Annotated in this window: 44 protein-coding genes and 1 pseudogene (2 of these 45 only partly in view); 37 read left to right on the top strand and 8 right to left on the bottom strand. The window is 41.9% G+C overall.

Annotated elements, in window-relative coordinates:
* The 7 genes and pseudogenes from INE92_RS10430 to INE92_RS10400 form a co-directional block, all read left to right on the top strand.
* Nucleotides 1-326 carry the 3' portion of an Rpn family recombination-promoting nuclease/putative transposase gene (locus INE92_RS10430; protein ID WP_004314849.1) on the top strand. Its footprint begins 499 nt before the window's first position, so 326 of the gene's 825 nt are visible here — the last part of the coding sequence; the start codon falls outside the window, past its left edge; it ends in the stop codon at nt 324-326.
* A 567-nt stretch (nt 327-893) separates the two neighbouring features.
* Nucleotides 894-2123, top strand: a complete 1230-nt coding sequence (locus INE92_RS10425) for a DUF3575 domain-containing protein (protein ID WP_229096902.1) — start codon at nt 894-896, stop codon at nt 2121-2123.
* A 6-nt stretch (nt 2124-2129) separates the two neighbouring features.
* Nucleotides 2130-3176 (top strand): DUF6562 domain-containing protein, encoded by a 1047-nt coding sequence (locus tag INE92_RS10420; protein ID WP_004314847.1) that lies wholly within the window; start codon nt 2130-2132, stop codon nt 3174-3176.
* Nucleotides 3177-3232: 56 nt separating this feature from the next.
* Nucleotides 3233-4960 carry a DUF6562 domain-containing protein gene (locus INE92_RS10415; RefSeq protein WP_229037672.1) on the top strand — a complete coding sequence of 576 codons (1728 nt, stop codon included), beginning with the start codon at nt 3233-3235 and terminating at the stop codon, nt 4958-4960.
* Nucleotides 4961-5197: 237 nt separating this feature from the next.
* Nucleotides 5198-6115, top strand: a complete 918-nt coding sequence (locus INE92_RS10410) for a hypothetical protein (protein ID WP_008644718.1) — start codon at nt 5198-5200, stop codon at nt 6113-6115.
* 215 nt (nt 6116-6330) lie between these two features.
* A complete protein-coding gene (locus tag INE92_RS10405) occupies nt 6331-6801 on the top strand; it encodes an HU family DNA-binding protein (RefSeq protein ID WP_008025706.1) in 471 nt (156 codons plus the stop codon).
* A gap of 265 nt (nt 6802-7066) precedes the next feature.
* Nucleotides 7067-7374 (top strand): annotated as a pseudogene (locus INE92_RS10400) (nucleotidyltransferase family protein).
* A 66-nt stretch (nt 7375-7440) separates the two neighbouring features.
* On the opposite strand, the gene INE92_RS10395 reads toward INE92_RS10400, so the two are convergent.
* Complete coding sequence (locus INE92_RS10395; protein WP_008644720.1) at nt 7441-9222, bottom strand: sensor histidine kinase; 1782 nt, start codon at nt 9220-9222, stop codon at nt 7441-7443.
* Between the two features lie 27 nt (nt 9223-9249).
* Nucleotides 9250-9939: a response regulator transcription factor gene (locus INE92_RS10390; protein ID WP_004314840.1), complete on the bottom strand. Its 690-nt coding sequence runs from the start codon at nt 9937-9939 to the stop codon at nt 9250-9252.
* Nucleotides 9940-10180: 241 nt separating this feature from the next.
* Between INE92_RS10390 and INE92_RS10385 the strand changes: the two genes are divergently transcribed.
* From INE92_RS10385 to INE92_RS10370, 4 genes are all read left to right on the top strand, one after another.
* Nucleotides 10181-11374: a hypothetical protein gene (locus tag INE92_RS10385; RefSeq protein WP_008019595.1), complete on the top strand. Its 1194-nt coding sequence runs from the start codon at nt 10181-10183 to the stop codon at nt 11372-11374.
* A 134-nt stretch (nt 11375-11508) separates the two neighbouring features.
* Entirely contained in the window at nt 11509-12315 is an 807-nt protein-coding gene (locus tag INE92_RS10380; protein ID WP_004314838.1) for a DUF3805 domain-containing protein, read from the top strand.
* Nucleotides 12316-12342: 27 nt separating this feature from the next.
* Nucleotides 12343-14211: an ABC-F family ATP-binding cassette domain-containing protein gene (locus INE92_RS10375; protein ID WP_004314837.1), complete on the top strand. Its 1869-nt coding sequence runs from the start codon at nt 12343-12345 to the stop codon at nt 14209-14211.
* A 79-nt stretch (nt 14212-14290) separates the two neighbouring features.
* On the top strand, nt 14291-15130 hold the full coding sequence (locus INE92_RS10370; RefSeq protein ID WP_195436018.1) for a histidinol-phosphatase: 840 nt from the start codon (nt 14291-14293) through the stop codon (nt 15128-15130).
* Nucleotides 15131-15229: 99 nt separating this feature from the next.
* On the opposite strand, the gene INE92_RS10365 is transcribed toward INE92_RS10370, so the two are convergent.
* Nucleotides 15230-16465 (bottom strand): fucose isomerase, encoded by a 1236-nt coding sequence (locus INE92_RS10365; RefSeq protein WP_195436017.1) that lies wholly within the window; start codon nt 16463-16465, stop codon nt 15230-15232.
* Between the two features lie 181 nt (nt 16466-16646).
* Between INE92_RS10365 and INE92_RS10360 the strand changes: the two genes are divergently transcribed.
* The 4 genes from INE92_RS10360 to rimI all read left to right on the top strand — a co-directional run bounded on the left by INE92_RS10360 (nt 16647) and on the right by rimI (nt 21269).
* Nucleotides 16647-17846, top strand: coding sequence for a pyridoxal phosphate-dependent aminotransferase (locus INE92_RS10360; protein ID WP_007757808.1), 1200 nt, complete (start codon nt 16647-16649; stop codon nt 17844-17846).
* 123 nt (nt 17847-17969) lie between these two features.
* The gene (locus INE92_RS10355) at nt 17970-19214 is read left to right on the top strand and encodes an ABC transporter permease (protein WP_195436016.1); all 1245 of its coding nucleotides are present in this window, start codon (nt 17970-17972) and stop codon (nt 19212-19214) included.
* Between the two features lie 130 nt (nt 19215-19344).
* Nucleotides 19345-20811 carry a RimK family protein gene (locus INE92_RS10350; RefSeq protein WP_195436014.1) on the top strand — a complete coding sequence of 489 codons (1467 nt, stop codon included), beginning with the start codon at nt 19345-19347 and terminating at the stop codon, nt 20809-20811.
* Nucleotides 20811-21269 (top strand): ribosomal protein S18-alanine N-acetyltransferase, encoded by a 459-nt coding sequence (rimI, locus tag INE92_RS10345; RefSeq protein WP_008644726.1) that lies wholly within the window; start codon nt 20811-20813, stop codon nt 21267-21269. The genes INE92_RS10350 and rimI overlap by 1 nt, the downstream gene beginning before the upstream one ends.
* A gap of 2 nt (nt 21270-21271) precedes the next feature.
* Here rimI and INE92_RS10340 read toward each other — a convergent pair whose 3' ends face one another.
* The 3 genes from INE92_RS10340 to INE92_RS10330 all read right to left on the bottom strand — a co-directional run bounded on the left by INE92_RS10340 (nt 21272) and on the right by INE92_RS10330 (nt 24453).
* Nucleotides 21272-22444: a glycosyltransferase gene (locus INE92_RS10340; protein ID WP_004314830.1), complete on the bottom strand. Its 1173-nt coding sequence runs from the start codon at nt 22442-22444 to the stop codon at nt 21272-21274.
* Between the two features lie 56 nt (nt 22445-22500).
* Nucleotides 22501-23526: an AI-2E family transporter gene (locus INE92_RS10335; protein WP_004314829.1), complete on the bottom strand. Its 1026-nt coding sequence runs from the start codon at nt 23524-23526 to the stop codon at nt 22501-22503.
* 300 nt (nt 23527-23826) lie between these two features.
* The gene (locus INE92_RS10330; protein ID WP_004314827.1) at nt 23827-24453 is read right to left on the bottom strand and encodes an HU family DNA-binding protein; all 627 of its coding nucleotides are present in this window, start codon (nt 24451-24453) and stop codon (nt 23827-23829) included.
* Between the two features lie 414 nt (nt 24454-24867).
* Here INE92_RS10330 and INE92_RS10325 point away from each other — a divergent pair, with 414 nt between their 5' ends.
* The 15 genes from INE92_RS10325 (at nt 24868) to INE92_RS10255 (ending at nt 46660) form a co-directional block, all read left to right on the top strand.
* Nucleotides 24868-25620 carry a FadR/GntR family transcriptional regulator gene (locus INE92_RS10325; RefSeq protein ID WP_004314826.1) on the top strand — a complete coding sequence of 251 codons (753 nt, stop codon included), beginning with the start codon at nt 24868-24870 and terminating at the stop codon, nt 25618-25620.
* The gene (locus tag INE92_RS10320; RefSeq protein ID WP_456151229.1) at nt 25617-26684 is read left to right on the top strand and encodes a hypothetical protein; all 1068 of its coding nucleotides are present in this window, start codon (nt 25617-25619) and stop codon (nt 26682-26684) included. Before INE92_RS10325 ends, INE92_RS10320 begins: the two co-directional genes overlap by 4 nt.
* 36 nt (nt 26685-26720) lie before the next feature.
* Nucleotides 26721-27632 carry a dihydrodipicolinate synthase family protein gene (locus tag INE92_RS10315; protein ID WP_008644728.1) on the top strand — a complete coding sequence of 304 codons (912 nt, stop codon included), beginning with the start codon at nt 26721-26723 and terminating at the stop codon, nt 27630-27632.
* A 116-nt stretch (nt 27633-27748) separates the two neighbouring features.
* A complete protein-coding gene (locus INE92_RS10310) occupies nt 27749-29389 on the top strand; it encodes a sialidase family protein (protein ID WP_008644729.1) in 1641 nt (546 codons plus the stop codon).
* A 6-nt stretch (nt 29390-29395) separates the two neighbouring features.
* Nucleotides 29396-30628, top strand: a complete 1233-nt coding sequence (locus INE92_RS10305; protein ID WP_008644730.1) for an MFS transporter — start codon at nt 29396-29398, stop codon at nt 30626-30628.
* Between the two features lie 25 nt (nt 30629-30653).
* Entirely contained in the window at nt 30654-33938 is a 3285-nt protein-coding gene (locus tag INE92_RS10300; RefSeq protein WP_055235336.1) for a SusC/RagA family TonB-linked outer membrane protein, read from the top strand.
* Between the two features lie 19 nt (nt 33939-33957).
* The gene (locus INE92_RS10295; protein WP_008025671.1) at nt 33958-35412 is read left to right on the top strand and encodes a RagB/SusD family nutrient uptake outer membrane protein; all 1455 of its coding nucleotides are present in this window, start codon (nt 33958-33960) and stop codon (nt 35410-35412) included.
* Nucleotides 35399-36559 (top strand): sialidase family protein, encoded by a 1161-nt coding sequence (locus tag INE92_RS10290; RefSeq protein WP_008644733.1) that lies wholly within the window; start codon nt 35399-35401, stop codon nt 36557-36559. Before INE92_RS10295 ends, INE92_RS10290 begins: the two co-directional genes overlap by 14 nt.
* Before the next feature lie 18 nt (nt 36560-36577).
* Nucleotides 36578-38149 carry a PKD domain-containing protein gene (locus INE92_RS10285; protein WP_004314818.1) on the top strand — a complete coding sequence of 524 codons (1572 nt, stop codon included), beginning with the start codon at nt 36578-36580 and terminating at the stop codon, nt 38147-38149.
* 67 nt (nt 38150-38216) lie between these two features.
* Nucleotides 38217-40301 (top strand): beta-glucosidase, encoded by a 2085-nt coding sequence (locus INE92_RS10280; RefSeq protein WP_055235335.1) that lies wholly within the window; start codon nt 38217-38219, stop codon nt 40299-40301.
* A 197-nt stretch (nt 40302-40498) separates the two neighbouring features.
* Nucleotides 40499-41041 (top strand): hypothetical protein, encoded by a 543-nt coding sequence (locus tag INE92_RS10275; protein ID WP_032842243.1) that lies wholly within the window; start codon nt 40499-40501, stop codon nt 41039-41041.
* A gap of 182 nt (nt 41042-41223) precedes the next feature.
* Nucleotides 41224-43701, top strand: coding sequence for a TonB-dependent receptor (locus INE92_RS10270; RefSeq protein ID WP_015532951.1), 2478 nt, complete (start codon nt 41224-41226; stop codon nt 43699-43701).
* Between the two features lie 57 nt (nt 43702-43758).
* Entirely contained in the window at nt 43759-44841 is a 1083-nt protein-coding gene (locus INE92_RS10265; RefSeq protein ID WP_195436012.1) for a sensor histidine kinase, read from the top strand.
* Nucleotides 44838-45947 (top strand): sensor histidine kinase, encoded by a 1110-nt coding sequence (locus INE92_RS10260; RefSeq protein ID WP_008644740.1) that lies wholly within the window; start codon nt 44838-44840, stop codon nt 45945-45947. The genes INE92_RS10265 and INE92_RS10260 overlap by 4 nt, the downstream gene beginning before the upstream one ends.
* Nucleotides 45944-46660 (top strand): LytR/AlgR family response regulator transcription factor, encoded by a 717-nt coding sequence (locus tag INE92_RS10255; protein ID WP_015532949.1) that lies wholly within the window; start codon nt 45944-45946, stop codon nt 46658-46660. Before INE92_RS10260 ends, INE92_RS10255 begins: the two co-directional genes overlap by 4 nt.
* Nucleotides 46661-46847: 187 nt before the next feature.
* Here INE92_RS10255 and trxA read toward each other — a convergent pair whose 3' ends face one another.
* Entirely contained in the window at nt 46848-47345 is a 498-nt protein-coding gene (gene trxA / locus INE92_RS10250; RefSeq protein ID WP_008025658.1) for a thioredoxin, read from the bottom strand.
* Between the two features lie 515 nt (nt 47346-47860).
* On the opposite strand from trxA, the gene INE92_RS10245 reads away from it, so the two are divergent.
* The 3 genes from INE92_RS10245 to INE92_RS10230 all read left to right on the top strand — a co-directional run bounded on the left by INE92_RS10245 (nt 47861) and on the right by INE92_RS10230 (nt 51208).
* On the top strand, nt 47861-49258 hold the full coding sequence (locus INE92_RS10245) for an RtcB family protein (RefSeq protein ID WP_015532948.1): 1398 nt from the start codon (nt 47861-47863) through the stop codon (nt 49256-49258).
* Nucleotides 49259-49389: 131 nt separating this feature from the next.
* Nucleotides 49390-50124: an RNA ligase family protein gene (locus tag INE92_RS10235; RefSeq protein ID WP_008019617.1), complete on the top strand. Its 735-nt coding sequence runs from the start codon at nt 49390-49392 to the stop codon at nt 50122-50124.
* On the top strand, nt 50099-51208 hold the full coding sequence (locus tag INE92_RS10230) for an AAA family ATPase (RefSeq protein ID WP_009039895.1): 1110 nt from the start codon (nt 50099-50101) through the stop codon (nt 51206-51208). The genes INE92_RS10235 and INE92_RS10230 overlap by 26 nt, the downstream gene beginning before the upstream one ends.
* A 324-nt stretch (nt 51209-51532) precedes the next feature.
* Here the strand turns inward: INE92_RS10230 and INE92_RS10225 are convergent, their stop codons facing one another.
* Nucleotides 51533-53032 carry an L-lactate permease gene (locus tag INE92_RS10225; RefSeq protein ID WP_195436010.1) on the bottom strand — a complete coding sequence of 500 codons (1500 nt, stop codon included), beginning with the start codon at nt 53030-53032 and terminating at the stop codon, nt 51533-51535.
* A 512-nt stretch (nt 53033-53544) separates the two neighbouring features.
* On the opposite strand from INE92_RS10225, the gene INE92_RS10215 reads away from it, so the two are divergent.
* The 4 genes from INE92_RS10215 to INE92_RS10200 form a co-directional block, all read left to right on the top strand.
* Entirely contained in the window at nt 53545-55089 is a 1545-nt protein-coding gene (locus INE92_RS10215; RefSeq protein ID WP_004314805.1) for an acyl-CoA carboxylase subunit beta, read from the top strand.
* A 57-nt stretch (nt 55090-55146) separates the two neighbouring features.
* Complete coding sequence (accC, locus tag INE92_RS10210; protein ID WP_004314804.1) at nt 55147-56658, top strand: acetyl-CoA carboxylase biotin carboxylase subunit; 1512 nt, start codon at nt 55147-55149, stop codon at nt 56656-56658.
* 29 nt (nt 56659-56687) lie between these two features.
* Nucleotides 56688-57212 (top strand): biotin/lipoyl-containing protein, encoded by a 525-nt coding sequence (locus INE92_RS10205; RefSeq protein WP_004314803.1) that lies wholly within the window; start codon nt 56688-56690, stop codon nt 57210-57212.
* Nucleotides 57213-57299: 87 nt separating this feature from the next.
* A protein-coding gene (locus INE92_RS10200) for a hybrid sensor histidine kinase/response regulator (RefSeq protein ID WP_015532944.1) crosses the window boundary here: on the top strand, nt 57300-57671 show its 5' portion. It continues 1986 nt past the right edge of the window; 372 of the gene's 2358 nt are visible here — the first part of the coding sequence; its start codon is at nt 57300-57302; its stop codon lies off the right edge, out of view.

The raw sequence follows: 57671 nt of genomic DNA, 5'->3' as shown, positions 1-57671 counted from the left end.
AGTGTAGTAACGATTTTGAACGGTGGATTTATGTATTAAAGCATATGGATACACTTGATAGAATGCCTTTCAAGGCACGTAAAGCCGTTTTTGAACGACTTGAGAAGATGGCCTCCAAAGCGAATATGACTCCGGAGGAAAGAGCTCAATATGAGAAGGAATGGAAAGTTTATAACGATTATTTCAATACGTTGGACTTTGCCGAACAGAAAGGTATGTTGAGAGGAAAAGAATCGTCCGCCCGTATGATGAAATCCAAAGGTTTGGCTATCGATTTAATTTCAGAATGTACGGGACTCACTGCTGAAGAAATTGAGGCATTGTGAAAAGATAGATAACAAACAGTAAGGGCGGCTCGTTAAAAAACGGGTCGCCCTTACTGTTTGTATGCGCCAAGCCTTTTCCTGACAGCCTCTTCTCTATTTTGTCCATGAATCTGTCCATTCCCATTTTGTCCTTCGTCGGGCTGAAATAATTATTTTTGCCCCGGCGAATAAAAGTTTAGCCTATATTGTTTGCTGTTTTTCGGCTTTTCTTTATCTTTGTCACTGCCCTTGTGAGAGAGGGCGTGATTTTTAGATAACGGAAAGCGTTTGAAGAATATCATCTTCGTCAATCAAACTTCGCACCTTTGACTTGTCACCGTGAAGATGAATGCAACAAATGCTCACGTTCCATTGTTTATATGGATGCCTGTTTGCGCCCCCGCTTCCCCCTCCGTCCGGAGAGGGGAGGGGGACGATACACAAGCTTTATATACGCCAATGGCGTGAGTGTTCTGTTGCTTATCTACGGTATGGGCAGTGCGAAGGCCCCGATTGACGGATAAGCATACGGACACTTACGCCTTTCTTGTATATAAATTTTTGTAATCTTATGTTACAGGTATGAGAATGAAAAACAAACAAAACGTAGCGTGGAGTACATTCCGTTACTTCGTACTGGCATTTTTGCTATGTCTATCGGTTGTTCCCTTGCGCGGTCAGCCGGATGCTGCCGTCCTTTCCTCACCTTCGGCAGACAGCCTGATTATTTTCAGCTATCCTTCACGTATCCGGATGTTCAAGACGGAATATGCGGACAACCGACTGTCGTTGCGGAAGTTGAAGAAACGGCTGCGCACCTTTCGTAAACGTCAGGACACCCTCTACGTGCAGAGCTATTCCGGCAGTTGGGACGATGAAAAGTCGAATCTGCGCGCCGCCTACTGGCGTGCCAACAATCTGAAAGGCTATCTTATCGACCACTATGGACTGCGCGAGCGGCATTTCCGGACACTCAACCACCCGTTGGCTCATCCCTTGTGGGGAGAAGTCGTCGTGGTAGGTTGCCGAGGTTTCCAAGATTGCCAAAGCGAGATTCCGCAAAACCGGCAAGAGCCTGCAAGTGCGGCGAGGCGACAGGAACAACAGGAAGCCCTTCCGGTTGCCTTGCAGGGAGACAAAGAGCCTGTTGACTCTTCCGCCGTGGCTGCCACGGCTGTTGTGCCGGATGCAGCTACTGCACCTGTTGCACCCGATGCAGCTACTGCTCTTTCTACTTCGGTTGCTTCTTCTGCTTCAGTTACTCCTTCTTCTTCCACCGCTTCCACCTCTACAGCTACCTCGCCTTCACTTCCCGCCAACGGTCGTTACCTTGGCGTGAAAACCAACCTTGCCGCTTGGGCGGGCACGATTATGAACGTGGCGGCGGAAGTGCAGGTCGGCAAGCATCTTTCCGTAGAGTTGCCGATATTGTGGTGTCCGTGGCACATCAGCGGCAAACATGCCGTGAAGACCTTCACCCTGCAACCCGAAGCCCGTTACTGGCTCTCGAAGCCCGGCTCGGGACATTTCTTCGGTCTTCATGCCCACGTAGGCTGGTTCAATGTGAAGTGGAATCGCGACCGTTATCAAGACGCCGACCGTCCGTTGCTGGGCGCGGGCGTCAGCTATGGTTATCTGTTGCCGCTCGGCGGACATTGGGCGGGAGAATTTACCCTCGGTGCAGGCTATGCCAACATGAAGTACGACACCTATTATAATATAGACAACGGCGCACGGATAGACACACGGACGAAGAACTACTGGGGCATCACCCGCATGGGGTTTTCTATCGTCTATCGCTTCAACCTTAAAAAGTAACGGCTTATGAAACAGAAATATGCTATAGGATTTATCACCTTCATGTTGGCAACCGTCCTTGCCGCTTGTGTACACGACTATCCCGCGATGACACCGGACGGTGAGGAAGGCATCGACCCCACGCTTGTAGAGGTCAGTACCGAAGTGACCCTCGACCTCGAACTCCTACCACTGGAAATCATCACCAACAAGGCACACCGCGGAATCACAAAAGCCCGTGCCGGAGAACAAACGGATTACCGCCGCCGCTTCATCATCGAAGCATGGCGCGACGGCAAACCGGCAGCCCGGCAAGTGACCGTCATGGACAATGCCGACGAAGCCGGCAACGGGAAAATCACGCTCCCTGTCCATTTGAAGCTGTACGCCGTAGAATACACCCTCGCCGTATGGACGGACTACGTTGTGGCAGGCACGACCACCGACCTCTATTATAATACGGAGAACTTGCAGCAAGTAACTTGCACCACGCCCTACACCGGAAGCACTGGCTACCGCGATTGCCTCTACGGCAGCACCACCCTTGACCTGCGCCCCTACCGGGACGAATGGAACGTCCGCGTACAAGCCAAAGTCGACATGGTGCGCCCGTTGGCAAAATACCGTATTATCGCCACCGACGTGCAGGAGTTTCTGGCAAAAACACAGCGGCAACGCGATGCCGAAGGCGGCAACAACACCTACACCGTCACCTTTTCCTACGGGTTCTATTTCCCGTTAGGATTCAACACCGCCACGGGCAAGCCGATGAACTCCGTGCAGGGCGTGACGTTCTCCACCCCTCTCACCATCCCCGACGACGGCACGGAGAAATGTCCGCTAGGTTCGGACTTTATCTTCGTGAACGGCACGGAATCCTTTGTGCCCCTGAATATTGAATTGGCGGACGCCAACGGAAAGGTAGTGTCGCGTACCCGGGGACTGGAAGTGCCCTACCGGCGGGGACACCTCACCACCCTGCGAGGCAACTTCCTCACCAACGAAATGCAGGGAGGCATCAACATCGACACCGGATATGACGACGAGATAGACATCGACCTCGATTCTTTCTGAAATGACAGGTCAATATAATAAAACAAATTTAATCACAGTAAACGATGAACAGAAGTATGAAAAAGAACCTTTTCTTCGGGTTAATGGCTCTGGCAGGGCTATTCACCTCGTGCAGTCAGGACGACACCGACGCTTCCCCGACTGCGGACAGCAACCAAGTAAGCATGAGCATCGGAATGCCTGCCGATTTTGTAAAAACACGGGCTTCCGCCCCCGCTACGTTTCCCGCCGGCCATACGCTGCGCTGCATCCTCGAAGTGTGGACGAAAGATGGCTCTACACGAAGAGTACGCCAGGAGCAGTTGGTAACGGCTGGTGCCGCTAACATTACATTTAGTTTTGAATTGGCAGACCAAGGTGACTACAAAGCCGTGCTTTGGGCGGATTACATCGTTTCGGGTGCAACGGTGTCAGGCGACCACTATCCCGATAAGTATTACAAGACTGATAATGCCGATGGCTTGAAGAAAGTGACTATCATCACCGCTGCTTATACATACGCCGACCAACTACGTGAGGCATTTGCGGCAGTAGTACCGTTCACCAAAGGCGCTACGGCTAAGAACGACCTTACCGCCACGCTTGTCCGTCCGCTTACGAAAGTGACGATTGCGGAAAAGAACACCGAGATGATAGGCAAATGTAAAGACATGACGGCAACATACACCGTTCCGTCAGAATTCAATGCTTTTAGCGAGGAGGTAAGCCCGACAGCTACCTACGATGCCACCTACATCACAACCTCAATGGACGGCACGGATATTACTATCAATGGAAACAACTGCAAAATCCTCTTCTCCGATTATGTCTTTACCACTGCCGACGCCACGTTGGGCGGAATAAAACTTACGTTTACCGGGACAGGTAGCATAACGATGAACGATAGAGACATTCCTGCCAACATCCCCCTGAAACGCAACAACTGGGTACGGGCTGCCGGAAACCTGATTACAGTCGGAAACGATCCGGCGGTAACTTTGTCTGTAGATATGACCACTGACTGGGTAAGTCAGGATGCAACGGATATTTCGGATATCGTTAAGGTGGGTGACTTCTATTATGCAGACGGCACATGGTCTACCGCCCTCGATGCGAACAAGACCTGCATCGGCATCGTTTTCCAGACCGACCCCTCGCGCATCGGCGACAAAGAAAAACAGGTGTTGGCAGCAAAAGGCGTTGCCACGCCGCATGGTCTGGTCATGTCATTGAAGACCGTAACCAAAAGCCTTATGAGTTGGGGGGAAGATCACGATTTCTCCGAGCTGACGAAATGCACGGATAAAGTTGCCTGCAACGCAGACATCAACGGACTACTTAATTACACCACGGTAATCGACTATGCGGCCGCAAACAACAAAGAACTCGAAAATTTTTATCCCGCTTTCAAGGCCGTGAAGGATTATGTTGTACAGGCTCCCGAAAAGACGACGGGGTGGTACTTGCCCTCCATAGGTCAATGGTATGACTTTACCGCCAATCTGGGCGGTCTCCCAAGCTGGGATGACGCCATAAACGAAGGCAACGACCTAACCCCCAACCTGTATAGATGGAGTAATCAGACAGAACTCGTAAGTAAGATAAATGCCTATTTCGAACCGTTGGGCACTGGGAACTATGACGCAATCCCGAATGGGAGCTATCAGAAATTCTTCTCTTCCTCGACGTACTCCGATTCGGGTATATGGACGTGGTTTGTGGGTAAGCAGGCGAACGTTGTGCAATGCTGGCATAATGTCAGGTACAACTCCGATTCCGCCGTGCGCCCCATCCTCGCTTTTTAAGAATGACACACGGGGACGGGGTATCCAGGTCACTCCATCCCGTCCCCCTACATCATATACGTCCCAAGCCGCTGGGGGATGCAGTCGGCGGCAATATCATGAACCTTGTCCTTTTTCCCTTGTCGCCGACTTGAGAAGCGAACATCACTTCTCTTTATAGGATACCTTCCTCGATAGGAGCAATTGCCGGAAGCGACGCAACTGATCAAGGTAACAACCATAAAAAACATCACACTTATGAAAAAGATACTCGTCATCATCAACAAAAACTGGGAAACGGAACCCGTGCTCAACGCCCTGACCAACCCCAAACTGCGTCCCGCCGCCTTACCATTCCCTGAAGTGATAAACACTCCGTGCGACGGAGACAACCGCATGAGCCAACCCCGTGCTGTCTTCTCCCTTCCCCGAGAAGGAGAAGAACCGTTGCAAGTCGTAGTCCGCTGCATCGAAGACCTTATGGCAACGGGAGTCAACACTTCGAGTTCCCTCGAAAAATACAAAGTGCTCCCGCAAGCCATTGCTGCCGATGCCGCCGACCTCATCATCAGCGTCAGCACCGCCAACTATCCCGACCCGGCAGTGACCCATAACGGAACCGTTGTCCTCGGCGGCAACTTCTTTATCCACGACGGAAACCCCGACAGCCATGCCGATCCGGAACACAACCTTATCGACGACCGCGTAGGCACCTTCATCGCTTCCAACGTAGCCCCTGCCGTGTTCAGTCTGGCCGAAACCGTCAACGCCCGCCTGCACTGTTACCCCGGCGGCGCATGCAAACTTGTCCCGCCGCCCAACTTCCCCGCACCGCAACTCGTGTGTGAAGGAGCGTCCACCTTCACGGCAGTAGGCTCCGTCAACGTCACCGACTACGGTTCATACGACACGATAGACGCCCAAGCCCTTAAAGAATTTGCCGCTGCAGCCCCCGAAGGGTATACGGCAAACTCCATCGAAACCACCCACGGCGTGGTAAAAATCAGCACCTCAGGCGAACCTATCCTCTTTCTTTCCCCCATCACCGACCGTCTCAACCATTTCAACGAGGACGTGACCGACACGCAGAACTACGTGTCAGCCTTCAACGGCGGCCTTGCACTGGGCGAACTGCTTTGCGCGCTGGCGGAATACGGAGGGGAACGGCAAATATGATAATTGAGATAATTCGCAACATTTATTAATCACGCTTCCTTCTTGCAGCACCCCATCAGGAAATGCTTGCAGACACGGACAGACAAAGGTCGTCACTGAGGTAGGCTAAGTCCGACACCGAGGTAGGCAAAGGTCGTCACCGAGATAAGCAAAGTCCGTCACCGAGTATTAGTCCTATCGGGATGCGGCAGGGAAGAGGTAAAAAACATCAACTTATGGGATTCTTCAAGAAAGTAAAACAGAAAATCAATGGAATGTGGTATCCGCAATCCATCACCGTTGGCAAACCTGTCACGACGGACGAAGTGGCAAAACGTCTTGCCATTGAATCCACCGTAAGCCCTGCCGACACCTTTGCCGTGCTCAAGTCCCTTGGCAGCGTATTAGGTAGCTACATGGCAGACGGCCGCACCGTCAAACTCGACGGCGTGGGCACATTCTACTACACAGCCGTTGCTTCGGGCAATGGAGTGGACTCCCCCGACAAAGTGACTGCCAAGCAAATCACCGGCGTCCGTGTCCGCTTCATCCCTGAAACGAGCCGTTCATCCAACAACCAGGTTACCACCCGTTCCCTCGTCGATTCCAATATCTTCTGGGAAGAATGGGGCGGAAAATCCACTACTCCCAGCGAAGGTGGCGGTGGCGGTGAAGGGGGAGGAGAGGCTCCCGATCCGGCAGCATAAAGCCGGATGCTTTTCCGGTGCTATAAAAAGGACGGGTTCCTGCACCGCAAAAGGACTTTTCTGTATTGCCAAAGGCTCCTTCCGGCATTGCCGCACGACCCTTTAAGATGAAAGATTCGTTTTCACTCGCCGCTGCTGTAGCCTGCTGCCGGATGAGAGAAACGAATCTTTCTTTGTGTGCCGGGGGAAATAATCGGTTCTTGACAGAACAATCTGCACCGGAATTGTTATCTTTGCCCGTAGCATTGATTATAATAAATGGAAAATTTATGAAACGAAACAAATAAGAGAGATTATACGTCGCGTGGCTCCTACGGCAAAAACTATTTTATATGGTTCGCAAGCAAGGAACGAAGCGCGTAGCGACAGTGATATTGACCTGCTTATCCTGCTCGACGGCGAGAAAATGACATTGAAGGACGAAGAATCTATCACACTGCCACTTTACGAACTGGAACTGAAAACCGGAGTCTCTATCAGCCCGATAGTCACGCTCAAAAAACTTTGGGAGAACCGCCCATTTACCCCCCCCCTTTTTATATTAACGTCACCAATGAAGGTGTCGTGTTATGAGAGAAATCTTGGATGAAGGAAGCCGAAGTAATGATTCGGGAAATGTTTTAAAATGTAGCTACCCCTCTATTTCTCCTTTGCCAGTGTAAATACAAACTCAAGTCCACCTCCCTGATTGTTCTTGGCGGAGATGTTGCCGCCGTGGATAATAACGGCGTTCTTCACAATAGCCAGTCCCAATCCTGTTCCGCCTAGTTTGCGTGAGCGGCCTTTATCTACCCGGTAGAAGCGTTCGAAGAGACGGTTCAGATGTTCGGGTGATACACCTATACCAGTGTCGGCGAAGCTGAAATAGTAGAAATTCTCATCTTCACGGAAACAGTTGATATTTATCTGAATATTGCTTCCGGCGTATGCGATGGCATTGTCCATCAGGTTGCGGAAGATGGAATATAGTAATGAATAATTACCTTTGACTTGTATGCTCTTTTTCAGAGAGTTGATTACTGTGATATGCTTTTCGTCGAGTTCCAGAGATACTTCATTGATAATATTTCCGACCAGTACACTAATATCCACTCGTTCCATATCAATCATGCTGGCGGCTTCGTCCATGCGGGTGAGTACGGAGATGTCGCGTAGCAGCCGGCTCAAACGATTGCTTTGTGCATAACAACGTTCGAGGAATACGTTTATCTTTTCACGTGGAATATTTTCGTTGCTGACAATGGTTTCCAGATATCCTTGAATACTGCTGACAGGAGTCTTCAACTCATGGGCAATATTTTGAGTCAGTTGGCGTTTGAGTCTTACTTGTTCTTCTTCCTGGGTGACGTCGTTGATGGAAATCTCAAAGCTAGCATCCTGGAAGATGATACATTCTACGATAAATGTCCGCCCGTTCTTGTTGATGGTAACTGACATTCGCTTTTCACCTTTTCCTCTCGAGCGTTCTTGCTGGTTCTTATTGATAAAATGAATAATCTCTTTTAGTTCGCTGATAGCAAAGACTTCTTCCGTTGTTTCCAGGTTGGAGTCCGAAATCAGGTTACTGTATTGGGTGAAAAGATTATTGACTAGAATTTCTTTCTTGTCTTTTGTGAATACTCCTAATCCTTCGTGCGAGATTTGGAGATGAGTGATTAGCTTTTCACGTTCGATGTAGAGAGCTTCTTTGGTTTCGTGCAATCGTTTGTAGATTTGGATGATGTGTTGTGAGATTTCTCCTAGTTCATTATGTGGAAAAGCGGATTGCATAGCCATTTCGATAGGCTCGTTTCGGTCGGCACGCATGGCAAATTCACGGAGCTGGCTGATGGAAGTGCCCAGTTTGTTGGTGAATTTATAGAAGATAATCATTAATAATAAGGTCACGATGATGGTAAACCATAGATAGTGCGGGTCTGCTTGCAGGTTGTTGATGAGGCTGACGTTATAAGGCAAAGCCGAACGGACAATATAATCTTTATAACGAGTGGCCGAATAAAAATAGGGAACTCCGGTTGTTTCCGAAGTACGACGTACGTCATATCCGTTACCATGCTTTATTGCTTTCTGTACTTCCGGACGATTCAGATGGTTTTCTATTTGGTTATTATGATTTGGATAACTGTCGTAAACAACATTTCCTTCTGCATCAATAAGGGTCACACGCAAGTCTTCCAGAATATGTTTGTTGATATAACCGCTGATTATTTCGCTATCAAGGGGTTGCTCTTCCAATTGTTCGTAGAGTCTGCTGTTGTAATCTTGCAGTTTTGTATTCAGCAGTTCTATTTTATATTCCCGTTCACGTTGATACTGGTACGCAATAAAACAAATGGCAAATACCAGAAAGAGTGAAATAACCGAAAGGAACAGCTTCCGGCTGAAAGAAAGAAAATGTTTTTGAGTTACAGGCAGGTTCATAATAATTACTTAATTCGGTATTATTACTTATTCAGCTTCAAAACAGTATCCGTATCCGAGACGGGTGACAATACGTTTGCCGTATATACCTATCTTTTTACGTAAACGGGTGATGTTTACGTCGATGGTACGGTCGAGCACATACACTTCGTCACTCCAGATACGGGCTAGAATGTCTTCGCGTGAGAATACGCGTCCCTTATTCTGTACCAGTAGAAGCAATATTTCAAATTCTTTTTTAGTCAATGGCACTTCTTCGTCGTCGATACTTACTTTCTTCTTTGTGATGTCAATAACGAGCGACTGATAAGTAAGACGTTCGGGTGCTCTTTCCGTTTCCGTTGTTACCGTACGTCTTAATACTGCTTTCACACGGGCAATGACTTCACGCAGGGAGAAAGGTTTCGAAATATAATCGTCTGCTCCCAGATTGAATCCGGTCACAGTATCGTTTTCAGTATCTTTTGCCGTGATAAAGATGATAGGCACTTTTGCTGTTTTTTTGTCTTTCTTCAAGATGTTGGCCATTTTGAAACCGGAGATTTCTCCCATCATCACATCGAGGAGAATTAAGTGATAACTGCTGATGTCCATCTTCATTGCCTCTTCGGCAGAATTTGCTGTATCAACCTCATAACCTTCGTTTTCAAGATTGAATTTCAGAATCTCACAGAGGTCTTCTTCATCGTCGACAACTAGAATACGGTAATCGTTCATAAGATATATGTATTAATGTGATATGACAAAGTTACGTTTTTATTTTATCCTTTGCAAAGATGAGGAGACTTTGTTACGGGCAGATGAAACAGACGTTACAATCGTGTTACATTCTGTGAATTCCGGGAATTGATACGGAATATGGAAGTTTTTGTTGATTGTAAGAGGAAAAAACGCTCGCTATTTGTTATCTTTGTTAGCGAGATACAATAGAAATGTTTGACTATAGAAACTACAAATAATGATAAAAATTGACTTAAAACGACATCGGAAGGAAATAATAGGATCTGTTGTGGTACTGTTAATTCTCCTTGGCGGTATGTCTGTGTTTAAATATACTTCATTCAATTCCGGTTTTGAGATTGTAGACGATCTGGGAGGAAATATATTTCCTTCGGCGATTCTGTCTGTTGCCACCACTGATGCACAAGTGATTGTTCCGTCGGATTCGACGTCTTTGGGAAATCCGAAGTCGTGTATTGCCGTTCGGTTGAAATCGAAGACAGCTTATAGTCGTGTGCGGATTGAAGTAGCCGAAACGCCTTTTTTCTCCCGCTCGGTGTCGGAATTTGTATTAAACAAGCCCAGAACGGAATATACGATTTATCCTGATATCATCTGGAATTATGAGGCACTGAAAAATGAGGTGCAGGCAGAACCGGTAAGCGTAGCCATCACAGTGGAGATGAATGGAAAAGATTTGGGACAACGGGTACGTACTTTTTCAGTGCGTAGCATCAATGAGTGTCTGTTGGGGTATGTGGCTAACGGAACTAAATTCCATGATACCAGTATTTTCTTTGCGGCTTATGTCAATGAAGAGAATCCGATGATCGATCAGTTGCTTCGCGAGGCATTGAATACTCGGATTGTTAATCGCTTTCTCGGTTATCAAAGTAAGGCTAAAGGGGCGGTAGACAAGCAGGTATATGCCCTTTGGAATATATTGCAGAAACGTAAATTCCGTTATAGTTCTGTTTCCAATACCAGCCTTTCGAGCAATGTTGTTTTCTCGCAGCGTGTCCGTACGTTTGATGATGCACTGGAATCTTCACAGATTAATTGTGTGGATGGGAGTGTGTTGTTTGCGTCGTTGCTTCGCGCCATTAATATTGATCCTATCTTGGTACGTACACCGGGGCACATGTTTGTAGGATACTATACGGATAATTCGCACACGAATAAAAACTTTCTGGAGACAACGATGATTGGTGATGTCGATCTGGATGATTTTTTCCCGGATGAACAACTGGATTCTACAATGGTAGGCAAATCGCAGAATGAGATGTCGTTACTGACTTTCGAGAAATCGAAGCAGTATGCTAATAAGAAGTATAAGGAAAACGAAGAAGGAATCCATTCCGGAAAGTTGAATTATATGTTTTTGGAGATTTCTAAAGAAGTGCGGAGGAAAATACAGCCGATAGGAAAATGAAGAATTAAAAATGAAGAATGAAGAATATCCTTGCGGTATACTTGCATAGCGCAGCAAAATTCTTCATTCTTCGTTCTTCATTCTTCATTATTAATTCGTACTTTTGCCCAAGTAATCATTTTTAATATAAAAGGATGCAAGGCAAGAAATTTATCTCTCCCGGAGCATGGTTTTCTATGAACTATCCATCAGACTGGAATGAGTTTGAAGATGGCGAAGGCTCTTTTCTTTTCTATAATCCCGAAGTATGGACGGGAAATTTTCGTATATCCGCATTTAAAGGAAAAGCCGGTTATGGTAAAGATGTCATCCGGCAGGAACTGAAAGAGAATGATTCGGCTTCGTTGGTGAAAGTCGGAACGTGGGAATGTGCGTATAGCAAAGAAATGTTTCAGGAGGAGGGGACTTATTATACTTCCCATTTGTGGATTACAGGAGTTGACGATATTGCTTTCGAATGTTCTTTTACTGTACCTAAAGGCGGAGTTGTGAAGGAGGCGGAAGATGTAATCGCTACTTTGGAGGTACGCAAAGAAGGGCAGAAGTATCCTGCTGAACTGATCCCGGCCCGTCTTTCTGAAATCTATTTGATTAATGAAGCGTACGAATGGGTGGTATCTACCGTGAAGCAGGAATTGAAAAAAGATTTTCAGGGAATAGAAGAAGACCTGGAGAAACTTCAGCAGGTGATTAATAGCGGTAAGATTGGCTCGAAAAAGAAAGAGGAATGGTTGGCAATCGGCATCACAGTCTGTATAATTCTGACGAATGAAGTGGAAGGTATGGAATGGAAAACGTTGATTGACGGTAACCGGGAAGCTCCTGTATTACAATATAAAGACCGTATCATCGATCCGTTGAAACTGGCATGGAGTAAAGTAAAGGCTGGAGAACCTTGCGACATTATTGAAGAGTATAAATCCGTGATTATTAATCACTAATCACTAACCAACTAATTACTAAATTACGTGGCTGTACCTTATTTACAGATAGATAACCTGACCAAGTCTTTCGGTGACTTGGTTCTTTTTGAAAATATATCTTTTGGCATTGCTGAAGGCCAGCGTGTAGGATTGATAGCGAAGAACGGCAGCGGAAAAACTACTTTATTGAATATAATCGCTGGAAAAGAAGGTTATGATAGCGGTAACATTGTTTTCCGTCGTGACCTTCGGGTGGATTATCTGGAACAAGATCCACAGTATCCCGAAGAGTTGACCGTGCTTGAAGCCTGTTTCCATCACGGTAACAGTACCGTGGAACTGATAAAAGAGTATGAACGTTGCATGGAGACTGAAGGTCATCCGGGATTGGAAAATCTTCTGGCGCGTATGGATCAGGAGAAAGCCTGGGAATATGAACAGAAAGCCAAGCAAATTCTTTCGCAACTCAAAATCCGCAACTTCGACCAAAAAGTGAAGCAACTGTCCGGTGGACAGTTGAAGCGCGTTGCTTTAGCCAATGCGTTGATTACCGAGCCGGATCTGCTTATCCTTGATGAGCCAACCAATCACCTGGACTTGGATATGACCGAATGGCTGGAAGATTACCTGCGTCGTACCAATCTTAGTTTGCTGATGGTGACGCACGACCGTTATTTCCTTGATCGTGTTTGTTCGGAGATTATCGAAATAGACAATCAACAAATCTACCAATATAAAGGTAACTACAGTTATTATCTCGAGAAACGTCAGGAACGTATCGAAGCTAAGAGTGTAGAAATAGAACGTGCCAACAACCTTTACCGTACGGAACTCGATTGGATGCGCCGGATGCCGCAGGCACGCGGGCATAAAGCCCGTTACCGGGAAGATGCTTTTTATGAATTGGAAAAGGTGGCAAAGCAACGTTTCAACAATGATAATGTGAAGCTGGAGGTGAAAGCATCCTATATCGGTAGTAAGATATTCGAGGCCGATCACTTGTTTAAGAGCTTCGGTGACTTGAAGATACTGGATGATTTTTCTTATATCTTTGCCCGCTATGAAAAGATGGGCATTGTGGGAAATAACGGAACAGGTAAATCTACTTTTATCAAGATATTAATGGGGCAGGTTGCGCCCGACAGTGGAACGGTGGATGTTGGTGAAACTGTTCGTTTCGGCTATTACTCGCAGGATGGCCTTCAGTTCGATGAACAAATGAAGGTGATTGATGTAGTGCAGGATATTGCCGAAGTGATTGAACTGGGTAATGGAAAGAAACTGACTGCTTCGCAATTCTTACAGCATTTTCTGTTTACTCCCGAAACGCAACATAGCTATGTCTATAAGTTGAGTGGGGGCGAGCGTCGTCGTCTTTATCTGTGTACCATCCTGATGCGTAACCCTAACTTCCTGGTGCTTGACGAACCTACCAACGACCTCGATATTATCACTCTGAACGTGCTTGAAGAATATCTTCAAAATTTCAAAGGTTGTGTGATTGTTGTTTCTCACGACCGCTACTTTATGGATAAGGTAGTAGACCATTTGATGGTATTCAATGGACAGGGAGATATTCGCGACTTTCCCGGAAACTACAGTGACTATCGTGACTGGAAAGACGCGAAAGCTCAAAAGGAGAAAGAAGCTGAAAAGCCGCAGGAAGAAAAGACCGCCCGTGTTCGTCTGAACGACAAACGGAAGATGAGTTTCAAGGAAAAGCGAGAGTTCGAGCAATTGGAAAAGGAGATAGCAGAATTAGAAACAGAAAAAGTGCAGATTGAAGAACTCTTATGTAGCGGTACCCTTTCTGTTGACGAATTGACAGAGAAATCGAAACGTTTGCCTGAAGTCAATGACCTGATTGATGAGAAAACAATGCGATGGCTGGAACTTAGTGAAATAGAAGGCTGATTTGTGTCATTGTATCACTAGAATAGCCTGATAATGATAATAACTTTGATAATATATCCCGGACAACATATAACCTTGTATGACAAACCTAACCAATTATCATAGCCACTGTTTGTATTGTGACGGACGCGCCAATATGGAAGATTTTATTCGTTTTGCTATCAGTGAAGGATTTACTTCCTATGGCATTTCTTCCCATGCTCCACTGCCGTTTTCTACTGCATGGACGATGGAGTGGGATAGAATGGATGATTACCTTTCCGAATTTTCCCGTCTGAAGAAGAAATATGCAGATAAAATAGAGCTTGCCATTGGTCTTGAAATAGATTACCTGAACGAAGAAAGCAACCCTTCTTTACCCTGTTTTCAAAAACTACCACTTGACTACCGGATAGGTTCTGTACATATGTTGTACTCTCCGGAAGGAAAAATCGTAGATATTGATACTCCGGCAGATCTTTTCCGTCAATTGGTAGACAAGCACTTTGATGGTGATTTGGATTCTGTGGTCCGTCTTTACTATAAGAACCTGCTTCGTATGGTAGAATTGGGAGGATTTGATATTGTCGGTCATGCTGACAAGATGCATTATAATGCTTCCTGTTATCGTCCGGGATTATTGGATGAACCGTGGTATGATGCGTTGGTTCGCAAATATTTCACCGCCATTGCCGAATATGGTTATATCGTTGAAATAAATACTAAATCTTATCACGATTTAGGAACATTCTATCCCAATAAACGATATTTTTCATTCCTGAAAGAACTGGGTATCAGAGTACAGGTAAACAGTGATGCGCATTATCCGGAACGGATTAATAATGGACGCTCCGAAGCATTAGCTGCTTTGAAGAAGACAGGCTTTACTTCAGTTGCAGAGTGGCATAACGGAAAATGGGAAGAAAGAGAAATAGAATAAAGAAATAGAATTTAGTCAATCTCCAAAGTGCCTCCTTAATAAACTGATAATTTATTTTGTTTATTAAGGAGGCGCTTTCTTTAAGGATGTTTTGAGATGTTATTCAGTTCTTTTGCAAGCATTTGCCTGGAAAAACTCGTTCAATGTATCTTCATAGTTACCATGAAGCATAATATGATGATTTCCCAAAGGATTCTTCAGAAAATACTCGGCTGGAGTATTCATGCGGATGCGTACTTGCGTGCGGCACATATTAATATAATTGGTATTTTCAGTCAATGTTCCAGTAGATAAGTAATATTCGTCCAGACATTCACCGCCGCATTTTATAATCGTTACGTCTCCTGTTGGAAGTAACCCTTGTATGGCAATTCCTTTTTCTGTTTCAAAATGATTGCGGATAATGTATCTCTCCGTTTGTTTGAGTCCTACGGTGCAGTGTGCCAGTATCAGCTCGTTCGTACGGGAATTAATCATGGAAGGATTTGCCATAAATCCGTCCTTGCCCGTAAGCGCTTTCACTGCTAAAAGAGTAAAAATAGATTGAAGATCGCCTTCACAACCTGCTATTATCCCGTCATCATTCAATAAAGATAATGCCACGCATCCGGTAGTGTCGATTTGTTCAATCAATTTAAAGCAGCTCAATGTCAGTGCTTCCAGATTTTCTTCCTGACATACCTTTTTTATCGCCCGGTACAGCCGCATGGATTTGATTAAATCTTCGGGAGTTCCTTCGCGACAGGCAAGAGCTTGCGATGCTACAGCCGCACATGACGCTCCGACTTGCTCATCCGTTATTTGTTGAAATTGTTCGTAAATCCGTTCCAATGGAATATCTACATATTCAATTCCCCAACGACGTTTTGCCAACAGGTAGTCTACGTTACTGGCAACTAACCAGGAAGAAGGAGTTCCGATGACTCCGATACGTTTGCCGAATAAGGAACGTTGTGCACGGAAATTATTATAAAGTGTATGAATACGCAGGATGATAGCAGGTAATTCGCCATGTAGTATTTCGCTCTTCATTCCACGTCCCCGTAACCATGTGGAGATTTCCAATGCGGCAGCAAGAGAGTTCTGCATGCCGTCTGCCAGTAAAATGGTAGGGCGGGGGAGGTTTTCGAATTGCTGTATGACCAGTCTTTCCACCCCACCGGTAGCGATAAAAATGATTTTGAAATCATCACTACTAAGCTTGTCCATATCTTGATAATCGACGAGCTTTACGGTATAATATTTTTCAATTTCGCTTAAAATAGCTTCGTGTGAGCTACGTAGCGAGACTTGTTTGTGAAGGATTGAAGCAAATGAGATAAGGTGTATGGTCATTATGATATTGTTTTAAGTTTTCCGTATGACAAATGTATAGCTTTCTTTTCAAATTACCATAACGATTTTAACCTTGCTAAGGTTTTTAAAGTTTTTATGTCTCTGTATTCAAATTATTGCGTACATTTGCAGCTCCAAGTAGAAAAAGTAAATAGTAATTAAGTAATTTGTAGTTAAAATTATGCCAACCATATCCATTCGCGGAAACGAGATGCCTGCATCTCCTATCAGAAAGCTGGCTCCTTTGGCAGACGCTGCCAAGCAACGTGGAGTCCATGTGTTTCACCTGAACATCGGACAGCCTGATCTGCCCACTCCTCAGGCCGCGATTGACGCGATACGCAATATTGACCGGAAGGTATTGGAGTATAGTCCAAGTGCCGGTTATCGTAGCTATCGCGAGAAATTAGTAGGATATTATGCGAAATTCAATATCAACCTTACAGCAGACGATATAATCATTACATCAGGAGGTTCGGAAGCCGTACTTTTTTCCTTCCTTTCCTGCCTGAATCCGGGAGATGAAATAATCGTTCCGGAACCGGCTTATGCTAACTATATGGCATTTGCAATCTCTGCCGGAGCAAAGATCCGCACCATTGCTACGACCATTGAAGAGGGCTTTTCCCTTCCGAAAGTAGAGAAGTTTGAAGAACTGATTAATGAGCGTACCAAAGCGATTCTTATTTGTAATCCCAACAATCCTACCGGTTATTTGTATACCCGTCGTGAAATGAATCAGATTCGTGACCTGGTAAAGAAGTACGATTTGTTCCTTTTCTCCGATGAAGTATATCGTGAATTTATATATACCGGTTCTCCTTATATCTCTGCCTGCCATTTGGAAGGTATTGAGAATAATGTGGTATTAATTGACTCCGTATCCAAACGTTATTCAGAATGTGGTATTCGTATTGGTGCGTTGATAACCAAAAACAAGGAGATACGCGATGCTGTCATGAAGTTCTGCCAGGCTCGTTTGAGTCCTCCATTGATCGGACAGATTGCTGCAGAGGCCTCTTTGGATGCTCCGGAAGAGTATTCTCGTGAAACGTATGATGAATATGTAGAACGTCGTAAATGCCTGATTGACGGTTTGAACCGTATTCCCGGTGTTTATTCACCCATCCCGATGGGCGCTTTTTATACAGTAGCGAAACTCCCGGTAGATGATTCCGACAAGTTCTGTGCATGGTGCCTCTCTGATTTTGAATATGAAGGTCAGACGGTATTCATGGCTCCGGCTTCCGGTTTCTATACCACTCCGGGTTCCGGCATTAATGAAGTTCGTATTGCTTACGTATTGAAGAAAGAAGATTTAACCCGTGCGCTTTTTGTCTTGCAGAAGGCCTTGGAAGCATATCCGGGAAGAACAGAATGAAATTTAAGTATTAAGTATTAGGTATTAAGTATTAACCGTAGCTTCTTGTGTGTTTGCTCGTGTGTATAATTGTCTAATACTTTATGTCTAATACTTAATACTTTATACTTAATACTTAACCCAATGTCTCTATCACTTTTCATAGCTCGGCGTATCTATCGTGAAAGCGATGGCAGAAAGCAGGTGTCACGTCCTGCGGTCCTCATTGCCATGGCGGGTATTGCTATTGGTTTGGCTGTGATGATTATTGCGGTGGCGGTAGTTATCGGGTTTAAAAGTGAGGTGAGAAATAAAGTCATAGGATTCGGGTCACATATTCAGATAACTAATCTGGATGCCGTCAGTTCTTACGAAACTCATCCGATTGTGGTAGGAGACAGTATGATGACTGCTCTTGCTGATTATCCGGAGATAAGCCATGTGCAGCGTTTCTCTACCAAACCGGGTATGATTAAGACCGATGACGCTTTTCAAGGAATGGTGTTAAAAGGGGTAGGTCCGGAGTTCGACCCCCATTTTATAAAAGAGTATTTGGTAGAAGGGGAGATTCCTGTTTTCAGTGATTCAGTATCTACCAATCAAGTGCTTATCTCGAAAGCGTTGGCAACTAAAATGAAGTTGAAACTGGGAGATAAGATATATACCTATTATATACAGGATGATATTCGTGCTCGTCGCCTGACGATTGCCGGAATTTATCAGACGAACTTCTCCGAATACGACAACCTCTTTTTACTGACGGATCTCAATCTGGTGAATCGCTTGAACGGTTGGCAACCGGAACAGGTGACCGGTGTGGAATTACAGGTGAAAGATTATGATAAACTGGAAGATATAACCTATGAGATCGCAACTGATATTGACAACAGGCAAGATGAACTGGGAGGTGTGTATTATGTGCGTAACATCGAACAACTGAATCCTCAAATCTTTGCCTGGCTTGATTTATTGGATTTGAACGTATGGGTGATTCTGATTTTGATGATAGGAGTTGCCGGCTTCACCATGATTTCCGGTTTACTGATTATTATCATCGAACGCACCAATATGATTGGGATTTTAAAAGCATTAGGAGCCAATAATTTCACGATTCGCAGAACCTTTCTTTGGTTTGCAGTCTTTCTGATTGGCAAAGGCATGCTCTGGGGCAATGCCATTGGTTTGGCATTCTGTATTCTTCAATCTCAATTCGGACTTTTCAAACTTGATCCGGAGACTTATTATGTAGATACTGTCCCGGTATCTTTTAATGTTTTACTTTTTATCTTGATTAATTTGGGTACTTTGTTTGCTTCTGTATTGATGTTGATTGGTCCTTCATTTTTGATTACCAAGATCAATCCGGCAAGCTCCATGAGATACGAATAATCCTCTTTTTATCTACCCGTTTTCTACTGCATAAATAATTTAGTCTGTTGCGTGATGTGGAGTGAATAATATGTCTATATTTGCGCCCAATTTACTTAATATCCTCTTGTAGGTTTAATTTTTAACCATTATGAATAATGTGTTAATCCTGTTGGATAATCTGGATGACTGGAAACCGTATTACGAGACAAGTAGTGTCCTGACTGTTTCCGACTATCTGAAAAACAAGCCGGTAGAAAAAGACCGGAAGTTAGTTATTAATCTTAGCGATGATTACAGTTATAACTCTGAAGGGTATTACTGTTCATTGTTAGCCCAAACGAGAGGACAGAAAGTCATTCCGGATGTTGATATAATCAACAAGTTGGAGACCGGGACGGGTGTTCGGATGGATCGTAGTCTGCAAGCCCTCTGTTACCAGTGGATACAGAAGAACAATGTCAAAGACGACATTTGGTATCTGAACATTTACTTTGGCAAATGTAGAGAGAAAGGTCTGGAGCGGATTGCACGATTTATTTTTGAGAATTACCCTTGCCCATTATTGAGGGTGGCTTTGAATACTCATCCCAGAAATCAGATCGAAAGTATTCAATTTCTTCCTCTGAATCGGCTCAATGATGAAGAGCAGGATTTCTTTGCCAACACATTGGATAACTTTAATAAGAAAATATGGCGTGCGCCTAAGTCGGCGAAAGCTTCCCGTTATAGTTTAGCTGTATTGGTTGATCCACAGGAAAAATTTCCGCCCAGCAACAAAGGTGCCTTGCATAAATTGGCAGAAGTTGCCAAGAAGATGAATATTCATGTGGAAATGATTACGGAAGATGACGCCATCCGTTTGCTCGAATTTGATGCCTTGTTCATTCGTACTACAACATCATTGAATCATTATACATTCCATTTGTCGCAATTGGCTGCACAAAACGGAATGGCCGTTATTGACGATCCGCTTTCCATCATCCGGTGTACGAACAAAGTATACCTGAAAGAACTTTTTGAAAAGGAAAAAATTTCTGCTCCTAAGTCAACGCTGATTTTTCAGTCAAACGATCATTCGTTTGAGCAGATCAGCGAACAGGTGGGGGCTCCTTTTATTCTGAAGATACCGGATGGGTCTTATTCCATTGGCATGAAAAAGGTTTCGAATGAGGAAGAACTGCAAGCAAGTCTGAAGATGCTTTTTGAGAAGTCGGCTATCTTACTGGCGCAGGCATTTACTCCTACGGAGTTTGACTGGCGTGTCGGCCTGTTGAATGGGGTACCGCTGTATGCCTGCAAATATTATATGGCAAAAGGACATTGGCAAATTTACTGCCACTATGATTCGGGCAGAAGTCGTTGCGGACTGGTAGATACGATTCCTATTTATCAGGTACCTCGGGTAGTGTTGGATACAGCCGTTAAAGCTGCGAATCTGATCGGAAAGGGATTGTATGGAGTCGACCTGAAAATGGTAGATGATAAAGCCTATGTTATTGAGAACAATGATAATCCGAGTATCGACCATGGGCTGGAAGATGCCATTATCGGTGATGAAATGTATTACCGGTTACTGAATCATTTTGAACAGGCCTTGGAGGCGAAACATTATTGATGATGGAGACGGGTTTATTTGTTCGTAAAGCACAGCAAAGTGATATTCCTGCTATTTTGGAAATAGAATGGGAATGTTTTCGGGAAGATAGCTTTTCGAAAGAACAGTTTGCTTATCTGATAAGCCGCTCGAAAGGAACTTTCTATGTAATGATGGAAGGGGATAGGGTAATCGCTTATGTCTCCTTATTATTCCATGGTGGAACTCATTATTTAAGGATCTATTCGATAGCTGTCCATCCGGATTTCAGAGGGAAAGGATTGGGACAAGCATTGATGGACCAAACGATTCGGACAGCTAACGAATGTAAGGCTGCTAAAATTACTTTGGAAGTGAAGGTGACGAACGCTGCCGCTATTGCGCTATATATGAAAAATGGCTTTATTCCGGCAGGAATAAAGCCATGCTATTATCATGATGGTTCGAATGCTATTTATATGCAACGGTTGATTCCATGAATTCATCTTCTCATGAAATCTCCTTTTCCTCGAAAGAATCGGCAAATCTTGAAATTCAGCGACTGTATAGGTTGGAGAAGGTCGAATAGCGGTAATGAGAAATAGTATTTCCGGTTTCCTCCCATTTCTTTGGCTGTTTGGTTAATAACGACAATTTGCATGATGAAGCGTAGTAACCAGATTAACAGTGCGATGCCTGCGACTAACCAATGAGAATTGAGGACGCCGGATGCGATGCCTGCTATACAGGAAACATAGAATAACAGACGGGAGAAAGTCTCAAATCCCAAAAGGTATCGTTGTATTCCCTGATAATATCTTGCGGTCGCCATATAGCTTATTTTTTCCTCTTTCCATTCTTTGTATCGGTACACAGGATTTATCCGTGTGGTGGCGTTGATGTCTGTTTCGACGCGGGTATTTGAAGGAGTTGCCAACTGGTTGATGAATAGGTCATCCTCTCCACGTTGCAGGTTCAGGTATTTGGAGAATCCTTTCTGTTGGAAAAACAACTCTTTCCGGTAAGCTAAGTTACGTCCGATACCCATATATGGTTTTCCGGCTAAAGCGAATCCCAGATAACGCAAGGATTGGAAGAGGGTATCAAATGCGGTACGTTTGTGCAACCATCCTTTTGTACGGTCATAGCCGCTATATCCCAATACGATTTGAGTCTGCGGAGTAAAGTTGCGTGCCATTAACTTTAACCACTGGTTACTTGCCGGCATACAGTTTGTTTCTGTAAATACCAGCCAATCATGTTTACTGGCTTTAATGCCTAATGTCAGGGCCAGTTTTTTATGACTGATATAACGTGCGCTTTCAGGGGTAAAACTATGGTAAAGATGAGGATATTTTTCTTCCATCATTCCCAGTATATCCTCGGTTTCATCTGTGGAAGCATCGTTGATGACAATCACCTCGAATTGCGGATAATCCTGTTCCAGAATGGCTGGCAGGATTTTACGCAGGTTTTCAGCCTCATTGCGTGCGCAGAGAATTACGGAAAGTGGAGGCAGTTCTCGTGAAAAATGTACCTCTTCTTTGCGTACAGCCTTATTATGGGCATGTATCCGATTGTACAGACCAAAATAATAGATGAGCTGAATGATAAAAAGAATACCTGCCGCTGATAAAAGAATCAGTTCGACAGTATTGAATGTAAATGTTTCCATCAAATTTTAGTGTCGTTTTTACAACGGCAAAAGTACACAATTTTTCGGTAGTTCCGTCATCTCGACGGGAGGTTATTTCGTAAGTCCAGATATTCTTTTTTAAACATATCTACAAAAAGGAAGAATAACGCAAGCAACAACGGACCGAAGATCACTCCCATAAACCCAAATAACGGCAGACCGATGACTACCCCGAAAATAGTGATAAGTGGATGAGTATCTGCCATTTTCTTTTGAAGAATAAACCGAATCAGGTTATCTGACTGTGATACGACGATGGCTCCGTATGCGGCAATCCCGATGGCGTTGAACCAGTCTCCGCTTATAGCCAGATAAGCGGCTACGGGAAACCATACCAATGCAGTGCCCACCATCGGAATAATGGTTGCAAAGCAGGTCAGGAATCCTAATAATAAGATGTTGGGTGCTCCGAAAAGAAGATAACCTATCGTGGCTACTCCTCCCTGAATGATAGCCAGCAAGGGAATACCGATGGCATTGGAACGAACAATCATATTGATTTCGTGGATTACTTCTTGAGTATTGGTCTCGTTAAATGGCAGAATATCGTTGACGTATGCTTCCATTTTTTTTCCTCCGATCAACATGAAATAAAGTACAAAGATCATGACGAACAGGTTGATGGCGAGACTGCTGATACTCTCCATTATGATTTGTCCGATACGGGGAAGTATGGAGACAATGAATGTCAATGTATCTTTTCCTAATACATCATATCCTGTTTTCTCTTTGATAAATTCGGCTACTTGTTGGATCGGTGCGATATACGTTTGTGGGTCCAGATTGATATCTTGTAGTTTATTTACTACCATCCAGACGGTCAGTCCCAAAGGAATAAGGAAGACAAAAATAGTTTCTGCGGTAATCAGTAAAGCACTTAGGCTACGTTTTAGCTTTCGTTTTTCTACCAGATATCTCATCTGTCCGCGTACAAGAATATAAATAGTGAGTGCTCCCAATAATCCTCCCAGGAATGGAGTGATTTGTCGGAAGATGATGATCCCCATAAATAGGATGATGACGATGAGGGAATATTTCCAGTATTGTTCTTTGGTGCTCATATCATGTGAAATTCGTTTATATAATGAACAATTAAGGTATAGGAAAGGTTTGTTTTATGGTGAGATAACGAAATGAAAACAGTTTGGTTTCATTGAGCGGATATTCGTTAATATCCAATTGATTTATGTTAAATGTTAACGGATTGGTTGTTTCTATTAAACCATGTTATAAGATACACTGCTTTGACCTGAAAATTTGGAGATAACCGAAAAGCTCGTATCTTTGTAGTGTGTTTTTCATAGTATTAGATTTAAGGTTAACAAAGATTGGCTGTCTGGGATAGATAGCCTTTTTTTATGTTATATATTCTGCTCTGTTTGACTATCCTCTTGGTTTTTCACAAAAAGCATTTGATTCCCACGTCCCACTTTACAGATTATGCCTTCTTTGGCAAACCGCTTTAAATCCTCTAATGCTTTATTTTTCAGTCGTCCGGTCAGTTCGGTATATGTGGTGCGTGTGATGAATCCATATCGGTTGACGTGTTCAAGTAGTCTTCTTTTCAGTTCTTCGTCATCCAGTTGGCTTGAAGCTTGGAAAAATAGTTTTTGAGCCCGTTCCAGTTTACCCGTTGCTTTCTTCTTGAATGTTTTGGAAGCAAGGAAATTCACTCCGTTGAATTGAATGGAAGGTGAACGCAGGTCTTTTTTATCTTTCACCAGTCGGGATTTTATCTTTCCGGAAAAATAACCGAACTCACCTACTTCTACCCGGTAGCCTTGTCCTATGTATTCTCCCACGAGGTCTACAAGTTCCATCAGTGTACCTTCTACCACTCCCGGCTTGTATCCGGTGCGGGCAACGAGTTGTTTCAATAGTTGTTTGGTGTTGATAGTGCCGTTAAATACAATGCTGGGGTACAACACATCCTTTTCTCCCTCTTTTGTAGTGAGAGCCGGTTTCTTCTTAAAGTCGTAATATGCCATTATTCTGATAATTAAATATATTCTCTGTATTCTTTATTGTTTTTTACTGTAGCTTTTATGAAACTGCTTAGTATAATTTTGCTCGTCCTGTTATAGGGTGTCTATTGTCCTGTTATAAAAAACTATTTGTTTTCCTATAAGAAAATAATTGTTTTGTTGTAAGGGGATAATGAAAATTATGCAGTAAAGGTATTTGTTTTATGTGAGGCGGACAAGTAATTGATGCAATGTTTGGGAATAATCTTCTAATGTGTTGAACAAGTGAACGTTTCTTGTCCTGTGCCGAAAATTATGTTTTTCAGCATAAGTGAGTGTTTTTCTATACTAATATTATTGTATTCTAAAAAAAATCCCTTAATATTGCATTTGTATTATTTGTCAGACAAATAATACAAATCATAAAATTCTAATAATATGAAGATAGAAATTAATCAAACAACATTAATCGATCAGGTGGAAGACAGTCTGCTTACTTACTTTAAAAAGAATGACTTAAGGCGTGGAGATTCAATTCCCAATGAGAATAATCTGGCTGCAGAATTAGGAGTTGCAAGGAGTGTTGTCAGAGAAGCATTGAGTCGTTTGAAAATGATGGGGCTGATTCATGCACGTCCTCGCAAAGGAATGGTTCTGACCGAACCTTCTATTTTAGGAGGGATGAAAAGAGTGATAGATCCTCGTGTTTTGAGTGAAGAAACTATTTTAGATCTGTTAGATTTCAGAATTGCACTTGAAATAGGAATATCAAGCGATATTTTCCGTAAGATAACTCCTAAAGACATCGAAGAATTAAGCGAGATAGTGAAAATGGGAATTGTTTTTGAGAATAATGAATACGCATTAATCAGTGAATCGGCTTTTCATACGAAACTATATAAAATCACTGGAAATAAAATAATATCCGAATTTCAGGAAATCATTCACCCTATACTTGTCTATGTGAAAGAAAAATTCAAAGATTATTTGAAACCTATAAATATAGAAATGAGTAAAAGTGGTAAAATAGCTACTCATGCTGATTTGCTGGATTTTATAAAAAAAGGGGATGAAAAAGGATACCGGGATGCCATCGAAAGACATTTTGAGGTTTATAAGATTTTCAAGGTCAATCGGAGTCAGGAGTTGATGGCAGAAAAAGAAAGTAGTGAAAAGGTAGAAGGGATATGAAAAGACTATATTTCATCATTTTATGTTTATCCTTAATAATATTGTTTATGAATACATCTTGTTTGAGAAAAAAGGAAAAGAGGATAGAGGTGCAATGGGAAAACTCATTGCTGCTTCCAGGATGCGCCGGCATGCCGGAGAACGTCGGATTAGCAGGTGCATATTCCGGGATAGTGGAAGGAAAGTTGCTTGTGCTGGGCGGAGCTAACTTTCCTGACAAGTATCCTTGGGAAGGAGGAACGAAAACTTGGTGGTCTACTTTATATAGCTATGATTTACAAACGGGAAAATGGACTGTTTATGATGATTTTCTCGATCGCCCGCTTGCTTATGGAGTTTCAATAAGTCTGCCGGAAGGATTGTTGTGTATTGGAGGGTGTGATCGTACGCAGTGTAGTGATAACGTTTTCCTGATAAAGAAAGAAGAAGATTCATTTGTGATAGACTCTGTCAGTTATCCATCTTTGCCGGTTCCGTTGGCGAATGCAACGGGAGCAATGGATGATAACTGTATTTATATTGCTGGGGGGCAAGAGACTATGGTAAATGAACAGTCGACTCATCATTTTTACATGCTTGATTTGATGCATAAAGAAAGAGGATGGCAAGAAATGCCGGATTGGAATGGTCCTTCTCTTTCCTATGCAGTAGGTGTGGCTCAAGGGGAACGATTTTATCTTTTCAGCGGAAGAAGTTATGCTCCGGATGAGGCGATGGTAGAACATACGGAGGGGTACGTATTTGAGCCAGGCATTGGAAAATGGAGTAAAATGATCGGTTCTTTTCCTGTAATGGCGGGGACTGGTATACCATACGGGGAGGATAAGATTCTGCTATTTGGGGGAGTGGAAGAGATTCTTCCTACATCTTCCGAGCATCCGGGATTCAGCCGTAAGTTACGAGTAGTTAGTACAAGTACGAATTCTCTGGTAGATTCGCTCGAATGTCCTTATCGCATTCCGGTTACTACAAATGTTGTTTCTGTCGGAAATCAGGTATTTATCGTAAGTGGTGAGGTACAGCCGGGAATACGGACGCCATTTATTCTAAAGGGAAGTTTCTAGAAATAAAATGAAATATCAAATCTAATTAAATGCATTATGAACAATTATGAAAGACTGGAAGGGATGGTTGCGGCCACCTTCACCCCAATGGATGAAAATGGGGATGTAAATTTATCTGTTATTGAAAAATATGCTGATTGGATCGCATCAACTCCTATTAAAGGGGTGTTTGTGTGTGGTACGACCGGTGAATTCTCTTCGCTGACGATTGATGAACGTAAATTAATTCTTGAAAAATGGGTTGCTTCGGCTGGTAAGCGGTTCAAAGTGATTGCCCATGTAGGTTCAAACTGTCAGCGGAGTGCTATGGAACTGGCATGTCATGCGGAAAAAGCAGGAGCCGATGCCATTGCTTCAATAGCTCCGTCTTTTTTCAAGCCGGGAACGGTAGATGAGTTGATCGATTTTTTTGCTCCGGTTTGCAGGTCTGCCAGTGGACTGCCTTTCTATTACTATAATATGCCGTCGATCACAGGGGTTAATTTGCCGGTAGATAGATTTTTGGTAGAGGGTAAGAAGAAAATACCAAACTTGGTAGGTACTAAATTTACTCATAATAACCTGATGGAGATGGGGGCTTGCATCGATTTGGAGCAGCATAAGTTTGAAGTTCTGCATGGCTTTGACGAGATTCTGATTGCAGGTTTATCAATGGGAGCTGTGGCAGGCGTAGGAAGTACATATAATTATATTCCCAATGTTTACCATGCCATTTTTGAATCAATGAAGCAAAATGATGTGGAAACAGCACGTGTCTGGCAAATGAAATCTATACGTACAGTGGAAGTTATCATTAAATATGGTGGAGGCGTACGTGGAGGTAAAGCTATCATGAAATTAATAGGTATTGATTGTGGCAGTTGTCGTTTACCGATAAAACCTTTTTCAGTTGAGGAGTATGACAAATTAAAAGGTGATTTGGATGCAATAAATTTCTTCGATTTTTAGATATAAAAAGAGGAGATGACAGTAAAAGTATATTGCTGGGGTTTAGCTATTTTACTTTCTGTCATTCCCCTCAAATCTAGTTAAATGCGTTCAAAATTACCTAAAATAAAAATACTATGAAAGTAAGAAGGGAAATATTAATCATATTTTCAATGATTTTATTATTGGTATTGCCAGCCACGTCTTTGGGTAAAGAAATAAAATGGGTGCTGGAACGACCGGTAATTCCTGTGTTGGTGAAGAAATCGGCAAGTCCTGTATTAAAGGTTACTCTAATCAGGGCAGACAATCAACCTTACGCCATTCAGCAAATAGATTTAGATTTATTAGGGAGTACAGATGTGGCAGATGTTGTTTCTGTTGCTATATATGGTACACAAGAAAATGGACTGATAGATACATCCCGTTTGCTATATAAATCACTTCCCGCTGCACGTAAAATATCATTTACTGATAAAGTGCAGGTAAATCAGGATTCTTTGTCTTTTTGGGTAGCCGTGACGTTGAAAGATACGGTTTCATTGGATCACCGTATTCAACTTAACTGTAACCGGATTAAAACGACTAAAGGCAATCTGAAAATCTCGGAAAAAGGAAGTAAACCTTTGCGGGTAGGAGTAGCGGTACGGCAGAAAGGACAGGATGGGTGTGTTTCGTCACGTATTCCTGGATTGGCTACCAGCAATCAAGGAACTTTGTTAGCCATTTTTGATGCCCGTTATGATTACTCTCGTGATTTGCAAGGAAATATAGACATTGCTCTTCATCGGAGTACGGATCAGGGATTGACCTGGCAACCTGTTCAGACTGTATTAGATATGGGAGAATGGGGCGGCTTGCCGCAGAAATACAATGGAGTGAGCGATGCTTGTATTCTAGTCGATAAAAATACAGGTGACATTTATGTAGCCGGATTGTGGATGCATGGCCTGCTGGATAAAGATGGCAAGTGGATAGAAGGATTGAATGAAAGTAGCACGGTCTGGACACACCAATGGAAAGGAAAAGGCTCCCAACCCGGAACAGGACTAAAAGAAACCTGCCAGTTTATGATAGCGAAAAGTACGGATGACGGTCTTAGCTGGAGTTTTCCGGATAATATAACCGCAAAGACGAAACACCCTGAATGGTGGCTGTTTGCACCGGCACCGGGACAAGGGATTACGTTGAAGGATGGCACGTTGGTATTTCCCACACAGGGACGTGATGAAAAAGGACTTCCTTTCTCAAATATTACGTATAGTAAAGATCACGGAAAGACGTGGGTGACCAGCAACTCTGCATATCAGGATGTAACGGAATGTAGTGTCGTACAATTGAATGATGGCGTCCTGATGTTGAACATGCGTGACAACCGGAACAGAGGACATAAAGAGGTGAACGGTCGGAGAATTTGTACGACTACCGATTTGGGAGCGAGTTGGAAGGAACATCCTACTTCAAGAAAGGCACTGGTGGAACCTACCTGTATGGCAAGCCTGCACCGACATGAATATATAGAAGAAGGAAAAAAGAAAAGCATGCTTCTCTTTGTAAATCCGAATGATTATGGGAAAAGGGATAAACTGACTTTGAAAGTGAGTTTTGATGATGGAATGACCTGGCCGGAGGAACATTGGATTCTTTTCGACCAATATCGCAGTGCCGGATATTCCTGCATTACGTCCATAGATGAAAATTCAATAGGCATATTATATGAGAGCAGTCAGTCGGATTTAGCTTTTATAAAAATCGATTTAACGGAGATTTTAAAGTAAACAGGCATGAATAATAAAACTTCAAATATATATCCCTGGGTAGTAGTCGGACTATTGTGGGGTGTTGCTTTGCTGAATTATATGGACAGGCAAATGCTTTCCACTATGCGAATTCCGATGATGGAGGATGTCCGGGAATTGGAATCGGCTGCCAATTTTGGTCGTCTGATGGCTGTCTTTCTGTGGGTATACGGACTGATGAGTCCTTTGTCGGGTATTATCGGTGACCGTGTGAACCGTAAATGGTTGATTGTAGGTAGTCTGTGTGTATGGTCGGGAGTTACTTATCTGATGGGCTATGCCACCACTTTCAATCAACTCTATTGGTTGCGTGGGATTATGGGAGTTAGTGAAGCACTGTATTTACCTGCTGCTTTGTCTCTGATTGCTGATTTTCACAAAGATAAAACTCGTTCGCTGGCTGTGGGAATACATATGACGGGATTATATGTAGGACAGGCTATCGGTGGGTTCGGAGCTACTTTTGCAGCAATCTATTCCTGGCATACCACGTTTCATTGGTTTGGCATTATAGGTATAGGTTATGGTATTATTCTGGCATTTTTCCTACGTGATAAAGAGAGAGGAAATGTCTCGGAGAATCAGAAGATGAAAAAGATTCCGGTATTGAAGAGCTTGGGAATGTTATTCTCTAATGTCTTCTTCTGGGTTATCTTATTTTATTTCTGTGTGCCGGGTACTCCGGGATGGGCGGCAAAGAATTGGTTACCAACTCTTTTTTCTGATAGCTTGTCTATTGATATTTCAGTAGCAGGTCCTATGTCTACCATTTCTATAGCCTTATCTTCACTCTTCGGAGTATTGGCAGGTGGATACATCTCGGATCAATGGGTATTAAAAAATGTACGTGGAAGAGTTTATACTGGTGCGTTGGGTTTGGGGCTTATCATACCTTCCCTGCTGTTTATCGGATATGGTCATTCTATTTTTGCATTGGTCATGGGAGCGGTGTTATTCGGAATAGGTTTTGGTATGTTTGATGCAAATAATATGCCTATTCTTTGTCAGTTTGTATCTGCACGTTACAGGGCAACCGCTTATGGTATTATGAATATGTGTGGTGTATTTGCCGGAGCTGCTATTACTAGCCTTTTAGGCGAATCAATGGATGCCGGACACCTGGGACGTGATTTTGCACTGCTTGCTATATTGGTACTGGCTATGCTGGTTATTCTGGTCACTTGTCTGCGACCTAAAACAATTGATATGAAAGATTAATTTTCAAATTTTAATTTTATATTTTATGAAAAACTCAATAAAGCATACGAATAAAATATTATCGGTGTTATTTGCTTTTTTATTTATTTCCCTAAATATTCAAGCAGATGATATCAGTTCTAAAGAAATTAAAGTTTCTGGTATAGTACAGGATCAAACTGGGGTAGAATTGCCCGGAGTTTCAATTTCTGTAAAAGGAGTAGATAAAGGTACCATTACCAATGCGTCCGGTGAATTCTCAATAATGGTTTCTCCTGACGCTACTCTTATTGTTTCTTTTGTAGGAATGGAAACAAAAGAAATTGCAGTCAAAGGGCGTAGAAATATTGTCATTGTTTTGAAAGAGAGTTCTGTATTGCTTGATGAAGTTGTAGCTATAGGCTATGGAAAACAATCAAGGGTATTAATAACCAATTCTATTTCTAAGATAAATAAGGAAGAATTCCAGAAGGCACCCGGACAGAATCCATTATTACAGTTACAAGGAAAAGTGCCTGGTCTGTCTTTACAGATTTCTAGTGGGCAGCCTGGAGCTGATCCTCAATTATTTATTCGTGGAGGAAGTTCAACTTCGCCGGAAAGTGATACGCCTTTAATAATTATTGATGGTATAATATCACAAGGTTTTAGAAATATATCAGATATGAATCCGGCAGATATAGAATCTATAGAGGTCTTGAAAGATGCTGCTTCTACTGCTATCTATGGTTCCAGAGCGGCCAATGGTATTATTCTTGTCAAGACTAAATCCGGTCAGAAAGGGAAGCCTGTTGTAAGTCTGCGATACACATACGGAGTGGAACAACAACCTCAGCGAATCCCATTATTGAATGCACGGGATTATATAACATTATCTCGTTCGAATATAGCCAAATTTAATCAGGCAGACTTGACTTATAATGGAAAAGAAGATCAGGCTAAATTTTTGAGCGGTTCATTTGGTATGTCAACCGGAAATCCTAGAAATTCAAAGAATACGCTTGAGTTTTTGGATGTTTATCTTCAAAAGTATGGTCAAGGTTACGTCAGTAACTTGTTGGAAAACGAAGGATGGCAGACAATGGCAGATCCTGTTACAGGTAAACAACTTATTTTTCAGGATAATGACTTTCAGAAAGCCACCTTTACAACTGGGCAGAAGCATGAAATAGATTTGAGCATTAGTGGAGGGACGGAAGCTATTAACTATTATGTAGGATTAAGATATTTGAATCAGGATGGTATTCTTCGAGGTACGAATTATAAGAATTACAGCGTTTTGTTTAATGGAAACTATAAATTGAGTGAAGCATGGAGTCTGTCTACTAAAGCTAGTTTGCAGGTGAGAGATGCTGTAGGAGGTGGAAATACAGTTAATACCATATCACGAAGCATATTGACTCCACCAACTTACCGCTTGTATTATGAAGATGGAACTCCGGCTCCGGGTGAAGGAATTTCTTCTTTCAGAAGCAGATTGCATGAAATTTATTATAAGACTAACTATGATGATACCAATGTATATAGGACAACTTTCCAATTAGGTGCAATTTGGAATATTCTGCCTGGCTTGATATTAAAGCCTACAGCCTATTATTTCGGTACGGAAGGTATAGAAAATTATTTTCAGGCAGATAATGAAACAACCGGAAATACAATTCGTCCGGCTTCTGCCAAACATAATTTTGACAGGCATTTGCAGGGAGATTTAGTGCTCTCGTATGATAAGAAAGTGAAAGATCATAATATTGGAGTCGTAGCAGGTGCCAGCTATACTCATGATTATAGTTATAGGCTTTCTGCAAGTGGCAGTGGTTCTTCCATAGATTTAATTCCGACATTAAATGCAACGGCAGATAGTACTCAGCGGGCAAGTTCGACTAAAACAATGGAAGCCACTTTGAGTTATTTCGGACGTGTAAATTATGATTATAATGGCAAATATCTTTTCTCTATCAGTATGCGTGCCGATGGTTCTTCGCGATTTGCGGAAGATAATAAATGGGGATTTTTCCCGGGAGTATCTGCTGGGTGGAATATGCATCGGGAAAACTTCTATAAACCATTGGAAGCTATCGTTAGTCGTTGGAAATGGCGTGCTAGTTGGGGGCGCACAGGTAACAACAATTTGAGTGTGGCTAATTCGAGAGGAGAATATAAGATTACAGATACCAACTATCAGGGCTCTGTCGGTATATTAAATACAACATTGAAAAATTCGCAGTTGCGTTGGGAAACAACAGAATCCTATGACATCGGGGTTGATTTGGGCTTTTTCAATAATAGATTAGGACTGTTAATCGACTATTACAACAAACTGACATTTGACAGATTGTATGATGAACCTTTATGGAGTTCTACCGGATTTAGTTCCATTAAGAGTAACTATGGATCTGTAAGAAATTCCGGAGTAGAGATTGAGTTGAATGCTACTCCTATTCAAACTAAAGATTTCTCATGGGATTTAGGGTTGACATTTGCTTATAACAAAGGAGTGGTAGTAGACTTACCGGATAATGGAGAAGAAAAGCATCGTGTAGGAGGAAACTTTGTTTATGATCCTGCAACTGGAGGGACAAAAAAAGTGGGTGGTATTGCCGAAGGTGAGAGATTTGGCGGAAGATGGGCTTTTCATTACTTGGGAACATATCAGACTGAAGAAGAAGCGGCCAAGGCACCTAATGACCCGAACGCACAAGGAAGAAAGAAACATGCGGGAGATGCAATATTTGAAGATGTAAATAATGATGGACAATTGGACTCTAAAGACATGATTTTCATGGGATATGTTCGTCCCGATAAAGTCGGAGGAATTATTAATACATTGAAATACAAAGGACTAACTGTACGAATCGTTATGGACTGGGCTATGGGGCATGTAATAGACAATGGCTTCAAAGGACAGATAATGGGTAGCTCACGTAATAATAATAATGCCATCAAAGAGGCAATGACCAATTCTTGGCAGAGTGCGAATGATGGGAGCAAATATCCTAAATATACTGTTCAGAGCGACTATGATTATCAATATAGAAATCATATGAGATGGGATAATCAGATCGGGAGCTCTGCAAGTGGTAGTACTAATAATAGCTTGTATTTTAGCAAGGGAGATTACCTGGCATTCAGGGAAGTGTCTTTAAGTTATATGTTGCCATTATCTTGGATTAGAAAGATGAAACTCAGTGCTGTGGAAGTTTTTGCAGGAGCGTATAATATTGGTTATATAAAAAAATATGATGGCATGTTCCCTGAAATATATACTGGTGTTGACTATGGTATTTATCCGAGACCCAGACAATATAACATGGGAGTAAAAATTAATTTCTAATTAAATAAGACTCATAATTATGAAACAATTTAAATCAATACTATTAGGCATTTCTTTATTCTTGTTACATTCGTGTAACTTACTGGATGTAGATACTGTTTCAAGCATTACCGGAGATGGATACTGGAATACAAAAGGCGATGTAGAAAGTTATATGATCGGTATTTATACCAAATTGCGCGATACATCGAATTCTACTCTTCATTTTGAAGACAGAGGAGATGCCTTTACAACAGGGCTGGAAGGTGGCCCTTCTAATTTATGGGCGCAAAACCTCACATCGCAAAATGGTTATAGCTGGTCGAGCTATTACTCTGTAATACAACATTGTAATATGTTACTGAAGTATACTCCCGGAATAGATTTTGGTGTAGAGGCTGATAAAAACAGATTATTGGCAGAGGCGTATTGTATCAGAGGGTATATGTATTTCTGTATTGCCCGGATATGGGGGGATGCCCCTTTGGAACTGGAACCGACAGAAAGTTCAAATAAGCCTAAGTTAGCAAGAGAACCCGCGGAGGAAGTTTTGGCACGTGCTCTAAGTGATGTAAATACGGCAATTGATCTTTTTCCGGAAGAAAGTTATGCAAATGGAAAAGGAAGGGCATCGAAGCCGGCATGCTATGCATTGAAAGCCGATATTTTGCTATGGAAAGCAAAAGTGATGAATGGATCGGAACAAGATTTGAAAGATGTCATAACTTATGCGGATTTGGCAAGTAAAGGACTTTCACTGGAAGATAACTTTGCAGATATTTATGGAACTAAATATGGGAAAGAAGTGATATGGACTATCCATTTCGAAATTTATGAAAAGGAAGCTCAGTATAGTCAGAGTCTGAAGCCAAGAGATGTTTTTGTAGAAAAGGCGGTCAATAAGGATGAAATTCCTTATGCTAAAGGAGGAGCTCGCAGCACTTATGCACCAAGTCCGTTTTTGATAGGTCTTTTTAATGCTAATCCGGCAGATATCAGAACCAAAGACTCTTATATCACTGCAAAGGATGCGGACGGAAATGAAATAGGGACTTTTGATAATAAGATGAAGGGAACAAAAACAGAAGGAGATCGCACCTATGACTCAGATATAGTTATATATCGGCTTGCAGAGATGTATTTATTTAAAGCAGAAGCCTATGCGGCGTTAAATCAAACGCCACAGGCTATTATTGAACTGAATAGAGTCAGAGACCGTGCCAAGATTGGAACTTATAGTGGAAGTACCAATAAAATAGCAGTGGAGAAAGAAATTCTGAACGAGCGTGCAAGAGAGTTATATCTTGAGAGAAAAAGATGGCCCGATCTTCTTAGATTTCATTATGGTGGAACGATTGATGTTTATCAGGAGGTCCCGAACTTAAAGAAAAAAGTCGATGATAATATTATCATTCCATTATATCTTGCAATCCCATTGAGCGATATAAATATCAATCCTAATTTAAAACAAACTCAAGGATATGAAAACCTATAAGATTATTACATGCGTATTTCTTTTTACAAGTATGTTTACACAGGCTTGTCAAAAAGATGATGAGACACAAGGAAATCCAACTCCTGTTCCACCGGAAGAAGAAGTGCCTTCGTCCGAATTCAACTATATTTATAATCAAGGGACGGATGGTTTTGAAGTCTATCGAATACCTGCTATTGTTAAAAGTAAAAGCAATACTTTATTAGCTTTTGCTGAAGCTAGAAAAGCTCGAAGTAATGGAGATAGCGGAGATATAGATCTTGTAGTCAAACGTTCGTCGGATAATGGAAAAACATGGAGTAAACAGATTACGATATGGAATGATGGACAAAACACTTGTGGAAATCCCGTACCTATTGTTGACGACAGAGGTAGAATACATCTGCTTATGACTTGGAATTTCCAGACTGATAAATGGGGGGCAATAACCAATGGTACCGGAGAAGACAGCCGACGTCCGTACTATACATATTCTGATGATGACGGCATTACTTGGGCGCAACCAGTTGAAATAACTTCTTCTGTAAAAAAAGAAAAATGGGATTGGTATGCTACCGGTCCGTGCCATGGTATTCAGATTCAAAAGGGAATACATAAAGGAAGATTAGTTGCTCCAAACTATTTTACAACTCGGGAGAGTGGAAAGGTCACGAGTTATTCTCATATCATTTATTCTGATGATTACGGAAAAACATGGAAACCAGGAGAACCTACTCCTGTCGGTGGTGTTGGAGAATGTTCTGTAGCCGAGATAGGAGAGGGAACGTTAATGTTGAATATGAGAGCAGATGAAGGCTTTTATCGGAAAAGTTGTACTAGCATAGATGGAGGACTTACTTGGTCTTCACCTCAAATTAGCATTGATCAAATAGACTGTAAGTGTCAGGGTAGTATATTATCAATAGGAGGAGCTGTTTTTCTTTCGAATGCTGCTTCCGCTACGGAACGTATTAATATGACTATCAAAAAAAGTACGGATAATGGGAAGAACTGGAAGGGACAATATACAGTTTATGAAGGTAACTCTGGTTACTCTGATATAGTTGAGCTCTCTGATTCACAGATTGCTATTATCTATGAGGGAGGAGAAAAACGATATACGGATGGACTGGCATTTAAAGTTGTTAGCATAAAATCAATACAATGAATTTAATACATTACTGATATGAAAAGAAAAACTATATATTTATTACAGTGTATTGTTGTGATATTGTTATTGGCTTGTTCTGAAGATGATTTGCAGTCCTTGCAAGCTGCTTTTGAATCAGATCTTCAGGAAGTCACAATCGGAGAAAGTATTACTTTCAAAGACATATCTACTGGTGAACCTTCTAAATGGAATTGGCGGTTCGAAGGTGGAGAACCAGAAACCTCAATCTTATTTAGTCCCAATGTTGTATATAATAAGCCTGGAGTTTATTCGGTTACCTTGTCTGTCGGACGCGGAGAAGAAGCAAACGAAATGGTGAAGGAACAATATATTACTGTTAACTATCCGTCGCAGATAACTGTTGACTTCTCTGCAGATAAAACTACTGCTACAAATGAAGATGTTATTTCTTTTAAAGATTTGTCCAAAGGCTATCCGAATGAGTGGTTATGGAGTTTCACACCTAAAGAAGGTGGAGCAGTTATCACTTCAACAGAACAAAATCCACAAATGACACTTTCTCCGGGAATCTATACTATTAAATTGACAGCTAAGAATCCCAAAGCGTCTTCGGACAAAGTAAGAGAGGATTATATTACTGTTATTGATAAAAATGCGATTGCCGCTGATTTTGGTGCACAATGCCGGAATACTTATGCCGGGGGATATATTAACTTCTTGGATAAGACATTAGGAACGGTTGAAGAATGGGAATGGACATTTGAAGGAGGTACTCCAGCCAGTTCTGTAGAACAAAATCCTGTAGTGCAATATAATAATCCAGGAAAATACAAAGTGACGTTGAAAGCTAAAAACTCAGTAAATAGCTCTACGAAAGAGAAAGAAGGTTATGTATATGTTGTTTCTGCAGAAAAGTTAGTATTGTATTTGCCATTCGATGGTGATAATAAAGATGCAGGTCCAAATCAATTGAATCCTGAGGAACTTACGGCAGGAGCTGGTTCCAGTGTATATAATTCTCAGGCGCGCTTTTCCGGAGAAAGTGCTGAATGTCGATTTGCAGCACACTTCCAAGGCGACAAGCAAAATTATTCAATTTTGTCTATTCCTGAAGAAGGATTGAAGAATCATTATACGGATAGTGAATTTACAGTTGCATTTTGGGTGAAGGTTTCAAATATGACAGCTAAGAATGCAGTCTTTCATCAAGGTGTGGGACCTGGTGCTACTTATACCGATCCTGTGCCCAGACAAAGTTGGTTTAGACTTGATACCAGTGGTAAAACTGTTGTTTTCTGTGTAGAATACAAGGGAAAAGCAGGAAACTGGGCTGAATATGAAGGTAAACGAATGGATGACGGTGAGTGGCATCACTATGTATGTATTTATAAGAAAGTGGATGGAAAAAGAGATAGTTATTTGTATATAGATGGGCAGAAAGTTATTGAAAAGAAAGGGGTTGTTGACAAGGTGGTAGATAATTGGCCATACTATATTGGTTGTAACTATCGATTTACTAATGGAGAATTTGCACCTGAGAACTTCTTGAATGGTTATCTGGATGATTTTATTTTGTATAACAGAATATTGTCAGAAGAAGAAATACAAGATTTATACAATAACTAAAAACTAATTGTGGAACTTCTCTTTTAATCAGTAAAAGAGAAGTTCCACATTCAATTAATATCAGAATATGAAAAAACTTTTTCTATTGATTTTCATGCTTGTAAATTGCATTGGTTTATATGCACAACAGGTAATGGAGACAAGTGAAGCATACAAGAAGGCGGATGAATTATTAAAGAAGCTGACAATTGAGGAAAAAGCGCTCATGGTCAGGGGCTATAATAAGTTTTTTATCAAAGGTTTTGAAGAAAAAGGAATACTTCCTGTTTATTTGTCGGATGCGACACAAGGGGTTAATATCCGGAATAATTTGCCTGATCCTAACGTTGTAAAGCAACTGGAACGTTCAACAGCTTTTCCTTCTCCCATTTTGCTAGCCTCAACATTTTCACCGGAGTTATCTTACCAATATGCTAAAGCTATTGGAGAAGAATGTAGAGCTGGAGGAATTGAGGTTTTGTTAGGTCCCGGATTAAATATCTATCGACAGTCTCAATGTGCCAGAAATTTTGAATATTTTGGAGAAGATCCCTATTTGGTATCTCAAATGGTCAGTCAATATGTGACCGGACTTCAAAGTACGGGTACAGCGGCATGTTTAAAGCATTTCTACGGGAATAATACTGAATTTTATCGTAAACGGAGTAATTCCATTATCGGAGAACGTGCTATGAATGAAATCTATTTGCCGGGTTTTAAAGCTGGGATAGATGCAGGAGCTATGTCTGTAATGACTTCTTATAATCAGATCGATGGCGAATGGGCAGGACAAAGTTCGTATGTAATAAAGAAGATTCTTAGAGAAAAGCTGGGATTTAAATGGTTGGTTATGAGTGACTGGAATTCTGTGTGGGATTTGGAAAAGGTTATTAAATCAGGTCAAAATCTGGAAATGCCGGGTTCATATAATTTTGGAGTATCAGTATTGGATTTATATCATGAAAAGAAAATAACAGAGAAGGATTTAGACGATATGATACGGCCCACTTTGGCTACTTGTGTTGCCATGGGATTTTATAGCAGGCCTAAGTATGACACGACTTTGTTAAGTAAATATCCTGAACATGAGCAAACTGCGAGGCGAGTTGCAGAAGAAGGTGTGATATTACTTAAAAACAGGAATGAAATTTTACCGCTTGATCCTACGAAAAATAGAAAAATATTATTAACCGGTAAATTTGTATATGAAATACCTCGTGGCTATGGTGCGGCAGAAGTGATAGGGTATAATAATGTAAGTCTGATTGATGCTTTGCAGAAAGTCTTTGGGCGAACTGTATATTATATTGAAAAGCCTACTGTGGCAGAGATAAAAGAGGCTGATGTTGTTTTATTGAGCATGGGTACACGGGATAAAGAAGCCGTAGAACGTCCGTTTGCTTTACCTAGGGAAGACGAATCATTTATGCGCTATATCACTAAAAATAATCCTAACACTATTGCTATTATCAATACTGGGTCTGCGATTGATATGTCAGCATGGAACGAACAATTAGCAGCTTTGATTTATGGTTGGTATGGAGGACAATCTGGATTTGAAGCACTTACTGATATTATTATCGGAAAAGTAAATCCATCAGGAAAATTACCGATGACTATAGAAAGGTCATTTAAAGATTCACCGGCATGGGGATATTTGCCACAAGGGGCATCACTCTATAATGAACTTAAAAATGAGCATCTTATTAATGTGTATGATGTCAATTATAAGGAAGATGTATTAGTTGGATATAGGTGGTATGATACAAAGAAGATAGAACCGCTTTATCCTTTTGGATATGGACTATCCTATACAACATTTGCTTTGACAAAACCGCGATTATCATCTAACAAGATGAATGATAAACAGACTATAAAATGTTCTGTTACTCTTACGAATACAGGTAAGTGTGAAGGAGCTGAGGTGGTACAATTATATATCAAAGAGAACCAGCCAAGTGTATTACGTCCAGAAAAAGAACTAAAACGATTTGAGAAAGTATCCTTGAAACCTGGGGAAAATCGAATTTTGGAATTTATAATAACTTCCAAGGATTTAGCTTTTTGGGATGATCAGACACATAGTTGGAAGACAAATACTGGACAATATACAATTTTTCTAGGAACATCTTCCAGGCATATTAATCAAACTCTTTCTTTTATAAAAGAATAGGAATACTTTTAGGGCTGCTTTGTGGATGTCGATGATAGAATTTGCCTTTAAGCATAAGTTAATAAAACTACAGTCTGATAATTATTTAGATTGTAGTTTTTTTGATAATATCTCATTCATTCATTTATTATTTAATGGTGGAGTTGTCTTATTTATTTGGCCAATTCTGTATATTTGCAGACATATACTACAATATCATGAAAATTATATTTATTAATACACTTCGTGTCCTGATGATTCTCGTGATTATTATTTCATGTGGAGTTGCCTATGTAGTATACGAAGATACATTGGCTGCCTGGTGGATACCTGTTAGAGTGGCACTTATAATAGTGATAGCAACAATTCCTTTCTATAAAGGATGGATTTGGCTGACAACAATGGATGATAAAGTTATTAATTGTTGTTGCCATTTGGTTTGTGTCGGTGCTATCAGTTGTGTATTGTTTCTTGGGGGGAATTATTGGTTCGCCGATTCTGCTTCCACGCATGAAGAGAAAGTCATGGTACAGAAAAAATATATAGAAACACATAAGAAAACCCGTAGAGTCGGCAGACATCGTTATGTGTCGGATGGCGTTCGTAAAGAATATTATTTGCAGGTAGCTTTTGAAAATGGGAATGTAGAAACATTGCATGTATCTCCTTCTACTTATAATAAAACAAAGACAGGTCGGCCGAAGATTCTGACTTTGCAAAAGGGCTTATTTGGGTTGCCTGTAATTACCAAAGGACTTTAATGAAAGTCACACCACCTTTAGAATGGGTTATATATCCTTTAAAAGCGATATTCTTCTTTTCTTTTATTTTTCATCTTGCTAATTTTGCATTTAGTCTACAAATGGGACACGTTCGTCTCATTTGAAAAATTAGTGCTGATCTCTGCCTTATCTTCGTGACGAAATAAAAACGGAATAAAATCATGAAGATGAATAAAACTAGATTATTAGAGAAAATATCTATTCAGTCGGGTGTCTCTTTAGATGAGTGTGGGACAGTGCTCAAAACTTTTGAAAAAGTTCTAAGTGAAGAACTTTCCCGGAAAATATATCGTTATGGCGGATGGATCCTATTATTGACCGCTTTATTTGTGTCTGTAACAGTATTCAGCCAGACAACAGGACGGAAAGGACGTCCGGTGCAGACCATCCGTGGGATTGTTATAGATGGAGACTCGAAGTTTCCGATACCGTATGCAACAGTAAAGCTATCTGAAAAAGAGGGGGCGGGTACGATAACAGACAGTCTTGGTCGTTTCAGTATACCGCAGGTTCCTGTCGGGCGACATACCGTAGAAGCTGCGTTTATGGGATATGAACCGGGCATTTTCAGAGAAATACTGGTGACCTCCGCCAAGGAAATATATTTGGAAATACCTTTGAAAGAAAGCGTGAACGAATTAAACGAAGTAATAATTCGTGCGCGGACGAACAAGGAAGAAGCAATGAATAAGATGGCTACTACCGGAGCACGTATGTTGAGTGTAGAAGAAGCGAGCCGTTATGCAGGTGGATTTGATGATCCCGCACGTTTGGTTTCTGCTTTTGCCGGAGTAGCTCCCAGCGTTTCTTCCAATGGAATTTCTATTCATGGCAATGCCCCACATCTGTTGCAATGGAGACTGGAGGATGTCGAAATTCCTAATCCGAATCATTTTGCGGACATCGCTACGTTGGGTGGAGGAATCCTTTCCTCTCTAAGTTCACAAGTGCTTGGAAACTCTGATTTTTTCACCGGAGCATTTCCTGCCGAATATGGAAATGCTGTATCCGGAGTCTTTGACATGAAATTGCGTAACGGCAACAACCAAAAGAACGAAAATACCATTCAGGTGGGAATTATGGGAATCGACGTCGCTTCCGAAGGCCCTTTGAGCAAGAAACATAAAGCATCGTATATTTTCAATTACCGTTATTCTACAACCGGACTTCTGAATCTTGAAGGAGGAACGATGGATTATCAGGACCTGAACCTCAAACTCAACTTTCCAACACAGAAAGCCGGAACGTTCTCTGTTTGGGGAACGAGCCTGATTGATAAGTTCACCAGTGATTTTGAGAAGAACACAGAGAAATGGGATTATTGGGGCGACCGCAGTGAATCAAGAGACAAGCAATATATGGCAGCCGGAGGTGTCAGCCATCGTTATTTCTTTAATAATGACGCATCGTTGAAGACCACGATAGCCGCTACCTATTCGCAACTCGACGGAGGAGCAACCTTGTTCAACCATTCGATGGAGTCTACTCCTTATATGGATCTTGATTCAAAATATACCAACCTGATATTTACCACTACCTTTAATCGTAAATTCAGTAACCGTTTTACGAACAAGACAGGATTCACCTATACCAATATGTTCTACAAAATGGATCTTTCCATTGCTCCTTATGAAGCCGAACCACTGGAAATTGTATCTCAAGGAAAAGGTAATACAAGTCTGATTTCAGCCTACAATAGTTCATCGGTGGGATTAACAGAGCGTTGGACCCTTAATGCAGGAATCTATGGACAGCTTCTGACTCTGAACAATAAATGGTCTGTAGAACCACGGGTTGGCTTGAAGTGGCAAGCTACTCCAAAAACAACCTTTGCGTTGGCTTATGGAATGTACAGTCGTATGGAAAAGATGGATGTATATTTTGTTAAAACGAAAAGTACAGGCAATCAATCCGTCAATAAAGATCTTGATTTTACAAAAGCACAGCACATTATGTTATCATTCGGTTACAAGATTTCTGATCGCATGAATCTGAAGATAGAACCATATATCCAGTTTTTGCATGATGTCCCAGTAATGGCGGATAGTTCTTACTCCGTACTTAACCGTTCTGATTTTTATGTGGAAGATGCGTTGGTTAATAAAGGAAGAGGACGCAATGTGGGAATAGACATTACCTTCGAACGTTTTTTGGAGAAAGGACTTTATTATATGATTTCGGGTTCTTGGTTTGATTCCCGTTACCGGGGTGGGGACGGTGTGTGGTATAACACGAAGTTTAACCGTAATTATGTGATAAACGGACTCATCGGTAAAGAATGGATGCTGGGAAGAAATAAACAGAATATACTTAGTGTCAACCTGAAACTAACCTTGCAAGGTGGTGATCGATATTCTCCGATTGACTTGGAGGCAACGATGAATCATCCGGATAAAGAAGTGCAATATGACGAAACGAAAGCTTTCTCAAAACAATATTCTCCTATGTTGATTGGTAATTATACTGTCAGTTATCGTATCAACAAGAGAAAAGTATCACATGAATTTGCAGTGAAAGGACTTAACTTTACGGGTGCTAAAGAACATTACGGGCATGAATATAATGTGAAAACTGGAAGAATAGATGTCAGCGACAATTCTACGATATTGACGAATGTGAGTTATAAGCTTGAATTTTAGAGATACGGTATAGAGTCTAACCGGAAAAATGTTTTATCTTCGTCCCCAATAAAGCGTATGACAACTGAAACACTTGCAACAGGTAGTGAATCTACCTTTTTATATCGATTTCTCGTTAGTCCGGACTTACGATGGATGCGGTATTTGGTACTTATCCTGGTGCTGGGGACGATCTCTTTCAATCAGGTCTTTATTATCTTTTTGGATTATAAGGATATATTGGGCGGATGGATTTACACATTTACCTTTCTTTACCTGCTCACTTATGTAGCGGTTATCTACTTGAATCTTTTCCAACTCTTTCCGAAATATTTGTTGAAGAGACATTATCTGACCTATTTGTCATTACTTTCTGCTGCGATGATCGTAGCTCTGTTGATACAGATGTCAATAGAATACATGGCATATTCCTATTGGCCGGAACTCCATGCGCGAGGTTCTTATTTTTCGATGCACATGGTAGTGGACTATATTTCTTCTTTTATGTTATCTACGCTGTGTATGATAGGAGGTACGATGACAGTTCTCCTGAAGGAGTGGATGATTAATAACCGGCGTGTTTCACAAATGGAGAAAGCCCATGTCGTTTCTGAAGTGGAACGGTTAAAAGAACAGATTAGCCCTGAACTTCTTTTTAAAACATTGCACCAATCGGGAGAATTAACGTTGAGTGAGTCGGAAACAGCCTCAAAGATGTTGATGAAGTTAAGCCAACTTCTCCGCTATCAGTTGTATGACTGCAATAGGGCCAAAGTCTTGCTTAGTAGCGAAATTACATTTCTTACTAATTACCTGACATTGGAACAGACCTCCCGACCACAATTTTACTATGAATTTACTTCCGAAGGCGAAGTGAATAGAATGTTGGTACCACCTTTGCTTTTCATCCCTTTTGTACAATATATAGTCAAAGCAATAGACGAGCAACAGATACAGCCTCCTGTTTCATTGAAAACTCATTTGAAAGCGGAAAAGGGTACGATTATTTTCGCTTGCGCTTGTCCTGAAGTAAATCTCTTGTCGTCCGATAAAGGGCTGGAAAGAATCAGACAAAGATTGGATATTTTGTATGGAAGCCGTTACAGATTGTCATTGGCTGTCGGCAGTATATGGCTGGAACTGAAAGGAGGTGAGTCATGAGTAGGGATACCAATCATGGTAATGACTTCAATAAAAATACCACTGACAGAAATATGAATGATAAAAGTGTCACTGCATTTCTATTGAGTCCCCGTTATCGGATATACAGGCATTTGCTGCTGCAATTGGTTGTTGTTTTGATAACAATCAATGTCCTTTGGTATGAGCCTTTACAAACAGTCTCTTTTGGGAGGCGACTGGGCGGATGTCTGGCATATTTTGCTTCTATGAATATGGTGATATATATAAACCTGTATGTATTGGTTCCTTATTTCCTGTTGAAGAATCGTTGGGGTAGTTATGTGTTGATGGCAGTCATTACAAATATAGCAGTCATTACTTTTCTTTCAGTTACCCAAGGTTTGCTTTTTGAAGTGATTCTGCCCGGAAAAGATCCCAATGGTTTTGCCACTTTTATCAATGCTTTTTCGGGCATACTGACCATTGGCTTTGTCATGGCAGGCTCTGCAGCTATCTCATTGTTCATGCATTGGCTACGCTATAACCTGCGTATTGATGAACTGGAATCCACGACTTTACAATCGGAACTGAAGTTTCTTAAAAATCAGATTAATCCGCATTTTCTTTTTAATATGCTGAATAATGCCAATGTCCTGATAAAGAGAAATCCGGAAGAAGCATCCAAAGTACTTTTCAAATTAGAAGATTTACTGCGCTATCAGATAAATGACAGCTCGCGAGAAAGAGTTTCGTTAGCATCGGATATTCATTTCTTAAATGATTATCTGAATCTGGAAAAGATCCGTCGTGATAATTTTCAGTTTACGATGGAGGAACATGGAGAGACAGATTCCATTTGGATTCAGCCGTTATTGTTTATTCCTTTTGTGGAGAATGCGGTAAAGCATAGTTTTGACAGCGAGCATCCTTCGTATGTGCACGTTTCTTTTAAAGTTGATAATGATAGATTAGAGTTTCGATGCGAGAATTCCACACCGGAAGTTGCCGTTAGTAAAGGGAAAGTCGGAGGGATAGGACTTGTGAATATTCAACGCAGATTGGGGCTGTTGTATCCCGGTCGGTATGAACTGAAGCAGATAGAGAATGAAAATAAATATACTGTAATTTTAAGTATAACATTATGAATTGTATTATTGTAGACGATGAACCATTGGCACGTGAAGCCATGAAGCTATTGATAGAAGAATCGAATAACCTTCAATTAATCGGGAGTTTTAATAGTGCGTCCACTGCTTCCGATTTCATGGAGCAACATGTGGCTGATTTGGTTTTTCTTGACATTCAGATGCCAGGGATTACAGGAATTGAGTTTGCACGTACGATTTCAAAGAAAACACTGGTCATTTTTACCACAGCCTACACAGAGTATGCACTGGACAGTTACGAAGTGGATGCGATAGATTATTTGATTAAGCCTGTTGAAGCGGAGCGTTTTCAAAAAGCTGTGGATAAGGCTTTGTCTTACCATTCTTTGTTACTGAAAGAAGAGAAAGAAGCCATCGAAACGGTGGTTACTGCCGACTATTTTTTTGTGAAAGCAGAACGCCGGTATTTCAAAGTCAACTTCTCCGATATTCTCTTCATTGAAGGATTGAAAGATTACGTTATAATCCAACTTAGCGATCAACGTATTATCACCCGTATGAGTTTGAAAGCCATATTCGATTTGTTACCCAAATCAACTTTTCTGCGGGTGAATAAGTCATATATTGTCAATACCGGTCACATCGAATCATTTGACAATAATGATATATTCATAAAATCGTATGAAATAGCTATCGGTAATAGTTACCGCGACGATTTCTTTGAGGGGTTTGTGATGAAACAAAGAGTGTGAGATCGTGATGTAGTATTATTCAATGTTTCTGCATTTTTTCAATTTGAAATATAAATAAGAAGATAAAGTGAAGTGCGAATATATGCAAATATGTTTATTCTTATCATTTGGCATATATAAACAGCCCTCTATCCATCTTCTAAAGACGAATAGAGGGCAGTTGCCATGACGAGAAAAAAGTCGAAGTCTATTGCTTTGCTTCGTTATTTTGTTTCAGAAGAAATTCATCAATTGCTTTTTTAAGCTGGTCTTTAGGCATAGCTCCCTGCATGATTCTCGGTTCCTCTTTCATCGGAATCATCAATAGGGTAGGGATGCTGCGGATACCGAATGCTGCTGCCAGATCTTGTTCTTTGTCCACATCAATCTGGTAGATATCTACTTTGCCGCTATATTCTTTGCTAAGTTCTTCCAGAATCGGGTGCATCACTTTGCAGGGACCGCACCAGGTAGCATAGAAATCTACGATGGCAGGACGGCTGCCTTCAAATTTCCAATCGTTCGGATTGGCTTCATAGTTATATACCTTCTTTAAAAAATCTGCTTTATTTAATGCTACTACTTCCATTTTATTGTCCTCCTTTGTTGGTTCATTGCTTTTTTTATTTTCTCCGCTGTTTCCCGCGCAAGCCGTGGCTGCCAGTGTCAAGACGAAGACACTTAATAAGCTTTTTATCCGTTTCATATATTATCTTTCTTTTTGTTTTTATCTGATGCAAAGATAGGCGATATAAAGGGACCATAAAATAGCAATTTGACAGAAACTCTTGGCAAAACTTCCCTCGGATAGTTATTGAACACTAAAATTTGTCTATTAATCTTTGGAAGATATAAAAATAAGCACTACTTTTGCTGCGATAAAATGAGTATTCACCCTTTAAAATTGATGGAAAGGGTATTAATTATGTTGGAGTTATAATATTTTCAAATTAGGACTAAGTTGTCTCGTCGGGAGGATGAGGCTTTGCAACTTATTATTTTTTATATTGAACTGATGGTTCTTACATTGACCGCAATTCTACTAACAGGCGGCAATGGTTGATTAGTCCTGCAATCACATTTATTATTTTTAAAATTAATCACTTCAATGCGGTGGGAGGGTATTTTATATCCGTATCCTAAGCATTGGTATCACGTGTATTGCATCGTCGTTTGCCGGTGAGGCTGACAGGGAATGTTGTATGCGAATGAAAAAAGAGTATGGGAATACGATTAAAAGATTTAAGTAAACTGGGATACCGGGATAATGTTGCCCGCAGTCTGGTAGTGGACATTGTGAGCAAACATTGCAAATATAACACGAAGGAACAGATTGAAATGACATTGAGCGATATACTCGAGCATCCCGAATCTTACAAAAACAATGAAATATGGAATAAGCTGGCCGAACGCCTTTCGCCGACTATAGTAGCGAAAGAGTTTATAGCTTATGATTTACTGGATGGGCCGTTGATGTATAAAACCTATGGAGGTAAATTTATCGAGACGCTTGCCAAACAACAGATGAACCTGGCTATGCGCTTGCCCGTAACAGTGGGCGGAGCATTGATGCCTGACGCTCATGCCGGATACGGATTACCTATCGGTGGAGTGCTTGCTACGGATAATGCGGTGATTCCGTATGCCGTAGGAGTTGATATCGGCTGCCGGATGAGTCTGACAGTATTCGATGCCGGAGCAGATTTTCTGAAACGGTATGCCTATCAGATGAAAGAAGCCTTGAAAGATTTCACCCATTTCGGTATGGATGGCGGATTGGGTTTTGAGCAGGAACATGAAGTGTTGGATAGGGAGGAATTCCGTCTGACGCCTTTATTGAGGGATTTGCATGGAAAGGCCGTCCGTCAACTGGGGAGTTCCGGTGGTGGCAATCATTTTGTAGAGTTCGGCGAGATCACTTTGCAAGAAAAAAACGTACTGAATCTTCCGGAAGGAAGTTACCTGGCATTGCTGTCACATTCCGGTTCACGAGGATTGGGGGCTGCTATTGCAAAACATTACAGTCTGCTGGCACGTGAAGTGTGCAGGCTTCCTCGTGAAGCACAACATTTTGCTTGGTTGGATTTGAACACGGAAGAGGGACAGGAGTATTGGATGAGTATGAATCTGGCAGGTGATTATGCCCGTGCCTGTCATGAACGGATTCATTTGAATTTGGCGAAAGCCTTGGGGTTGAAGCCTCTCGCTAATGTCAATAATCATCATAACTTCGCTTGGAAAGAGGAAATAACACCGGGACGTATGGCGATCGTCCATCGTAAAGGGGCTACTCCGGCGCAAAAGGGACAAGCGGGATTGATTCCCGGAAGTATGGCCACCCCGGGTTATCTGGTGTGTGGCAAAGGGGTGGAAGATGCGTTGAATTCGGCTTCTCATGGAGCCGGCAGGGCAATGTCCCGCCAAAAGGCAAAAGATAGTTTTACGCAATCGGCTTTGAAGAAGTTACTGTCGCAAGCAGGAGTAACTTTGATTGGTGGGAGCGTGGAAGAAATGCCGCTGGCATACAAGGACATTGACAGAGTGATGTATACGCAGGAGACACTAGTGGAAGTGCAAGGCAAATTTATGCCTCGCATTGTACGAATGAATAAGGAATGATGCGATGAAAGAAAAAGTCTATTTACAAATTACTTCCGGCAGAGGACCTGCGGAATGTTGCCGGGTAGTGGCTTTAGTGCTGTTTAGCTGTGCAAAAAAGAATAAGTATTTAATTAAAAAAAAAGAAGAAGATGATATCAGAGAAATATGGTCGTACCTATCACTATCCGTTCTCTCCCGGAACGACTAGTGATGACCGAATTAATCATACGTATTGGGAAGATATCCAACGGATTAAGACATTGGTGCATACCGAGAAGTTGGATGGAGAGAATAATTGTTTGAGTCAGTGGGGTGTCTTTGCCCGTTCGCATGCGGCTCCCACCACTTCACCCTGGACGAGGCAACTGCGGGAACGTTGGGAATTGATAAAGAATGATTTGGGCGATATAGAAATCTTTGGAGAAAATCTATACGCCATACATTCTATTGAATATCAACGGTTAGAAACGCATTTTTATATCTTTGCGGTTCGTTGCATGGATCAATGGTTGTCATGGGAAGAAGTGAAGTTTTATGCAGCTTTATTTGACTTGCCTACGGTTCCGGAGTTGAAGATAGAACCTGTTTCCGGTTTAACGCCGGAGCTTTTAAAACAGGAAATCATCGATATGTCACAAGACCCGTCTGTTTTCGGTTCATGTGATCCGTGGACGAAAGTGGCTTGTACTCGTGAAGGAGTAGTCAGCCGCAATATCGAGGAATATCCGGTAAGCGAATTTGCGCATCATGTGTTTAAGTATGTGCGAAAAGGACACGTCAAAACAGATGAGCATTGGACGCGTAATTGGAAACGTGCCCCGCTTGTCTGGGAATTGAGTAATGAAAAGGAGAATAATGATGAATTGGAAATTGATAGAAGATAAATCGTGGTGCTCACTCGAACAGCAGTTCGAGTGGGTACGAGAAATGAATGTCGTCCCGCAGGATACTCGTTATCATGCGGAGGGAAGTGTGGCCGAGCATACCCGTATGGTGTTGGAAGCATTGCAGCAGTCTTCTGCTTATCAGACTCTCTGCACCTTGGAGAAAGAAATTATTTGGACATCTGCATTGTTACATGATGTTGAAAAACGTTCGACTTCCGTGGATGAAGGAGAGGGGCGGGTATCTGCTAAAGGGCACGCCAGAAAAGGAGAGTACACTGCCCGTACTATTTTATACCGGGATTGTCCTGCTCCGTTCCATATTCGGGAGCAGATTGCGTCTTTAGTCCGGTATCACGGATTGCCTGTTTGGCTGATGGAGAAGTCGGATTCTGTAAAGAAACTCTGTGAAGCTTCTTTACGGGTAGATACTTCATTACTGAAAATGTTGGCTGAAGCTGACGTCAGAGGACGTATTTGTGAAGATAAGAATGGGTTGTTGGAAGCTGTGGAACTGTTTGAGATTTTCTGCCGTGAACAAGATTGTTGGAGTAAACCGAGAGAGTTTGCCACAGATTATGCACGCTTTCATTACTTCCATGCAGAAGGCAGTTATATTGATTATATCCCTCACGAACAGTTTAAATGTGAAGTGACGATGTTGTCAGGACTTCCGGGAATGGGGAAAGACTATTATATTCAGTCTGCTGGCATGGATATGCCGGTGGTGAGCTTGGATGCCATTCGTCGCAAGTACAAATTGAGTCCCACGGATAAGTCGGCGAATGGACGGGTAGTGCAAATGGCGAAGGAAGAAGCCAGAACGTATCTTCGCAAAGGACAGGATTTTGTTTGGAATGCTACTAACATAACTCGTCAGATGCGTGCCCAACTGATTGATCTGTTTGTTGATTATGGTGCAAAAGTGAAGATAGTCTATCTGGAACAGCCATATCACACTTGGCGTCAACAAAATAAAAGCAGGGAATATGCACTTCCTGAATCTGTATTGGATAAGATGTTGGATAAACTGGAGGTTCCTCAACTGACGGAAGCGCATGAAGTGGTATATCATGTGGTATAAGTAACTTATAGAACTTATACAAATAATGACCGAATAGTTTCAAAATATGTTTCAAGCCTTGAAACAGTTCGTTTCTCGGTGTGAAACACTTTGTTTCAATGCTTGAAACGCTTTGTTTCCCGGTGTGAAACACTTTGTCCCAAGTAATGAAACAAAGTGGAACTACTGTTAACCGGAAATTTTCCAATGAGTAATTACGAGGCAGGTTGAAAGTAACCGTTTACCCTCCCACCTGTAACCATGATGAATAAGCGGTTTGAGCTAATAGGGAGAGGGTGTGAGGGTAAAGACATCGTAAACTTATTAGAGATATCTTTGGGGTAATCAACTGAAAATATAAACAATAATTCCGGTAATCGCCACATACACCAACGCATAAGGAATAGCCGCTTTCAGTATTTCACCTTCTTTTCCCTGTTGGTTTCCCGCAGAAGTAGCAATGGCAATACTTTGCGGAGAGATAATCTTACCACCTGTAGCACCTACTGTATTTGCAGCGGACAGCCAATCCGGGCTGACATGAATTTGCCCTGCAACACTTGCTTGCAACTTTCCGAAAAGGATATTGGAAGAGGTGTCGCTTCCGGTGATAAACGTTCCCAGACAACCGATGACCGGAGCAAACAGTGGATACAAACTTCCCGTAGCCGTAGCCAGTGCCGTGGCAATCACAGCAATCATTCCGGCACTATCCATAATTGTGGATAATCCCACAAGGCAGATCACGGTGATGAATGTTTTCTTTAATTGCTTCACTGTATTCCAAAGAACGATGAACAGGTCTTTTACTTTAGCTCCTTGAATTAATCCACCGATAAAAGTTCCGATGAAAAGCAATACCCCGGCATGAGTTAGCCAGGAAATGGTATAATTGACGGTGGAAGCATTGATGGGCAAACTGATTCGGGTTATCCAGTTATTCTCTAATGTATGACGCAATTCCGGGAAGAGGGGACTGGTCAGGATGATTAAAAATAGAATCAGCAAATAGATGCTCCATGCATTCAGTATATCTTTTGTTCTCAGATGGCTTTTCCGTGCTTTCTCTTCTTTAGAGGCAGTCAGTTTTCCATAAAGAACAATCACGATAATCGAAAGAATACTGCCGATAATGGCCGGAGATTCAGCACCCATGTACTTGGCAGCCAGATATTGGCTGACTAAAGAAACTCCGCCTACTAATAAGGCAAGAAATATATTTTTGGGAAGCGATTTAAGTTTGGAGTCAGTAAGGAAAAGCAAAACTAGCGGAATCAGGAACATCAAAACGGATAACTGCAATACGACATTCGTGCTAAGATGCAATACATCCAAATTCGTTTCTTTGGCTAGTACCAATACCGGAGTTCCGATCGCTCCGAAAGCTGTGGCTACACTGTTGGCAATCAAACTTACGGTTGCCGAAAAGATAGGCTTAAATCCCAGACTGATAAGAATGGCTGCCGGAATGGCAACTGCTGTCCCGAAGCCGGCCATCGCTTCCAGTAGTCCCCCGAATCCCCAAGTCAGTAATAACACCTGAATACTTTTATCGGTAGAAATAGAAGCGAATTGCTGTTTGATAATCTCCATCTTTTTTGTTTTCAACAATACGTTATAACTGAAAATAGCCATCAGGATAATGATTAAGATAGGAGAGACGGCTTTTAACACCCCATATAAAAAGGAGTAAAACAGATTGTCTACTGAAAAAGCGAAGCCGAAAATAGCAATCAGCATCGTCACGATCAGAGAAATGATACTACTTTTGTCACCCGGCATTTTAAAGAATGCCATTAATATAATCAACAGTAACACCGGAATAATAGCAAGGATCAAGGTCATAATTATCAGATTTAAAAAGTGGAACGTCGTTTATTATTGATATAACAAACAAACGTCCCACTTTGGTCGGGTGAATAAAAAGATTTTTCTGTTTATTTCATTTTCACGCTAAGAATTTGTTGTAATTGTTTTAAGTTGGCCAGCGCAGCTTCGTTACCTAGCTTTGCTGCCTTTCGGATAGCTGTTGGCTACCTGATACATTTCGTTCAGACTAAGGTATTTCGGATTTTCCCTGATAATGATGCGGCCTTGTTCAACATCGAAGTTGACAACGGTATAGGTTTTATTAAAAATGATAAGCGATAAACAGAAAAGCGGGGAAGTTTGTTGTCGCAACCTGCAAAAAAAGCTCCCTAAATAAATGGATAAAGATGTTTTAAGGCATAAATGCTAACATTTTCCACACATGAGGCGTTCATTATATAAAAGTACTTTGTGTAATCAATATGACAATGATTTCATATATTACTGTTTATTTTTACACACACATACAACTTTAATAACTACAGCCTATGAAAGAGCTTATTAACAACCTGGAAGAACTGAACAGGAAAGCAGAAAAAGGCGGCGGAGACGCTCGCATTGAAAAACAACATTCTGTGGGAAAACTGACCGCCCGTGAACGCATCGATTTATTATTGGAGAAAGGTTCGTTTATCGAACTGGATAAGTTGGTAACCCATCGGTGTACCGATTTCGGTATGGAAAAGCAGAAATTTGCCGGAGACGGGGTAGTGACGGGATACGGTATGATTGGCAAGCGCCTGGTTTATGTCTTTGCACAGGATTTCACCGTATTTGGTGGAGCTCTTTCGGAAACGCACGCTAAGAAAATTTGTAAAGTGATGGACATGGCTATGCAAATGGGAGCACCCATCATCGGACTGAACGACTCTGGCGGTGCACGAATTCAGGAAGGGGTACGTTCTTTGGCCGGATATGCCGAGATATTCCTGCGCAACTCTATGGCATCCGGAGTGATTCCGCAGATTAGTGCGATCATGGGCCCATGTGCCGGAGGTGCGGTTTATTCTCCTGCATTGACAGATTTTATCCTGATGGTGAAAAATTCCGGTTATATGTTTATTACAGGACCGGATGTGGTGAGAAGTGTGACACAGGAAGAAGTCACTAAAGAGGAACTCGGCGGAGTAGGCGTACACATGACAAAGTCCGGTGTAGCTCATCTTTCTGCGGAGAATGATATTGAGTGTATTAATTATATTCGTGAATTGATTTCCTATCTGCCGGGAAATAATATGGAAGAGCCTCCGTTTGTAGCTACAAACGATTCGCCGACCCGTCTGACTCCGGAACTGGCTAATTTGATTCCAACCAATCCGAATCAGCCGTATAATATAAAAGAAATGATTGAAGCAGTGGCTGATGATAATAGTTTCTTCGAACTTCAGGCAGAGTATGCTGCGAATATTGTGACCGGCTATATCCGGCTGAATGGAAAAACAGTGGGAGTGGTGGCTAATCAGCCATTGGTACTTGCAGGCACGCTGGATATTAACGCATCTGTCAAAGCTGCCCGTTTTGTCCGCTTCTGCGATGCTTTCAATATCCCTTTACTGACACTGGTAGATGTGCCGGGATTCCTTCCGGGAATCGATCAGGAATATGGCGGAATTATTCGTAACGGGGCAAAATTGCTTTATGCTTATTGTGAGGCTACAGTGCCGAAAGTTACGGTTATCACCCGCAAAGCATACGGTGGCGCTTATGATGTGATGAGCTCCAAGCATATCCGCGGAGATGTCAATCTTGCTTTTCCTACTGCCGAAATAGCTGTGATGGGACCGGATGGAGCTGTGAATATTCTTTTCCGTAAGGATATAGATAAGGCCGGAAACCCCGAAGAAAAACGGAAAGAACTTCAGGATGATTATCGCGGGAAGTTTGCCAATCCTTACCGGGCGGCGGAATTGGGATATGTGGATGAAGTGATTGATCCGGCGGTAACCCGTTTGCGGTTGATTCGAAGTTTCGAGATGCTTGCCAACAAACGGCAGTCTAATCCTCCTAAGAAACATTCGAATCTTCCGCTTTAATAAGTTGAGAGTGGAGAGTTGAGAATGGAGAGTGTTCATTAAAAGAATAAAAAGATTATGATAAAGAAAATATTAGTAGCCAACCGCGGTGAAATAGCGATGCGAATCTTCCGTACCTGTCGGGTGATGAATATCGCAACGGTGGCTGTTTATACCCATGTAGACCGCGGAGCTTTGCATGTACGTTATGCAGAAGAAGCCTATTGCATCTCCGAATCGCCCGAAGATACTTCCTACCTGAAGCCGGAATTGATCTTGTCCATTGCTAAAAAGACCGGTGCTGCTATTCATCCGGGATATGGTTTCTTGTCGGAGAATGCGGATTTTGCCCGCCGTTGTGAAGAAGAAGGAGTGATTTTTATCGGACCGAGTGCGGACATTATTTCCAAAATGGGAATCAAGACAGAAGCCCGCAAGATTATGCGTGAAGCAGGATTACCCATTGTTCCCGGAACCGAAACACCTGTGCAGGGGATTGATGAAGTGAAGAAGGTGGCTAATGAAGTCGGCTATCCCATTATGCTGAAAGCACTTGCCGGAGGTGGAGGAAAAGGAATGCGTTTGGTACGTACGGAAGAAGAAGTGGAAACGGCTCTTCGTTTGTCACAATCCGAAGCAGGGACCTCTTTTGGCAATGATGCGGTATATATTGAGAAATACATCGAGAACCCGCATCATATCGAAGTTCAGATCATGGGAGATAAATATGGCAATGTGGTCCACCTTTACGAACGTGAATGTTCTATTCAGCGCCGTAATCAAAAAGTGATAGAGGAAAGTCCTTCTCCTTTTGTGAAAGAAGAGACGAGAAAGAAAATGTTGAAGGTTGCTGTGGAAGCCTGTAAGAAAATAGGTTATTACAGTGCCGGGACATTGGAGTTTATGATGGATAAAGACCAAAACTTCTACTTCCTCGAGATGAATACCCGTTTGCAGGTAGAACATCCTGTGACGGAGGAATGTACGGGAGTTGACCTGGTTCGGGATATGATAACAGTTGCCGCCGGAAATCCGTTGCCTTATAAACAGGATGATATTCAGTTTAGCGGAGCAGCTATCGAATGTCGTATTTATGCGGAAGATCCGGAGAATAACTTCATACCTTCTCCCGGGGTGATTACTGTTCGTGAAGCTCCCGAAGGGCGTAACCTGCGTCTTGACAGTGCCGCTTATGCCGGATTTGAAGTCTCTCTGCATTATGACCCGATGATTGCCAAGCTATGTTGTTGGGGACGTACCCGTGCTTCTGCCATTTCCAATATGGCACGTGCTTTGCGCGAGTATAAGATTTTGGGAATTAAAACAACAATTCCTTTCCATCAACGTGTATTGAAGAATGCAGCTTTCCTGAAAGGCGAATATGATACAACGTTTATTGATACGCGCTTTGATAAGGAAGATCTGAAACGCCGTCAGAATACCGATCCGACAGTGGCTGTCATTGCTGCCGCAGTGAGACACTACGAACGGGAGAAAGAAGCGGCTTCCCGTGCCACAACGCTTCCGGTGGTAGGCGAATCGCTCTGGAAGTATTATGGTAAGTTGCAGATGACTGCTAATAATTATTGATGTAAGACTAAAAAATAACAGAACAGATTATGGGTACAACATTAGCTACATATTACGCCAAGCTCCAGGACATGCCGGATAGTGAATATAAGGTGGAAATACTGGAGGACGGACCAATCAAGAAGATTGCAGTCAATGGTAAGATATATGAGGTCGATTATAACATGGGTGGCGACTCTATCCATTCAATTATCATCGATCACCACTCGCATGGAGTGCAGATTTCTCCCTCTTCCAATAATTCATATACAATCATGAATAAAGGGGAGCTTTATCAGATTGAATTGCAGGGAGAAATGGAGAAGATACATAATGCCCGCACTGCTGCTGAGTCTGTAGGACGTCAGGTAGTACAGGCACCGATGCCGGGAGTAATACTGAAGACGTATGTAAAGAAAGGAGATAGTGTGAAACGTGGCGATCCGCTTTGCGTATTGGTGGCAATGAAGATGGAGAATGAGATACGTTCGGTGACGGATGGAGTAGTTAAAGAGGTATTTGTGGAAGATGGCATGAAGGTGGGATTGAACGACCGGATCATGGTAATTGAATGATTCTCAAAAAAAAACTGGTTTTTGCGTACTTATCTTCAAAAAAAGATTTACTTTTGGCAGATAAGTACGCATTAATTCTGATATATCATGAACACCGAACAAAACCAAAAAGTACTATTAGAACAGCTGGAAGCGCTAAAGAAAGAAAATGAGCAGCTCAAAAAGGAGCTTTCTATTCTTAGGAATGAGAATATAAGTAATCGTCCCCTGAGTTTCAAAGAAAAATATGCTGTCAGGATTCTGGACTCTTTGCCGGATATGCTGACTGTCTTCAATCAGAACGAAGTAGGCATTGAAGTTGTTTCCAATGAAGAAACCAATCATGTCGGGATATCAAATAAAGATTTTAAGGGAATGTATATGCGGGAAATGGTTCCACCGGAAGCATATCAGAATATTCACTCCAATATGCGTCAGGCTGTCAGCACGGGAGCTGTTTCAACCGCCCATCATGAATTG

It is taken from the genome of Bacteroides xylanisolvens, assembly GCF_018289135.1.
Taxonomy (GTDB): domain Bacteria; phylum Bacteroidota; class Bacteroidia; order Bacteroidales; family Bacteroidaceae; genus Bacteroides; species Bacteroides xylanisolvens.
This window is presented reverse-complemented; position numbering and strand designations above follow the sequence as displayed.

What these genes read in the sequence shown, in the direction of transcription:
- INE92_RS10295 (WP_008025671.1), top strand. Translation starts at nt 33,958, where the DNA reads ATGAAACAATTTAAATCAATACTATTAGGCATTTCTTTATTCTTGTTA.
- INE92_RS10325 (WP_004314826.1), top strand. Translation starts at nt 24,868, where the DNA reads ATGAAGATAGAAATTAATCAAACAACATTAATCGATCAGGTGGAAGAC.
- INE92_RS10340 (WP_004314830.1), bottom strand. Translation starts at nt 22,444, where the DNA reads ATGGAAACATTTACATTCAATACTGTCGAACTGATTCTTTTATCAGCG.
- INE92_RS10285 (WP_004314818.1), top strand. Translation starts at nt 36,578, where the DNA reads ATGAAAAGAAAAACTATATATTTATTACAGTGTATTGTTGTGATATTG.
- INE92_RS10395 (WP_008644720.1), bottom strand. Translation starts at nt 9,222, where the DNA reads ATGAACCTGCCTGTAACTCAAAAACATTTTCTTTCTTTCAGCCGGAAG.
- INE92_RS10260 (WP_008644740.1), top strand. Translation starts at nt 44,838, where the DNA reads ATGAGTAGGGATACCAATCATGGTAATGACTTCAATAAAAATACCACT.
- INE92_RS10265 (WP_195436012.1), top strand. Translation starts at nt 43,759, where the DNA reads ATGACAACTGAAACACTTGCAACAGGTAGTGAATCTACCTTTTTATAT.
- INE92_RS10415 (WP_229037672.1), top strand. Translation starts at nt 3,233, where the DNA reads ATGAAAAAGAACCTTTTCTTCGGGTTAATGGCTCTGGCAGGGCTATTC.
- INE92_RS10370 (WP_195436018.1), top strand. Translation starts at nt 14,291, where the DNA reads ATGACAAACCTAACCAATTATCATAGCCACTGTTTGTATTGTGACGGA.
- trxA (WP_008025658.1), bottom strand. Translation starts at nt 47,345, where the DNA reads ATGAAACGGATAAAAAGCTTATTAAGTGTCTTCGTCTTGACACTGGCA.
- INE92_RS10355 (WP_195436016.1), top strand. Translation starts at nt 17,970, where the DNA reads ATGTCTCTATCACTTTTCATAGCTCGGCGTATCTATCGTGAAAGCGAT.
- INE92_RS10380 (WP_004314838.1), top strand. Translation starts at nt 11,509, where the DNA reads ATGCAAGGCAAGAAATTTATCTCTCCCGGAGCATGGTTTTCTATGAAC.
- INE92_RS10205 (WP_004314803.1), top strand. Translation starts at nt 56,688, where the DNA reads ATGGGTACAACATTAGCTACATATTACGCCAAGCTCCAGGACATGCCG.
- INE92_RS10225 (WP_195436010.1), bottom strand. Translation starts at nt 53,032, where the DNA reads ATGACCTTGATCCTTGCTATTATTCCGGTGTTACTGTTGATTATATTA.
- INE92_RS10255 (WP_015532949.1), top strand. Translation starts at nt 45,944, where the DNA reads ATGAATTGTATTATTGTAGACGATGAACCATTGGCACGTGAAGCCATG.
- INE92_RS10365 (WP_195436017.1), bottom strand. Translation starts at nt 16,465, where the DNA reads ATGACCATACACCTTATCTCATTTGCTTCAATCCTTCACAAACAAGTC.
- INE92_RS10410 (WP_008644718.1), top strand. Translation starts at nt 5,198, where the DNA reads ATGAAAAAGATACTCGTCATCATCAACAAAAACTGGGAAACGGAACCC.
- INE92_RS10280 (WP_055235335.1), top strand. Translation starts at nt 38,217, where the DNA reads ATGAAAAAACTTTTTCTATTGATTTTCATGCTTGTAAATTGCATTGGT.
- INE92_RS10335 (WP_004314829.1), bottom strand. Translation starts at nt 23,526, where the DNA reads ATGAGCACCAAAGAACAATACTGGAAATATTCCCTCATCGTCATCATC.
- INE92_RS10215 (WP_004314805.1), top strand. Translation starts at nt 53,545, where the DNA reads ATGAAAGAGCTTATTAACAACCTGGAAGAACTGAACAGGAAAGCAGAA.
- INE92_RS10320 (WP_456151229.1), top strand. Translation starts at nt 25,617, where the DNA reads ATGAAAAGACTATATTTCATCATTTTATGTTTATCCTTAATAATATTG.
- accC (WP_004314804.1), top strand. Translation starts at nt 55,147, where the DNA reads ATGATAAAGAAAATATTAGTAGCCAACCGCGGTGAAATAGCGATGCGA.
- INE92_RS10425 (WP_229096902.1), top strand. Translation starts at nt 894, where the DNA reads ATGAAAAACAAACAAAACGTAGCGTGGAGTACATTCCGTTACTTCGTA.
- INE92_RS10350 (WP_195436014.1), top strand. Translation starts at nt 19,345, where the DNA reads ATGAATAATGTGTTAATCCTGTTGGATAATCTGGATGACTGGAAACCG.
- INE92_RS10235 (WP_008019617.1), top strand. Translation starts at nt 49,390, where the DNA reads ATGATATCAGAGAAATATGGTCGTACCTATCACTATCCGTTCTCTCCC.
- INE92_RS10305 (WP_008644730.1), top strand. Translation starts at nt 29,396, where the DNA reads ATGAATAATAAAACTTCAAATATATATCCCTGGGTAGTAGTCGGACTA.
- INE92_RS10390 (WP_004314840.1), bottom strand. Translation starts at nt 9,939, where the DNA reads ATGAACGATTACCGTATTCTAGTTGTCGACGATGAAGAAGACCTCTGT.
- INE92_RS10315 (WP_008644728.1), top strand. Translation starts at nt 26,721, where the DNA reads ATGAACAATTATGAAAGACTGGAAGGGATGGTTGCGGCCACCTTCACC.
- INE92_RS10360 (WP_007757808.1), top strand. Translation starts at nt 16,647, where the DNA reads ATGCCAACCATATCCATTCGCGGAAACGAGATGCCTGCATCTCCTATC.
- INE92_RS10230 (WP_009039895.1), top strand. Translation starts at nt 50,099, where the DNA reads ATGAATTGGAAATTGATAGAAGATAAATCGTGGTGCTCACTCGAACAG.
- INE92_RS10300 (WP_055235336.1), top strand. Translation starts at nt 30,654, where the DNA reads ATGAAAAACTCAATAAAGCATACGAATAAAATATTATCGGTGTTATTT.
- INE92_RS10270 (WP_015532951.1), top strand. Translation starts at nt 41,224, where the DNA reads ATGAAGATGAATAAAACTAGATTATTAGAGAAAATATCTATTCAGTCG.
- INE92_RS10405 (WP_008025706.1), top strand. Translation starts at nt 6,331, where the DNA reads ATGGGATTCTTCAAGAAAGTAAAACAGAAAATCAATGGAATGTGGTAT.
- INE92_RS10245 (WP_015532948.1), top strand. Translation starts at nt 47,861, where the DNA reads ATGGGAATACGATTAAAAGATTTAAGTAAACTGGGATACCGGGATAAT.
- INE92_RS10290 (WP_008644733.1), top strand. Translation starts at nt 35,399, where the DNA reads ATGAAAACCTATAAGATTATTACATGCGTATTTCTTTTTACAAGTATG.
- INE92_RS10275 (WP_032842243.1), top strand. Translation starts at nt 40,499, where the DNA reads ATGAAAATTATATTTATTAATACACTTCGTGTCCTGATGATTCTCGTG.
- INE92_RS10420 (WP_004314847.1), top strand. Translation starts at nt 2,130, where the DNA reads ATGAAACAGAAATATGCTATAGGATTTATCACCTTCATGTTGGCAACC.
- INE92_RS10310 (WP_008644729.1), top strand. Translation starts at nt 27,749, where the DNA reads ATGAAAGTAAGAAGGGAAATATTAATCATATTTTCAATGATTTTATTA.
- INE92_RS10385 (WP_008019595.1), top strand. Translation starts at nt 10,181, where the DNA reads ATGATAAAAATTGACTTAAAACGACATCGGAAGGAAATAATAGGATCT.
- INE92_RS10330 (WP_004314827.1), bottom strand. Translation starts at nt 24,453, where the DNA reads ATGGCATATTACGACTTTAAGAAGAAACCGGCTCTCACTACAAAAGAG.
- rimI (WP_008644726.1), top strand. Translation starts at nt 20,811, where the DNA reads ATGATGGAGACGGGTTTATTTGTTCGTAAAGCACAGCAAAGTGATATT.